This window comes from Amycolatopsis coloradensis, from assembly GCF_037997115.1.
GTDB classification, from domain to species: domain Bacteria; phylum Actinomycetota; class Actinomycetes; order Mycobacteriales; family Pseudonocardiaceae; genus Amycolatopsis; species Amycolatopsis coloradensis_A.
Window position 1 is genome coordinate 7,053,518 of the sequence record NZ_CP150484.1, and the last position, 56,648, is coordinate 7,110,165.

54 protein-coding genes, 1 tRNA gene and 1 riboswitch (2 of these 56 running past the window's edge) are annotated in these 56,648 nt (G+C 68.8%); of the genes, 21 read left to right on the top strand and 34 right to left on the bottom strand.

The genetic code is table 11. The annotated features are described in order from the left end of the window. Both LCL61_RS32750 and LCL61_RS32755 read left to right on the top strand, forming a co-directional pair. Positions 1-836, top strand: the 3' portion of a protein-coding gene (locus LCL61_RS32750; protein ID WP_340683324.1) for a DUF349 domain-containing protein. Its footprint begins 478 nt before the window's first position; 836 of the gene's 1,314 nt are visible here — the last part of the coding sequence; the start codon falls outside the window, past its left edge; the stop codon is at positions 834-836. Between the two features lie 270 nt (positions 837-1,106). Next, complete coding sequence (locus LCL61_RS32755; RefSeq protein WP_340683325.1) at positions 1,107-1,565, top strand: hypothetical protein; 459 nt, start codon at positions 1,107-1,109, stop codon at positions 1,563-1,565. Positions 1,566-1,725: 160 nt separating this feature from the next. Here the strand turns inward: LCL61_RS32755 and LCL61_RS32760 are convergent, their stop codons facing one another. Together LCL61_RS32760 and miaB are read right to left on the bottom strand one after the other, a co-directional pair. After that, positions 1,726-2,187, bottom strand: a complete 462-nt coding sequence (locus tag LCL61_RS32760; RefSeq protein ID WP_340683326.1) for a hypothetical protein — start codon at positions 2,185-2,187, stop codon at positions 1,726-1,728. Beyond that, entirely contained in the window at positions 2,184-3,698 is a 1,515-nt protein-coding gene (gene miaB, locus LCL61_RS32765; protein WP_340688735.1) for a tRNA (N6-isopentenyl adenosine(37)-C2)-methylthiotransferase MiaB, read from the bottom strand. Before miaB ends, LCL61_RS32760 begins: the two co-directional genes overlap by 4 nt. A 16-nt stretch (positions 3,699-3,714) precedes the next feature. Here miaB and LCL61_RS32770 point away from each other — a divergent pair, with 16 nt between their 5' ends. After that, positions 3,715-4,626, top strand: a complete 912-nt coding sequence (locus LCL61_RS32770) for a TAXI family TRAP transporter solute-binding subunit (RefSeq protein ID WP_340683327.1) — start codon at positions 3,715-3,717, stop codon at positions 4,624-4,626. On the opposite strand, the gene LCL61_RS32775 is transcribed toward LCL61_RS32770, so the two are convergent. Together LCL61_RS32775 and LCL61_RS32780 are read right to left on the bottom strand one after the other, a co-directional pair. Continuing rightward, positions 4,616-6,016 carry a HAMP domain-containing sensor histidine kinase gene (locus tag LCL61_RS32775; protein ID WP_340683328.1) on the bottom strand — a complete coding sequence of 467 codons (1,401 nt, stop codon included), beginning with the start codon at positions 6,014-6,016 and terminating at the stop codon, positions 4,616-4,618. The genes LCL61_RS32770 and LCL61_RS32775 overlap by 11 nt on opposite strands. Positions 6,017-6,020: 4 nt before the next feature. Then, on the bottom strand, positions 6,021-6,710 hold the full coding sequence (locus tag LCL61_RS32780; protein ID WP_185927233.1) for a response regulator transcription factor: 690 nt from the start codon (positions 6,708-6,710) through the stop codon (positions 6,021-6,023). 398 nt (positions 6,711-7,108) lie between these two features. On the opposite strand from LCL61_RS32780, the gene LCL61_RS32785 reads away from it, so the two are divergent. The 5 genes from LCL61_RS32785 (at position 7,109) to LCL61_RS32805 (ending at position 10,999) form a co-directional block, all read left to right on the top strand. Next, entirely contained in the window at positions 7,109-7,837 is a 729-nt protein-coding gene (locus LCL61_RS32785; protein ID WP_007029281.1) for an amino acid ABC transporter ATP-binding protein, read from the top strand. 79 nt (positions 7,838-7,916) lie between these two features. Further along, entirely contained in the window at positions 7,917-8,750 is an 834-nt protein-coding gene (locus LCL61_RS32790; RefSeq protein ID WP_340683329.1) for a glutamate ABC transporter substrate-binding protein, read from the top strand. An 84-nt stretch (positions 8,751-8,834) separates the two neighbouring features. Next, positions 8,835-9,530 (top strand): amino acid ABC transporter permease, encoded by a 696-nt coding sequence (locus LCL61_RS32795; RefSeq protein ID WP_340683330.1) that lies wholly within the window; start codon positions 8,835-8,837, stop codon positions 9,528-9,530. Beyond that, positions 9,527-10,432, top strand: a complete 906-nt coding sequence (locus LCL61_RS32800) for an amino acid ABC transporter permease (protein WP_340683331.1) — start codon at positions 9,527-9,529, stop codon at positions 10,430-10,432. The genes LCL61_RS32795 and LCL61_RS32800 overlap by 4 nt, the downstream gene beginning before the upstream one ends. Before the next feature lie 123 nt (positions 10,433-10,555). Beyond that, positions 10,556-10,999 (top strand): class I SAM-dependent methyltransferase, encoded by a 444-nt coding sequence (locus tag LCL61_RS32805; protein WP_340683332.1) that lies wholly within the window; start codon positions 10,556-10,558, stop codon positions 10,997-10,999. A gap of 147 nt (positions 11,000-11,146) precedes the next feature. Here the strand turns inward: LCL61_RS32805 and LCL61_RS32810 are convergent. The 7 genes from LCL61_RS32810 to LCL61_RS32840 form a co-directional block, all read right to left on the bottom strand. Beyond that, a tRNA-Glu gene (locus LCL61_RS32810) sits at positions 11,147-11,218 on the bottom strand. A 322-nt stretch (positions 11,219-11,540) separates the two neighbouring features. Beyond that, positions 11,541-12,557, bottom strand: a complete 1,017-nt coding sequence (locus LCL61_RS32815) for an ABC transporter permease (protein WP_340683333.1) — start codon at positions 12,555-12,557, stop codon at positions 11,541-11,543. Further along, the gene (locus tag LCL61_RS32820) at positions 12,554-14,077 is read right to left on the bottom strand and encodes a sugar ABC transporter ATP-binding protein (RefSeq protein WP_340683334.1); all 1,524 of its coding nucleotides are present in this window, start codon (positions 14,075-14,077) and stop codon (positions 12,554-12,556) included. Before LCL61_RS32820 ends, LCL61_RS32815 begins: the two co-directional genes overlap by 4 nt. Beyond that, a complete protein-coding gene (locus tag LCL61_RS32825) occupies positions 14,074-15,111 on the bottom strand; it encodes a sugar ABC transporter substrate-binding protein (protein ID WP_340683335.1) in 1,038 nt (345 codons plus the stop codon). The genes LCL61_RS32820 and LCL61_RS32825 overlap by 4 nt, the downstream gene beginning before the upstream one ends. Before the next feature lie 26 nt (positions 15,112-15,137). Next, on the bottom strand, positions 15,138-15,896 hold the full coding sequence (locus LCL61_RS32830) for an SDR family oxidoreductase (protein WP_340683336.1): 759 nt from the start codon (positions 15,894-15,896) through the stop codon (positions 15,138-15,140). Continuing rightward, complete coding sequence (locus tag LCL61_RS32835; RefSeq protein WP_340683337.1) at positions 15,893-17,194, bottom strand: enolase C-terminal domain-like protein; 1,302 nt, start codon at positions 17,192-17,194, stop codon at positions 15,893-15,895. The genes LCL61_RS32830 and LCL61_RS32835 overlap by 4 nt, the downstream gene beginning before the upstream one ends. After that, positions 17,194-18,054, bottom strand: a complete 861-nt coding sequence (locus tag LCL61_RS32840) for a fumarylacetoacetate hydrolase family protein (protein WP_340683338.1) — start codon at positions 18,052-18,054, stop codon at positions 17,194-17,196. Before LCL61_RS32840 ends, LCL61_RS32835 begins: the two co-directional genes overlap by 1 nt. Before the next feature lie 231 nt (positions 18,055-18,285). Here LCL61_RS32840 and LCL61_RS32845 point away from each other — a divergent pair, with 231 nt between their 5' ends. Continuing rightward, positions 18,286-19,539, top strand: a complete 1,254-nt coding sequence (locus LCL61_RS32845) for a Bcr/CflA family multidrug efflux MFS transporter (protein WP_340683339.1) — start codon at positions 18,286-18,288, stop codon at positions 19,537-19,539. A 70-nt stretch (positions 19,540-19,609) separates the two neighbouring features. Here LCL61_RS32845 and LCL61_RS32850 read toward each other — a convergent pair whose 3' ends face one another. Continuing rightward, positions 19,610-20,833, bottom strand: a complete 1,224-nt coding sequence (locus LCL61_RS32850) for an NAD(P)/FAD-dependent oxidoreductase (RefSeq protein WP_340683340.1) — start codon at positions 20,831-20,833, stop codon at positions 19,610-19,612. Between the two features lie 219 nt (positions 20,834-21,052). Between LCL61_RS32850 and LCL61_RS32855 the strand changes: the two genes are divergently transcribed. The 3 genes from LCL61_RS32855 to LCL61_RS32865 all read left to right on the top strand — a co-directional run bounded on the left by LCL61_RS32855 (position 21,053) and on the right by LCL61_RS32865 (position 25,216). After that, positions 21,053-21,262 carry a hypothetical protein gene (locus tag LCL61_RS32855; protein ID WP_340683341.1) on the top strand — a complete coding sequence of 70 codons (210 nt, stop codon included), beginning with the start codon at positions 21,053-21,055 and terminating at the stop codon, positions 21,260-21,262. Between the two features lie 58 nt (positions 21,263-21,320). Continuing rightward, complete coding sequence (locus LCL61_RS32860; protein WP_340683342.1) at positions 21,321-23,294, top strand: SDR family oxidoreductase; 1,974 nt, start codon at positions 21,321-21,323, stop codon at positions 23,292-23,294. A gap of 113 nt (positions 23,295-23,407) precedes the next feature. Then, on the top strand, positions 23,408-25,216 hold the full coding sequence (locus LCL61_RS32865) for a hypothetical protein (RefSeq protein ID WP_340683343.1): 1,809 nt from the start codon (positions 23,408-23,410) through the stop codon (positions 25,214-25,216). A 10-nt stretch (positions 25,217-25,226) separates the two neighbouring features. Here the strand turns inward: LCL61_RS32865 and LCL61_RS32870 are convergent, their stop codons facing one another. After that, positions 25,227-26,543 carry a PLP-dependent aminotransferase family protein gene (locus LCL61_RS32870; protein ID WP_340683344.1) on the bottom strand — a complete coding sequence of 439 codons (1,317 nt, stop codon included), beginning with the start codon at positions 26,541-26,543 and terminating at the stop codon, positions 25,227-25,229. Positions 26,544-26,672: 129 nt separating this feature from the next. On the opposite strand from LCL61_RS32870, the gene LCL61_RS32875 reads away from it, so the two are divergent. Together LCL61_RS32875 and LCL61_RS32880 are read left to right on the top strand one after the other, a co-directional pair. Then, positions 26,673-27,500, top strand: coding sequence for an ABC transporter ATP-binding protein (locus LCL61_RS32875; protein WP_340683345.1), 828 nt, complete (start codon positions 26,673-26,675; stop codon positions 27,498-27,500). 32 nt (positions 27,501-27,532) lie between these two features. Next, positions 27,533-28,189 (top strand): O-methyltransferase, encoded by a 657-nt coding sequence (locus tag LCL61_RS32880; protein WP_340683346.1) that lies wholly within the window; start codon positions 27,533-27,535, stop codon positions 28,187-28,189. 223 nt (positions 28,190-28,412) lie between these two features. Here LCL61_RS32880 and LCL61_RS32885 read toward each other — a convergent pair whose 3' ends face one another. After that, entirely contained in the window at positions 28,413-30,353 is a 1,941-nt protein-coding gene (locus LCL61_RS32885) for a transglycosylase domain-containing protein (RefSeq protein ID WP_340683347.1), read from the bottom strand. Between the two features lie 100 nt (positions 30,354-30,453). Between LCL61_RS32885 and LCL61_RS32890 the strand changes: the two genes are divergently transcribed. Together LCL61_RS32890 and LCL61_RS32895 are read left to right on the top strand one after the other, a co-directional pair. Continuing rightward, positions 30,454-30,783 carry a metalloregulator ArsR/SmtB family transcription factor gene (locus LCL61_RS32890; RefSeq protein ID WP_340683348.1) on the top strand — a complete coding sequence of 110 codons (330 nt, stop codon included), beginning with the start codon at positions 30,454-30,456 and terminating at the stop codon, positions 30,781-30,783. A 4-nt stretch (positions 30,784-30,787) separates the two neighbouring features. After that, positions 30,788-32,458, top strand: coding sequence for a SulP family inorganic anion transporter (locus tag LCL61_RS32895; RefSeq protein ID WP_340683349.1), 1,671 nt, complete (start codon positions 30,788-30,790; stop codon positions 32,456-32,458). On the opposite strand, the gene LCL61_RS32900 is transcribed toward LCL61_RS32895, so the two are convergent. The 12 genes from LCL61_RS32900 to LCL61_RS32955 all read right to left on the bottom strand — a co-directional run bounded on the left by LCL61_RS32900 (position 32,432) and on the right by LCL61_RS32955 (position 46,471). Continuing rightward, positions 32,432-33,154 (bottom strand): FadR/GntR family transcriptional regulator, encoded by a 723-nt coding sequence (locus LCL61_RS32900; protein WP_340683350.1) that lies wholly within the window; start codon positions 33,152-33,154, stop codon positions 32,432-32,434. The genes LCL61_RS32895 and LCL61_RS32900 overlap by 27 nt on opposite strands. Positions 33,155-33,199: 45 nt before the next feature. Next, entirely contained in the window at positions 33,200-34,573 is a 1,374-nt protein-coding gene (locus tag LCL61_RS32905; protein WP_340683351.1) for an L-serine ammonia-lyase, read from the bottom strand. 16 nt (positions 34,574-34,589) lie between these two features. Continuing rightward, a complete protein-coding gene (lipA, locus tag LCL61_RS32910) occupies positions 34,590-35,591 on the bottom strand; it encodes a lipoyl synthase (protein WP_340683352.1) in 1,002 nt (333 codons plus the stop codon). Next, positions 35,588-36,856: a serine hydroxymethyltransferase gene (glyA, locus tag LCL61_RS32915; protein ID WP_340683353.1), complete on the bottom strand. Its 1,269-nt coding sequence runs from the start codon at positions 36,854-36,856 to the stop codon at positions 35,588-35,590. The genes lipA and glyA overlap by 4 nt, the downstream gene beginning before the upstream one ends. A 1-nt stretch (position 36,857) precedes the next feature. Then, positions 36,858-37,235, bottom strand: coding sequence for a glycine cleavage system protein GcvH (gene gcvH / locus LCL61_RS32920; protein WP_125673314.1), 378 nt, complete (start codon positions 37,233-37,235; stop codon positions 36,858-36,860). Positions 37,236-37,252: 17 nt separating this feature from the next. Next, positions 37,253-38,344 (bottom strand): glycine cleavage system aminomethyltransferase GcvT, encoded by a 1,092-nt coding sequence (gene gcvT, locus LCL61_RS32925; protein WP_340683354.1) that lies wholly within the window; start codon positions 38,342-38,344, stop codon positions 37,253-37,255. Between the two features lie 8 nt (positions 38,345-38,352). Then, entirely contained in the window at positions 38,353-41,184 is a 2,832-nt protein-coding gene (gcvP, locus tag LCL61_RS32930; protein WP_340683355.1) for an aminomethyl-transferring glycine dehydrogenase, read from the bottom strand. Between the two features lie 142 nt (positions 41,185-41,326). Beyond that, positions 41,327-41,420, bottom strand: a riboswitch (glycine riboswitch). Positions 41,421-41,566: 146 nt separating this feature from the next. Further along, positions 41,567-41,941, bottom strand: a complete 375-nt coding sequence (locus LCL61_RS32935; RefSeq protein WP_340683356.1) for a hypothetical protein — start codon at positions 41,939-41,941, stop codon at positions 41,567-41,569. A gap of 302 nt (positions 41,942-42,243) precedes the next feature. Further along, positions 42,244-43,011 carry a 3-oxoacyl-ACP reductase gene (locus LCL61_RS32940; protein WP_340683357.1) on the bottom strand — a complete coding sequence of 256 codons (768 nt, stop codon included), beginning with the start codon at positions 43,009-43,011 and terminating at the stop codon, positions 42,244-42,246. 43 nt (positions 43,012-43,054) lie between these two features. After that, positions 43,055-44,416 (bottom strand): aldehyde dehydrogenase family protein, encoded by a 1,362-nt coding sequence (locus LCL61_RS32945; protein ID WP_340683358.1) that lies wholly within the window; start codon positions 44,414-44,416, stop codon positions 43,055-43,057. Next, on the bottom strand, positions 44,413-45,126 hold the full coding sequence (locus LCL61_RS32950; protein ID WP_340683359.1) for a gamma-glutamyl-gamma-aminobutyrate hydrolase family protein: 714 nt from the start codon (positions 45,124-45,126) through the stop codon (positions 44,413-44,415). Before LCL61_RS32950 ends, LCL61_RS32945 begins: the two co-directional genes overlap by 4 nt. Next, the gene (locus tag LCL61_RS32955; RefSeq protein ID WP_340683360.1) at positions 45,107-46,471 is read right to left on the bottom strand and encodes a glutamine synthetase family protein; all 1,365 of its coding nucleotides are present in this window, start codon (positions 46,469-46,471) and stop codon (positions 45,107-45,109) included. Before LCL61_RS32955 ends, LCL61_RS32950 begins: the two co-directional genes overlap by 20 nt. Before the next feature lie 228 nt (positions 46,472-46,699). Here LCL61_RS32955 and LCL61_RS32960 point away from each other — a divergent pair, with 228 nt between their 5' ends. After that, positions 46,700-47,224, top strand: a complete 525-nt coding sequence (locus LCL61_RS32960; RefSeq protein WP_034323444.1) for a general stress protein — start codon at positions 46,700-46,702, stop codon at positions 47,222-47,224. A gap of 357 nt (positions 47,225-47,581) precedes the next feature. Here the strand turns inward: LCL61_RS32960 and LCL61_RS32965 are convergent, their stop codons facing one another. Both LCL61_RS32965 and LCL61_RS32970 read right to left on the bottom strand, forming a co-directional pair. Continuing rightward, the gene (locus tag LCL61_RS32965; protein WP_340683361.1) at positions 47,582-48,826 is read right to left on the bottom strand and encodes a DUF1700 domain-containing protein; all 1,245 of its coding nucleotides are present in this window, start codon (positions 48,824-48,826) and stop codon (positions 47,582-47,584) included. Then, entirely contained in the window at positions 48,823-49,146 is a 324-nt protein-coding gene (locus tag LCL61_RS32970) for a PadR family transcriptional regulator (protein ID WP_034323457.1), read from the bottom strand. The genes LCL61_RS32965 and LCL61_RS32970 overlap by 4 nt, the downstream gene beginning before the upstream one ends. 162 nt (positions 49,147-49,308) lie before the next feature. On the opposite strand from LCL61_RS32970, the gene LCL61_RS32975 reads away from it, so the two are divergent. The 4 genes from LCL61_RS32975 to LCL61_RS32990 are packed head-to-tail and all read left to right on the top strand — an operon-like array spanning position 49,309 to position 51,637. Next, positions 49,309-49,686: a GntR family transcriptional regulator gene (locus LCL61_RS32975; RefSeq protein ID WP_340688736.1), complete on the top strand. Its 378-nt coding sequence runs from the start codon at positions 49,309-49,311 to the stop codon at positions 49,684-49,686. Beyond that, a complete protein-coding gene (locus LCL61_RS32980) occupies positions 49,683-50,570 on the top strand; it encodes an ABC transporter ATP-binding protein (RefSeq protein ID WP_340683362.1) in 888 nt (295 codons plus the stop codon). The genes LCL61_RS32975 and LCL61_RS32980 overlap by 4 nt, the downstream gene beginning before the upstream one ends. Beyond that, entirely contained in the window at positions 50,567-51,256 is a 690-nt protein-coding gene (locus LCL61_RS32985) for an ABC transporter permease (protein ID WP_340683363.1), read from the top strand. The genes LCL61_RS32980 and LCL61_RS32985 overlap by 4 nt, the downstream gene beginning before the upstream one ends. 27 nt (positions 51,257-51,283) lie before the next feature. Continuing rightward, positions 51,284-51,637, top strand: a complete 354-nt coding sequence (locus LCL61_RS32990; protein ID WP_340683364.1) for a DoxX family protein — start codon at positions 51,284-51,286, stop codon at positions 51,635-51,637. Between the two features lie 337 nt (positions 51,638-51,974). On the opposite strand, the gene LCL61_RS32995 is transcribed toward LCL61_RS32990, so the two are convergent. From LCL61_RS32995 to rnc, 6 genes are all read right to left on the bottom strand, one after another. After that, entirely contained in the window at positions 51,975-53,159 is a 1,185-nt protein-coding gene (locus LCL61_RS32995) for an MAB_1171c family putative transporter (protein ID WP_340683365.1), read from the bottom strand. Next, complete coding sequence (locus LCL61_RS33000) at positions 53,156-53,719, bottom strand: hypothetical protein (RefSeq protein ID WP_340683366.1); 564 nt, start codon at positions 53,717-53,719, stop codon at positions 53,156-53,158. Before LCL61_RS33000 ends, LCL61_RS32995 begins: the two co-directional genes overlap by 4 nt. Then, positions 53,720-54,160 (bottom strand): helix-turn-helix domain-containing protein, encoded by a 441-nt coding sequence (locus LCL61_RS33005; RefSeq protein ID WP_034323476.1) that lies wholly within the window; start codon positions 54,158-54,160, stop codon positions 53,720-53,722. 67 nt (positions 54,161-54,227) lie between these two features. Further along, on the bottom strand, positions 54,228-55,088 hold the full coding sequence (gene mutM, locus LCL61_RS33010; protein ID WP_340683367.1) for a bifunctional DNA-formamidopyrimidine glycosylase/DNA-(apurinic or apyrimidinic site) lyase: 861 nt from the start codon (positions 55,086-55,088) through the stop codon (positions 54,228-54,230). A 28-nt stretch (positions 55,089-55,116) separates the two neighbouring features. After that, on the bottom strand, positions 55,117-56,397 hold the full coding sequence (locus LCL61_RS33015; protein ID WP_340683368.1) for a polysaccharide lyase 6 family protein: 1,281 nt from the start codon (positions 56,395-56,397) through the stop codon (positions 55,117-55,119). A 210-nt stretch (positions 56,398-56,607) separates the two neighbouring features. Further along, positions 56,608-56,648 carry the 3' end of a ribonuclease III gene (rnc, locus tag LCL61_RS33020; protein ID WP_340683369.1) on the bottom strand. 706 nt of this gene lie beyond the right edge of the window, so only the last 41 of its 747 coding nucleotides appear in the window; its start codon lies beyond the right edge, outside the window; the stop codon is at positions 56,608-56,610.

Here is a 56,648-nt window from a genome sequence, read left to right on the forward strand (position 1 = left end):
CCCTCGCCGACGAGGCCGAGAAGCTCGCCGCCGAGTCGACCCAGTGGAAGGCCGCCGGCGACCGGCTGCGCGCCATCCTGGACGAGTGGAAGACCGTCAAGGGTGTCGACCGCAAGACCGACGACGAGCTGTGGAAGCGGTTCTCCAAGGCCCGTGAGGCGTTCAACCGGCGCCGCGGCTCGCATTTCGCCGAGCTCGACAAGCAGCGCGCGGGCGCCAAGCACCGCAAGGAAGAGCTGATCGCCGAGGCCGAAGCGCTCTCGGAGTCGTCGGACTGGGGCGAGACGGCGGGTCGCTACAAGGACCTGATGACCGAGTGGAAGGCCGCCGGCCGCGCCCCCAAGGACAGCGACGAGGCGCTCTGGCAGCGTTTCCGCGCCGCGCAGGACAAGTTCTTCGCCCGGCGGTCCGCGGTGTTCTCCGAGCGGGACGCCGAGTTCGCGACCAACGCGCAGCAGAAGGAAGAGCTGCTCGTCGAGGCCGAGAAGATCGATCCCGCGGCCAACCTCGACGCGGCGAAGCAGCACATGCGGCGCATCCAGGACCAGTGGGACGAGATCGGCAAGGTCCCGCGCGAACGCATCCGTGAGCTGGACGGGCGCCTCAAGGCCGTGCAGGACGCGATCAAGTCGGCCGAGGACAGCAAGTGGCGCCGGACCGACCCGGAGGCGCAGGCCAGGGCGGCGCAGTTCCGCGAGCGGGTCGAGCAGTTCGAGTCGCAGGCGGCGAAGGCCCGTGCGGCGGGCGACGAGCGGCGCGCGAAGAAGGCGGACGAGCAGGCCGCGCAGTGGCGTGAGTGGCTCGACGCGGCGGAAGCGGCTATCGCGGACCGCTGATTCGGATCCGTCCGTGAAGGCCTCCTTACCTACCCTGAGGGTAGGTAAGGAGGCCTTCACTACGTTCCGGCGCTGCCGCTTCCACACGTCGCGTTGTGCCTGATGGTGCCAGTGGGACTCGAGGTGAGGCTCCGGCACGATGAGGGGACTTCGAGGGACTCTGGGTCCTCAAGGAGTCCTTCACGGCGCTTCACTCCACTGTGGAGGGACAGATCGCTCGTTCGCGCGTATTCGGGCGCTCTCCGCGCCCAACCGTGGTCGACTTCGAGGATGAACCAGACACTGATTCCCCCAGTACGCCGGGCGTTCGCCGCCCTGGCGATCAGTTGTGCTCTGGTGGCCGGGCTCGCCCCGGCCGCGGCGGCGACCGGTTCCCCGGCACCGCTCCCCGCCTCCGCCGAAGCCGGCAAGAAGAAGGTCAAGCTCGACGCCTCGCTCAGCAAGAAGCAGGTCCAGGTCAACGAAAAGGTCACCCTCAAGGGGGCTCTGCAGGTTGAGGGAGGCGCGCGGTCCGACGGCACGGACAATCTCGAAGCGATCATCGTGCAGCAGCTTCAAGGGAGTGTCTGGGTGAACATCGCCGACACGACCTGCCGGCCCAACTCGACGTTCTCCCTGAAGCTGAGTTTCTCCTTCAGCGCGATGGTCACGCTGCGGGCTTACCACCCGGAAACGACGCTCTACGCGAGCGCGTACACGTCCAGCAACCTCACCCTGCGGGTCGGCTAGGCCGTGTCCTGTAAGTCTGTTCGATGGGCTTCGTGATCCAGGTGGTTCCTGGCGGTGCGGACGGTTCGGCCTCGTACCGGGTCGTACTCGGCCGCGTCCGCTCGTGCCGTCAGGGACCACCTGGGCGCGGAGACCGCGAACACGACTTGCAGGACACGGCCTAGCTGCGGGAGAAGGCGGCACGCATCCAGTAGATGGCCAGCGCGACGGTGGCGATCCAGGCGACGATCAGCCCGAAGCCCGGACCGCCACCGGCCGCGCCGGTCGCGTTCGAGGACTGCTGGGACCAGATCGCGAGCATTCCGTCGACGGAGGCGAACCATCCGCCCGCGGCGCAGACCCAGGCCAGCCACCAGCGACGGGTCACCAGCGTGACGGCGGAGACGAACACGCCGACCCCGGTGGAGGTCGCGGCGAACAGCTGCGGGATCCCGCCGCCCTTGCCGAGCAGCACCTCCCAGCCGGCGTGCTCGCCGACCCAGGGCAGCAGCTGCGCGACCAGCAGCACGAACACCAGCACGGCGATGGAGAATCCGCGCCTGCCCAGTTCGATCGTCTTGGCCGCGCGTTCGCCGGCTTCGTCGATCTCGGCGGCGAGTTCGTCGATCTTCGGTTCGGTCACAGTGCACACCCGCTCACCGGTTCCGGCGTGACGGCCGGGGCACCGAAGCCCGGCAGGCCCAGCGTCACGCCGTTGGTCTTCGGCCGCAGCCCTGCCTCGGAGTTGTCGCCCGCCTTCGTGCGGCGGTGCGACAGCAGGTCGCCGTCGGCGACGAGATGGTGCGGAGCGCCGTAGGTCACCACGGTCTCGACGACGTCGCCGGGACGCACCGAGCGGTCCACGAGCGGCCCCGTCGGCGTGAAGTGGACGAGCCTGCCGTCCCGCGCGCGGCCGCTCAGGCGCTGCGTCTCGGTGTCCTTGCGTCCTTCGCCGGAGGCCACCAGCAGCTCGACCCGCCGACCGACGATCTTCTTGTTCTCTTCCCAGGAGATGTCGTTCTGCAGCTTCACGAGCCGTTCGTAGCGCTCCTGCACGACCTCCTTCGGCAGCTGCCCGTCCATCTCGGCGGCGGGCGTGCCCGGCCGGATCGAGTACTGGAAGGTGAACGCGCTGGAGAACCGCGCCTGCGCGACGACGTCGAGCGTCGCCTGGAAGTCTTCTTCGGTCTCACCCGGAAAGCCGACGATGATGTCGGTGGTGATCGCGGCGTCGGGCATCGACTCGCGCACGCGGTCGAGAATCTTCAGGTAGCGCGCCGAACGGTAGGACCGCTTCATCTCGCGCAGCACCCGGTCCGAACCGGACTGCAGCGGCATGTGCAGCTGGTGGCACACATTCGGCGTCTCGGCCATCGCGTCGATGACGTCCTCGGTGAACGCCGCCGGATGCGGCGAGGTGAACCGGACGCGCTCCAGCCCGTCCACGGAGCCGCAGGCGCGCAGCAGCTTCCCGAACGCGAACCGGTCGCCGAATTCGACACCGTAGGAGTTCACGTTCTGGCCGAGCAGGGTCACTTCCAGCACGCCTTCGGCGACGAGCGCCTCGACCTCGGCGAGGATCTCGCCGGGGCGGCGGTCGCGTTCCTTGCCGCGCAGCGCCGGGACGATGCAGAAGGTGCAGGTGTTGTTGCAGCCGACCGAAATCGACACCCAGCCCGCGTACGCCGAATCGCGCTTCGCCGGGAGCGTCGAAGGGAAGGTCTCGAGCGATTCGAGGATCTCGACCTCGGCCTCGGCATTGTGCCGCGCGCGCTCCAGCAGCGTCGGCAGCGAACCGATGTTGTGCGTGCCGAAGACGACGTCGACCCAGGGCGCGCGCTTGACGATCTCGCCGCGGTCCTTCTGGGCGAGGCAGCCGCCGACGGCGATCTGCATGTCCGGCTTCGCCGTCTTCTGCGGCCGCAGATGGCCGAGGGTGCCGTACAGCTTGTTGTCCGCGTTCTCCCGCACCGCGCAGGTGTTGAACACGATCAGGTCGGGTGTGGCCTCGCCGTCACCCGGTACGTAGCCGGCGTCCTCGAGCTGCCCGGCAAGACGTTCGGAGTCATGCACGTTCATCTGGCAGCCGAAGGTGCGGATCTGGTAAGTGCGCGCGCTCATCTCGCCTTCGAGGGTACGCGGGCGGGGTTCCATGGCACGATCGACCCTCATGAGGAGACCAGGGGTGCTCGCGGTGGTGATCGCCGTCGTCTGTGCCCTGGTCGCCGGGTGCGGGCCCGATCTCTCCGGGACGAAGGTGCGGATCGCGGCGGGCCTCGACGGTGGCGTCTACGACAAGCTGGCCGAGGCGCTGGCCGACGCGTGGGCCGCGCAACTGGACACCGAGCGGCCCGTGATCCAGGAGACCCAGGGCTCGCCGGACAACGTCGGACGGGTGCGTGCGGGGAAGGCCGACGTGGCGTTCGTGGCCGCCGACGTGGCCGCCGACAACACCGCCGGTTTGGCCGCGCTGGCCCGCGTGCACGACGACTATCTGCACGTCATCGTGCGCGCCGACTCGCCGATCAAGTCGTTCGCGCAGTTGCGCGGGCACAAGGTCGCGATCGGTTCGCCGGATTCGGGGGTCGAGTTCCTCTCGAAGCAACTGCTGAAGGCGGCGGGGCTGACCGGCGCGATCGACCGGCGCAATCTCGGCCTCCCCGAGGCGCTGCCCGCGCTGGAGAACCGGCAGATCGACGCCGTCATCTGGTCGGGTGGCCTGCCGACGCCGTCGATCACCGAGAAGGTGCACACGGTCGGTCTGCGGCTGCTCGACATCACCGATCTCGCGGACGCCCTGCGGGCCACCAGCCCGGTGTACCGGACGGCGACCATCCCGGTGACGGCCTACAACCTGCCGTCGCCGGTGACCACGCTCGTGCTGCCGAACTTCCTGGTGGTGCCCACGTCGATGCGCGACGACGTCGCCGAGGCGCTCGTGCGCGGGCTGTTCGACGCGCGGGATCAGCTGGTCAAGGCGGCGGGCGCGGCGTTGTCGATCGACGTCCATCCCGCCATCGAGACCTCTCCCCTGCCGCTGCATCCGGGCGCACTGCGCTACTTCAGATCACTCAAGGATTGACGACCGGCAGGGTCACGGTCACCTGAAGGCCGCCGCCTTCGGGTGAGCTGAGCCGCAGCGAGCCATCCGAGCGGGCCAGGATCTCGGTGACGATCGCCAGGCCGAGGCCGGATCCGGGCACGTTCTGATGCGCGGTGCTGCGCCAGAACCGGTCCGCCGCGCGGTCCAGCTCGTCTTCGCGCAGGCCGGGGCCGTGGTCACGGACGGCGATGTCGACCTTCCCGTCCGCGGTGGTGACGTCCACCCGCACCTCGGTCCCCGGCTCGGTGAACTTGAGCGCGTTGTCCAGCAGCGCGTCGAGGACCACTTCGAGGCCGCGTGCCGGGGTGAGCACCCGCAGTCCGCCGCCCAGCCCGGTCGCCGCCAGCGTGATGTCGCGTGCCGCGCCGACCACGGTCCAGTCGGCGACCCGGGCGCCCACCATCTCGTCGAGGCCGACCGGCACCAGTTCGCCGCCCGACGCCTCGGCGCGGGCCAGCGAGAGGAGTTCGTCGAGGATCTGGTTGAGCCGTCGCGCGTCGACGACGGCGGCTTCGAGGTCGGCCGCGGCGAGGTCGTCGTCGACGTGACCGTCGAGGTTGCCGAGCCGGATCTTCAACGCGGTCAACGGGTTCCGCAGCTGGTGGGAGGCATCGGCGACGAACGCGCGCTGCGCCGACAGTGCCTCGTCGACGCTGGCGGCCATCCGGTCGAAGGACCGTTCGAGCTGCCGCAGTTCCGGCGGGCCGCCGGTCTCCCCCACCCGTTTGACCTCGCGGCCGCTGACCACGGAGGCGACCAGTTCGCCGGTGGCGTCGTCGAGCCGCCGGACCGGGCGCAGGATCCAGCGCACCACCGGCACGGCGACCAGGAGTGCGATACCGAACGCCAGCACCGCGCCCGCCGCGATGAGCAGCCACCACCACAGCAGTTCGGTGCGAGCCTTGGCGGTCGAGGACACCGTGATCACCGCGCCCCGCACCTCGCCGTCGATGAGGATCGGCTCGGCCAGCACCAGCGGCTCGGTGTTCCACGGCATCAGCAGCGGTCCGGGCTCCGAACGCCGTCCCGCCAGCGCCTGCTGCAGATGCGAAGCGATGACTGGGTCCTTCAGGTCGATCCCGGCCGTCTCGCCCGGACCCCTGGCGACGGATTCGCCGTCCTGGTCGACGATCGCCACCGGCACCCCATAGACCTCGGTGTAGCGGCGAAGCTCGTCCTCGATCAGGTCCGGCCGGTTCTCCACCAGCGGGCGCTGGGCCAGCGACGCGAACCGGGAGGTGTCGGTCAGGCGGTCGAGGAAGAGGTCGAGCTGCACACTGGCCGCCACGCTGAGCGCTAGCGGGATGCCGAGGCCGAACACGAGCGCCGCGACCAGCGTCAGCACGATCGCCTGGAGGCGGACGCGCACCGGCTCAGCCCTCTTCGGCCGGACCGTAGGCGCCGCCGAGGCGGTACCCGACCCCGCGGACGGTCTCGATCAGCGCGGGCCTGCCCAGTTTGGTCCGCAGGGTGGCGACGTGGACGTCGAGCGACCGGCTCTCCGCGGGGCCGCGGTGACCCCAGACCTCGTTCAGCACGTGATCACGGGCGCAGACCGCGCCGCGGGCGGTGACCACCAGCGCGAGCACCTGGAACTCCTTGCGCGACAACGAAACCGGCTGTCCGTCGACCTGCACCTCATGGCGTCCGATATCGACCGAGACATCACCCGCGCGGATGACGCCCGGCGGTTCGGGCGCGGCAGGCCGTTCCCCGCGGCGACGGCGCACGGCCTCGACACGGGCGACCAGTTCGTCGACGTCGTAGGGCTTGACCAGATAGTCGTCGGCGCCGGATCGAAGCCCCTGGATCCGGTCGTCGACCTCGCCCCGCGCCGAAACGACGATCACCGCGACGTCGCTGACCGCGCGGATCCGGCGGCACAGGACGATCCCGTCGATGTCGGGGAGCCCGAGGTCGAGCAGCACGACGTCGACCTCGTGCACCAGATCGAGCACCCCGGCGCCGGAAGCGAGGCGTTTGATCGTCAGGCCGCGCCGGGTCAGCGCGGGCGTCAAGGCACCCGCGACCCGGTCGTCGTCCTCCACCAGCAGTACCCGCACCCGTGTTTTCCCTTTCACGCCGTCACCGCCACCGCGACGACTTTGAAGAACGACTCTATGGGGTGAGTCACCTCTCGCGCTGCCCGTACCGCTGGGCCGGATGGCCCTGTGAGGGACCCGCTGCACGCGGTAATGGTCACGATGCGTCACAGATCTCGTGTGACCCCGGTTACGAGACACCCCCGCTTTGTCTAGGCTGATCAGCGCCGGACGGAGGTGGACCGGGGCCGTCCGGTGGCTTGAGAACGATACGGACTTGAAACCCTAAGTATTGGTCAAGCCGTCTTTACAAGCGGTCCGACGGGAGTAGGTTTCCGCCATCGCGTGGTGCCTGACCCCGCAGTCCCCTGCAAACGAACGCTCCTGGAGGCCAGATGACCGCGGAGGTGGCGGCGCCGATGATCAAGGCGGCCGCCGTGAACAAGTACTTCGGCGACCTGCACGTGCTCAAGGAGATCAACCTCGAGGTGCCGCGCGGGCAGGTCGTGGTCGTGCTCGGGCCGTCCGGGTCTGGCAAGTCGACACTGTGCCGGGCGATCAACCGGCTGGAACCCATCAACTCCGGCGAGATCGCGGTGGACGGCGTTCCGCTGCCCGCCGAAGGAAAGGCGCTGGCCGCGCTGCGCGCCGACGTCGGCATGGTGTTCCAGTCGTTCAACCTGTTCGCGCACAAGACGATCGTCGAGAACGTCATGCTCGCGCCGATGAAGGTCCGCAAGGTCAACTCGGCCGAGGCCCGCAAGACCGCGATGGACCTGCTCGAACGTGTCGGCATCGCCAACCAGGCCGACAAGTACCCGGCCCAGCTTTCCGGCGGGCAGCAGCAGCGTGTGGCGATCGCCCGCGCGCTGGCCATGCGCCCCAAGGTGATGCTGTTCGACGAGCCGACCTCGGCGCTGGACCCCGAGATGGTCCAGGAGGTCCTCGACGTGATGACCACGCTCGCCAAGGACGGGATGACGATGCTCGTCGTCACCCACGAGATGGGCTTCGCGCGGCGCGCGGCGAACCGGGTGGTGTTCATGTCCGACGGCGAGATCGTCGAGGACTCCACTCCGGACGACTTCTTCACCAAGCCGAAGACGGATCGCGCCAAGGACTTCCTCGGCAAGATCCTGACCCACTGAGGTCTTCCCCGCCGGCCGGTATGGCTGGACAAGATTCGGAAGGAAACTGAGAACAATGCGGTTGAACCGAGTTCTGCGAATGAGCGCGGCCGTCGTGGCGGCCGGTCTCGCCCTCTCCGCCTGTGGCGGCGGCGGGTCGGACGCCGGCAGCGGCTCCAGCGGCGCCAAGAACGTGGTGGCGAAGGCCAAGAACGACAAGAAGCTGACCATCGGCATCAAGTTCGACCAGCCCGGTCTCGGCCAGAAGCAGGCGGACGGCACCTACGCCGGATTCGACGTCGACGTGGCGAAGTACATCGCCAAGGAGCTCGGTGTCGAAGAGTCTGGGATCACCTGGAAGGAAGCGCAGTCCGCGCAGCGTGAGGACCTGATCAAGAAGGGTGAGGTCGACTTCATCGTCGCCACCTACTCGATCACCGACAAGCGCAAGAACGAGGTCTCCTTCGCGGGCCCGTACTTCATCGCCCACCAGGACCTACTGGTCCAGGCCGACAACACCGACATCACCGGCCCGGAGTCGCTGACCGGCAACAAGAAGCTCTGCTCGGTCAAGGGATCGACCCCGGCGCAGAACGTCAAGGAAAAGTACGCCAAGGAAGTTCAGCTCCAGGAAGTCGGCAAGTACACCGACTGCGTCACCTCGCTGCTCAACAAAACCGTCGACGCGATGACCACCGATGACGTGATCCTCGCCGGCTACGCCTCGCAGCAGCCCGGCAAGCTGAAGCTGGTCGGCAAGGGCTTCACCGACGAGAAGTACGGCGTCGGCCTGAAGAAGGACGATGCCGAGAGCATCACCGCGATCAACAACGCGATCAAGAAGATGCAGCAGGACGGCGCTTGGAAGGCCGCTCTGGAGAAGAACGTCGGCCCGTCGGGTTACAAGATCCCGGAGCCTCCGGCCATCTCCTGACCCCCGGCTCGCTGAGCCGCTGAACTGAAGGAATCGAACGGTGCGCCGTGTACCGCGGCGCACCGTTCCCATACCGAGGCTGGGTTGAGCACCTTGTTCGATTTCCTCGACAATCCCAATTACGACTTGCTCGGCGCCTTCTGGATGACGATCAAGCTCACCTTCTTCTCCGCGATCGGTTCCCTGATCTGGGGCACCATCCTGGTGGGGATGCGGGTGAGCCCGGTTCCGATCATGCGGGCGTTCGGCACCGCCTACGTCAACATCTTCCGGAACACCCCGCTGACGGTGATCATCGTCTTCACATCGCTGGGATTGTCCTCCACCCTGGGACTCAACCTGGCCTCGTCGGAGTCGACGACATCGTTGGAGGACAACGCCTTCCGGCTCGCGATCCTCGGCTTCGTCGCCTACACCGCCACATTCGTCTGTGAATCGCTGCGGTCGGGTATCAACACAGTCCCGGTAGGCCAGGCGGAAGCGGCCCGCGCGCTGGGGCTCGGCTTCGTCCAGGTGCTGACCCTAATCGTGCTGCCACAGGCGTTCCGGTCGGTGATCGCGCCGCTGGCGAACGTCATGATCGCGCTGCTGAAGAACACCACGGTCGCGTCGATCATCGGTGTCGCCGAGGCGTCACTGCTGATGTCGGACATGGTCGAGAACGAGTCCGACTCGCTGTTGCTGGTCTTCCTGCTCTTCGCCGCCGGGTTCGTCGTCCTGGTCCTCCCCCTCGGCCTGCTGCTGGGCTGGGTCGCCAAGAAGGTCGAGGTCAAGCGATGAGCGCGCAGACCGTCCTCTATGACATTCCCGGGCCGAAGGCGCGGGCACGGAACTGGCTCTACAGCGTCCTTTTCGTCCTCGTCCTGGCGCTGGTCCTCTACTACATCTACGTCGGCTTTGACGAGAAGAACCAATGGTCGGGGGCGCTGTGGGACCCCTTCCTCAAGGGCTCGACCTGGACCGAATTCATCGTGCCCGGCCTGCTCAACACCCTGAAGGCCGCGGCACTGTCGATCGTGATCGCGTTGCCGATCGGTGCACTGCTGGGCATCGGCCGGCTGTCGGACCACAAGTGGATCCGGGTCCCGGTCGGCGCGGTCGTCGAGTTCTTCCGGGCGATCCCGGTGCTGCTGCTGATGGTCTTCGCCGCGGCGTTCTACGCGTTCTACACCGACATCGACGCGGAGATCCGCCCGCTGTTCGCCGCGGTGACGGGTCTGGTGCTCTACAACGGCTCGGTCATGGCCGAGGTGTTCCGCGCGGGCATCCTCTCCCTGCCCAAGGGGCAAGGTGAGGCCGCGTCCGCGCTGGGCATGCGCAAGACCCAGATCATGATGACCGTCCTGCTGCCGCAGGCGGTCACCCTGATGCTGCCCGCGCTGGTGAGCCAGCTGGTGGTCATCCTCAAGGACACGGCGCTGGCCGGTCAGCTGACCATCGGCTTCAACGAGCTGATCCGCAGTACCGGACCGCTCACCGGTCTCTACGGCAACACGATCCCGACACTGATAGTCGTCGCGATCATCTTCATCGTGCTGAACCTGCTCCTGAGCTGGTTCGCGTCGTGGCTGGAGAACAAGCTGGCGCGGCGGAAGAAGGCGCCCAAGGGCGCCAAGCCGGTGCACTCCGCACCGTCCAGCGTGGTCATGCAGCGCGACGACGCGAGCGGTGGGGCGCTGTAGCTCCGTAGAAGTACATGAAGGCCCCCTTCCTTGCGCCCAGGTACAGGAAGGGGGCCTTCGCGTACTCCGGGATAGGCCTCTTGGTCCTGTCGGGACAGCAGCCGCTCGGCTAGCGTCGGCCGTATGGCGGACCAGGCCGCGACGCTGCTCGAAGCGCTGCCGGACCTGGCGGGCAGGTCGGTCCTGGTCGTCGGGTGCGGCGATGGCCGCTATCCCCGCCTGCTCCGCGGCAAGGGCGCTCGCCGCGTGGTCGGCGTCGACGCGGATAAGGCGCTGATCGCGGCAGCCCAACGCGAAGAGGAACGCGACCCCGTCGGGATCTCGTACGAGGTTCACCAGCTCGCCCGGCTGCCCGTGATGGGTACCTTCGACGTCGTCCTGGCCTTCCTGGACTCCCCTGCCCATCTCGGTCGCGTCGCCGCGAGCCTGGTGACGGGCGGGCTGCTGGTGGTCGTCGCCACGAACGGGCTCAACCTGGAAGAAGGTCTGCGGGACAACGGTTTCCAGGACCTCGTCCTGCGCCGCCACGAGAGCGGCGACGTGCACAGCGCCCGTAAGACGGGCTGAGTCGCGCACCCTGGTGTCGAGCCAGGCTGGCCGGGGCTATGAATCCCGGCCGGTCGCCGGACCGTGCGCGTCTGGCGGTATGGGACACACGGACCCCACACCGCCGCACCGGTACGACGGAACAGGTTTCCCCGCCGTGCCGGGGCGTAGCGCGTGTGGGAGTCGAACCCACGTCACCGGGGTGAAAACCCGGTATCCCTTCCGCTGGACCAACGCGCCTTGGCCTGGAACACAGTCCGGCACGCATGCGCACCGGACTGCTTCGTTCCAGAAATCAGGGTTCACCGAAAGAAAAGCCGCCCGGTTCGGTTTCCCGAAGGGCGGCTCCGCGTATGCGACGTCCGGCTAGGACGGCGGCGTGGAGCCACGTTTCTCTTCCATGCCAAGGAACATGGCGTAACAACGTCGCGTCATGTGTCCTCCTTGGTCGGTGTGCGGTAAGTGTGCGACAGGCGAGTGAGTGGGGGCAACCGATTAAGAGCCGTGAAGGCCTCCTTCCCTACTCTCAAGGTAGGGAAGGAGGCCTTCACGGACTTTCGGACTAGGTCTGGGCCTTCCCACCGGCATAGCGGGAAATGATCAGCGCGACCAGGATGATCACGCCGTAGATCGCCTTCAGCCATTCCGGCGGCACCTGCGCCACCTGCAGCAGGTTGGTGACCGTCTGCAGGAGCAGCACACCGGTGAGCGCCCCGACCAGGGTGCCCTTCCCGCCGTCCAGTGAGACACCGCCGATCACCGCAGCGGCGAACACCTGAAGGATCAATCCGTCGCCCTGATCCGCACCGAGAGCGCCGACGTAGCCGGTGTACGCGAGCCCGCCGAGCGCGGCCAGCACACCGGCCACGACGAAGACACCCCAAGAGATCCGGTCTACACGGATACCGGCGGCCCGAGCGGCTTCCCGGTTGCCGCCGATGGCGTACAGCGACCGTCCGATCCGGTGATACCGCAGCCCCAGCCCGAACACGGTGAACAGCGCCGCGGCCAGCCACACCGACATCGGCAGCCCGATGAACGTCGTCGTGGCCAGCGCGGTGAACACGTCCAGCTGATCGAAGAGCGTCTTTCCCTGCGTGGAACCGATCTGCGTGCCGCGCAGCACCGTCAGCATCGCGAGCGTGACGATGAAGGCGTTCAGCTTCAGTTTGACGATCAGGAAACCGTTCACGAAGCCGACCGCGGCACCGGCCACCAGCACGGCGAGGATGCCCGCGAAACCAGGGATCTCGGTGCCGAAACCCGAAGAAGCCACCGGGATGACCAGCATCGCGCCCAAGGCGGGCGCCATCCCCATGGTGGATTCCAGCGACAGGTCGAACTTCCCGGTCAGCAGCACGAGCGATTCGCCCAGCACCACCATCGACAGCGCGGCCGAGGCGGACAGGATCCCGACGATGCTGCCGAAGGTCAGGAACGTGTCACTGATCAGTCCTCCGATGACCAGCACCACGATGAGCGCGGGTACCAGGGCGAGTTCGCGCAGCCAGCGGAACTTCCGGCGCTTCGGCGGGGCCGCGAACGACGAGGTCTTCGGGTCGGTCATCAGTTCGGTCATCCGCGCTCGACTCCTTCGATGTCGGCCACCAGGTCGCCGTCGGACCAGCCCGCCCGGTGTTCGGCGACCACGGCGCCGGCGCGCAGCACCAGCACCCGGTCGCTCAGACGAAGATCGTCCAGCTCGTCGCTGACGATCAGCACCGCCTTGCCCTCCGCGCGCACCCGGTCGACGACCGCGAGCAGCGCTTCCTTCGATTTCACGTCCACGCCCGCGGTCGGGTTGATGAGCACCACCAGGCGCGGATCCCCGGCCAGCGCGCGGGCCAGGACGACTTTCTGCTGATTGCCACCGGAAAGGTCTGACACCGGCTGGTCCGCGTCGGCCGCGACGATGTCGTAGTCCTTCAACGCCTGGGCGGCACGGCCGTATCGCGCGCCCGGTGACGCCAGGCCACCCTTCCCCATACGGTCCAAAATGGACAGTGTGGCGTTGTTCGCGATGGAATGCTCCAGCACCAGCCCCTCGTGGTGCCGGTCCCTCGGCACACAGCCGATCCCGGCGCGGATCGCGGCCGGGATGTCGCCCGGTTTCAGCGGCTTCCCGTCCACCTCGATCATGCCGTCGGACGGCGAACGCAGGCCGTACACGGTTTCGGCGACCTGGTGCTTGCCGCTGGCGTTGCTGCCCGCGAGCCCGATCACCTCGCCGCGATGGATCCGGAAGGTCACGTCGGAGAACCCGTCACCGGAAAGCCCGTCGACGGTCAGCACCTCGTCGGCGTCCTGAGCCAGCGCCTCGCGGGTGGAGGCGTCGCGCACGGAAAGCCCGCCCTGCTCACCGGTCATCGCGTCGATCAGCTCGGCACGCCCGACCTCGGAGACCGGCGCGGTCAGGATGTGCTTGGCGTCGCGCAGCACGGTGACCGCCTGACAGACTTCGTAGATCTCGTGGAGGTGATGCGAGATGAACAGGAACGTCACCCCGTTGTCCTGCATCTGGCGCATCCGCGCGAAGAGCCGTTCGATCGCCTGGCTGTCCAGCTGAGCCGTCGGTTCGTCGAGAACGATGAACCGGGCACCGTAGGAGAGCGCCCTGGCGATCTCGACGAACTGCCGGTCCTCCACCGAAAGCTCGCCCGCCGGGGTGTCGACGTCGACCCGCACGTCCCAGGACTCGAGCAGTTCCCGTGCCTGACGGCGCAACCGCTGCCAGCCGATCGCGAACCCCTTGCCCGACTGGCGATTGAGGAACAGGTTCTCCGCGACGGTCAGCTGCGGGACGACCATCGCGTGCTGGTAGACGCAGGCGACCGCGCGTTTCCAGTCGTCCTGCCTGGACAAGGGCGGCGCGGGGACGCCGCCGAACTCGACGTGCCCGGTATCCGTTTTGGACAGTCCGGTGAGGATGGAGACGAGTGTCGATTTCCCGGCACCGTTGCGGCCGACGAGCGCGTGCGACTCGCCGGGGTGCACGGTGAGGCTGACGTCGGACAGCGCCACGGTCGGGCCGTAGCGTTTGCCGACGCCCTGTGCGCTGACCACCGGCACGGCGGCGGATCCGGCGGGCAGCGCGCTCACAGGTTGTTCCCCCAGAGGGACTTGTCGTCCACGTTGTCCTTGGTGACGACGGGCGCGGGGAGCTGGTCTTCCAGGATGCCGGGCCGGACCTCGACGACGGTGCTGCCGTGATCGGTCGGCCCCGCCTTGAAGGTCTCCCCCGCCATGGCCTTCTTGATCCAGTACATGCCGTACTTGGCGTAGTCGTCGGCCGGCTGCGAGACGGTCGCGTCGAGTTCGCCCGCGCGGATCGCGGCGAGCTCCTGCGGGATGCCGTCGTTGCTGACCAGCACGACATGCTTCGGGTCGCCGACCGGGAAGTAGAGGTTCTTGCGCTTGAGCGCCTGCTGCGTCGGCGCCAGGTACACGCCGCCCGCCTGCATGTACACGGCCTTGATGTCCGGGTTCGCGGTCAGCAGACTGTCCAAACCGGACGAAGCCTTGTCCGCCTTCCATTCGGCGGCGACCTCCAGCACCTGGACGTCCGGGTACTTCGTCTTCATGCACTGCCGGAACGCCTCGGAGCGGTCACGGCCGTTGACCGAGGCCAGATCACCCATGACCTGCACGACCTTGCCCGACGTCACCTTCGCGCCGATCGCCTCGCAGGCCTTGGTGCCGTACGCCTTGTTGTCCGCGCGCACCACCATGGCGACCTTGCCGCTCTCCGGCGCGACGTCGACGGCGACCACCGGGACACCCTTGTTCTCCGCCGCCTTGAGGCCCGCCACGACGGCGGCGGAGTCCAGCGGCGTCACGACCAGGCCCTTGACGCCCTGGTTGAGCAAGGTGTTGATGTCGGTGATCTGCTTCGCCGAGTCGCTGTCCGCGTTGACCGTCGGCAGCGCCTCGACACCCTGTTCCTTCGCCTTCAGCGGTACGTAGTTGTTGTAGGCCTGCCAGAACGGCGAGGTCAGCAACGGGATCGTCGCACCGACCTTGCCGCCCCCGCCCGCACCCGGCTGGGTGGCGTTGTCCTTCGTGGACCCACAGGCCGACAGGGCCAGCCCGAGCGCGGTGGCCGCGGCGGCCACCTTGATCACCCTCGTACGCACCGCATCCTCCTTGACGACAGCGAAAACTACTGCTGGACCGGGCCGCGCGGACGCAACCCGTACATACCTCCGTCGACAGCGAGCGCCGTGCCGGTGGTCGAAGCCGACAGCGGGCTGGCCAGGTACACGACCGCGTTCGCGACCTCGTCCGCGGTGACCAGCCTGCCCATCGGCTGACGGGCGGCCAGCGCGGCGCGTTCGGTCTCCGGATCGCCCGCGGCGTCGAGCAGCCTGCCGACCCACGGGGTGTCCGCGGTGCCGGGGCAGACGCAGTTGACCCGGATCCGGTCGGCGAGGTGGTCGGTCGCCATCGCCAGGGTCAGCGAGAGCACCGCGCCCTTGCTGGCCGAGTACAGCGCACGGTTGGGCAGGCCCGCCCACGCGGCGATCGAACAGGTGTTGACGATCGCGGCCGAGGGCGAGTTCTTGAGGTGCGGCAACGCCGCCCGCGCCAGCCGCACCATGCCGACGACGTTGATGTCGAGCACGCGGTGCCATTCGTCGTCGCTGTTGGCGGTGACGTCACCCTGAGCGCCGATCCCCGCGTTGTTGACCAGGACGTCGAGCCTGCCGAACCGGTCGGCGACCGCGTCGATCGCCGACCGGACCTCTCCGTCGGAACCGACGTCACAGCGGAATCCGGTGAGATCTTCGGGAAGGTCACCGGGATTCAGGTCGAGGACCGCGACCTTCGCCCCGCGTGAGGCGAGCAGGTCCGCGGTGGCCCTGCCGATTCCCGACGCGCCTCCGGTGACCGCCGCGACGAGGCCTTCGAACTCACTCACTTGCTTGTCTCCGTCCATTCCGGACCGTCGGGGAAGGTGAACCGGCGCAGCGTCGCGTCGTGCATCCGCGCCGAGAAGCCCGGCGCGGACGGGGCGACGTAGCGGCCGTCGACGACGGCGGCCGGATCGGTGAAGTGCTCGTGGAGGTGGTCGACCCACTCGATGGACCGGTCGGCGTCGGAACCGGACACCGCCACGAAGTCGAACATCGACAGGTGCCGGACGAGTTCGCACAGCCCGACACCGCCGGCGTGCGGGCACACCGGGATCCCGAACTTGGCCGCCAGCAACAGGATCGCCAGGTTCTCGTTGAACCCCCCGACCCTGGCGGCGTCCAGCTGCAGCACCGAGATCGCGCCCGCCTGGAGCAACTGCTTGAACACCACGCGGTTCTGGACGTGCTCGCCGGTGGCCACCCGGATCGGGGCGAGCGCCTTGGCGATCGCGGCGTGCCCGAGCACGTCGTCCGGCGAGGTGGGTTCCTCGATCCAGTACGGGTCGTACGGCGCCAGCGCGGTCATCCAGGTGATCGCGGTCGAGACGTCCCAGCGCTGGTTCGCGTCGACGGCGACCCGGATGTCCGGGCCGACGGTCTCGCGGGCGAGTTTCATCCGGCGGACGTCGTCCTCCAGATTCCCGCCGACCTTCAGCTTGATCATCTCGAAGCCGTCCGCCACCGCCTGCTCGGCGAGCCGGACCAGTTTCGCGTCCGAATAGCCGAGCCAGCCGGGAGAAGTGCTGTACGCGCGGTACCCGTCACGCTCGATCCGGGCGATCCGCTCGGCGCGGCCCGGCTCGGCGGCGCGGAGGATGTCGAGCGCCTCCTGCTCGGTCAGCGCGTCGGTCAGGTAGCGGAAGTCGACGAGGGAGACCAGGTCCTCGGGCGACATTTCGGCGGCGAATCGCCAGACCGGGAGCCCGGCGACGCGCGCCGCGAGATCCCAGGCGGCGTTGACCACCGCGCCGATCGCCATATGCGCGACACCCTTTTCCGGGCCGAGCCACCGCAGTTGCGAATCGCCGACCAGGGTCCTCGACAGGGCGCCGAGCGCGGCGGCGTCGGTCGGCACGTCCATGCCGACGACGTGCGGTTCCAGCGCGCGGATCGCCGCGGCCTGGACGTCGTTGCCGCGGCCGATGGTGAAAGCGAGTCCGTACCCGTCCGGACCGCCGTCGGTGTGCAGCACGACGTACGCGGCCGAGTAGTCCGGGTCCGGGTTCATGGCGTCCGAACCGTCGAGCTCCCGCGAGGTGGGGAACCGGACGTCGAGCACCTCCATGCCCACGATCTTCGCCATCACGCCTGCCTGACGTTCTGGCGCTGGCGGCCGAGGCCGTCGATCTCGAGCTCGATGACGTCCCCTTCGCGCAGGTACGGCTTGGGATCCGGCTGGCCGAGGGCGACGCCCTGCGGAGTGCCGGTGTTGATGAGGTCGCCGGGCCGCAGCACCATGAACCGGCTCAGGTAGTGCACGATCTCGGCGACCGAAAAGATCATGTCCTTGGTCGAGGAGTCCTGCTTCTTCTCGCCGTTGACCCACAACCGCAGGCCGAGGGCTTGCGGGTCGGGCACCTCGTCGGCGGTGACCAGCCACGGGCCGAGCGGGTTGAAGTTCTCGCACGACTTGCCCTTGTCCCAGGTGCCGCCGCGTTCGAGCTGGAACTCGCGTTCGGACACGTCGTTCGAGACGGTGTAACCGGCGACGTACTCGAGCGCCTCTTCGGCGCTTTCGATGTAGCGCGCGGTCTTGCCGATGACGACGCCGAGCTCGACCTCCCAGTCGGTCTTGGTCGAGCCGCGCGGCACGAGCACGTCGTCCTCCGGCCCGACCACGACGTCGGAGGCCTTCATGAACACGACGGGCTCGGTCGGGACGGCGGCGCCGGACTCCTCGGCGTGCTGCCGGTAGTTGAGGCCGATGCAGACGACCTTGCCCGGCCGCGCGATCGGCGCGCCCACCCTGGCCCGCGTGGCTTCGGGGCCGGCTTCGGGAAGCTCACCGGCGGCCAGCGCGGCGGCGACCCTGGCCACGCCGTCGCTCGCGAAGAAGCCGCCATCGATGTCGGTGGTCAGCCCCGAGAGGTCGCGCAGCGTGCCGTCCCCGGCACGTACGAACGGACGCTCACTTCCCGGCTCCCCGAGTCGCAACAGCTGCACGGATTTTTCCCTTCAAGCCGAACCGCCAGCAATCAACGGCTCCCACAGCAACGAACAGACATCCGATGTATACCCGACGAGCTTCGCCAAGATCTAGGGTCCGTCCGGATTTGGATCGAAAATTGATCGGATCAGTCTTGTGAAGCCTGGGTGGCGAGACTCACATCGGGAATAGTTACCTACTCTAAGCAAGTTGTTCCTCGCGGAACCATGACTGGGGAAGGAACGAGCATGACCATCGCGCCCGAGCGAGTGGAAGAACCCGTCGCGTGGCCCCGCACGAGCGGACGCGCCCGATTCGTCCTGATCCTCGGCGGCCTGTCCGCCTTCGGGCCCCTGTCCATCGACATGTACCTGCCCGCGCTGCCGCAGATGGCGGGCGAACTGCGCGCGGCGGACGCGACCGTCCAGCTCACACTGAGCGCGTTCATCATCGGGCTCGCCATCGGCCAGCTGATCCTCGGACCGCTGTCCGACGCGATCGGCCGCCGCAAACCGCTCGTGGCGGGCCTCGCGCTCTACATGGTCGGCTCGATCCTGTGCGCCGTCGCCCCGACCGCCGAACTGCTCATCGCCGCACGAGGCGTCCAGGCCTTCGGCGCCGCGGCGGGCATCGTGATCGCCAGGGCGACCGTGCGGGACCTCTACTCCGGCACCGCGATGACGAAGTTCTTCTCGCTGCTCATGCTGGTCAACGGGCTCGCCCCGATCCTGGCGCCGATCATCGGCGGCCAGATCCTGAACTGGACATCGTGGCGCGGCGTGTTCGTCTGCCTGACCGTGTTCGGCGCGATCCTGCTCGCCGTCGTCTTCTTCCTGCTGCCGGAACCGCTGCCCGAGGAACGCCGCACGCCCGCGCGGTTCGGCTCGGTGCTGCGGAAGTACGCGAGCCTGCTCCGCGACCGCGGCTTCCTCGGCTACGCGCTGGCCTCCGGGCTGATGTTCGGGAGCCTGTTCGCCTACATCTCCGGCTCGTCCTTCGCTCTGCAAGGCGTCTACGGGCTCAGCCCACAGGCGTACAGCCTGGTGTTCGGGCTCAACGGCATCGGCATCGTGGCCGTCGGCCAGCTGAACGGGCGTATCGTCGGCCGCTTCCCGGAACGGACCCTGCTGACCGTCGGTCTCGTCATCGCGGCGGTCGCCGGCTTCGGCGTCCTGGCCGCGGCGGTGCTGGACCTCGGCCTGGCCGGGTTGCTGATCCCGCTGTTCATCCTGGTGTCGAGCATCGGCATGGTGGCGCCGAACGCGAGCTCCCTGGCGCTCGCCGAACAGGCGCGGTCCGCCGGTTCGGCATCGGCACTGCTCGGCGTGCTGCAGTTCGTCGTCGGCGGGCTGGCGACGCCGCTGGTCGGGCTGGGCGGCGCGAGCACCGCGGTCCCGATGGGGATCGTGATGTCGGCCTTCGGCGTGCTGGCCCTGCTGGCCTTCGGGACCATGACGCGGCCTTCGCGTTCTTCGCGGGCCTTGGTCACCCAGGAGGCTTAAGCCCCAGCAGAGCGCAATGAAGGGGCCTTTCATAGCAAATTTGCCATGAAAGGCCCCTTCATCGCACGGGTCACCCCAGCGTCGAAAGATCAGCGGTCCTCAACTGCTCCGCGGTCACCGCCGCGCGCCCCTCGACCAAGGCCTTCAACGCGTCCCCGTCGTCCCACTGGTTGACGTTCATCGCGGCGGTCACCTGACCGTCCCGCAGCCAGAACGCCGTGAAGTCCCGCGCCGCGAGATCACCCCGCACCACGAGCTCATCCCGTCCGGGATCGGCGAGACCCCGGTATTCACAGCCAAGGTCGTACTGGTCCGAGAAGAAATAGGGGCTCCGCAGATACGGCTCGTTCTCCCCCAGCAGGTTCCCGGCGACGTGCTCGCCCTGCCACTTCGCGTTCGACCAGTGCTCGACACGGACACGTTTTCCGTAGCGGGGATGGAAATGCGCGGCGATGTCGCCGATGGCGTAGACGTCGGGCGCCGCCGTCCGCAGGCCGGCGTCGGCGCAGACGCCTCCGTCGTCGGACAGTTCCAGCCCGGCGGCGTGCGCGAGGCCGGCCCGCGGCGCGGCGCCGACGGCCACCAGGACGACGTCCGCGGGAAGCTCGTCACCACTCTTCAGGCGAACACCCGTCACCCCGTCCGAGCCGCCCGTGAAGCCGGCGACGCCTTCACCCAAACGCCAGTTCACGCCGTGCTCGGTGTGCAGGCCTTTGAACACCCCGGACACCTGCTCGCCCAGCACCGCGAGCAAGGGTGAGCCGACCTGGTCGACCACGGTCACCTCGGCACCGTGTTCCCTGGCGGCCGCCGCGGCCTCGGTCCCGATCCAGCCCGCGCCGACGATCACCACCCGTCCGGCGTCCTTGAACGCCGAGCGCAACGCCAGCGCGTCGTCGAGGGTGCGCAGGGTCCGCAGTCCCGGCAGGTCCCCGCCGGGCACCGGCAGCGAGCGCGGCCCCGAGCCGGTCGCGAGCACGAGCCGGTCGAAACGGTGTTCACCGCCCGCGTCGTCGTGCACGAGCCGCGCGCCGAGTTCGACCTTGGTCGCGGTCACGCCGCTCTTGAACGCGATGTCCTTCTCTCCGTAGAAACCCTCGTCGTGCACCCAGTCGGGTTCATCGGCCTTGCCCATCAGGAGCCCTTTGGACAAGGGCGGTAATTCGTACGGGCGATGCGTGTCGGTGCCGAGCAGCAGGACTTCTCCCGCGTAACCGCGTTCCCGCAGCGTCCCGGCCGCCGTCGCTCCGGCGAGACCGGCTCCGACGATGACGATCTTCCTGGGTTCGGACATCGATGACCTCCCAAGCAGTCCTCCCCCGGACGCTACTCCCGTTCGCCCTCGTCCGGCTCAGTGAAGGCGGAAGTCGATCACACTGTGTCCGATCACAGAATGAGGGATCGGTTAACCCATCAGTAGGAATGTCGGGTAATCGGCGTCACGCCCCCGAAAGCGCCTCGTCCCAGCCTCGGACGAGAAAGGGAGATCATGGGATACGGGAGGATGAGGACGTTGGCACCCCGGGACGAATGGTCGGTCGGCTGCCGGGATCTCGCGGGCAGGCGCAGGGACGTGACGGTGTTCGTGAGCAGCGACAAGATCGTGCTCGTGGCACCGCCCGGAGAGGCCGCCGTACTGGGGCCGCTGGACGTGGGACGCCTGCGCGCCGCGCTCCGCGACGCCGTGGTCGCGGTGGCCGAACATCCGGACCGCAATGAATGACAACTACCGTTCCTACTTCTGAGTAGGTAGAGTCGGCCCCGTTCGGAAGGAGCCGGCCATGACCACCTACTTCGTGACGGGCGCGACGGGTTTTCTGGGAAAACGCCTGGTCGCGCGCCTACTACGGCGACCTGAGACCGTAGCCGTCCATGTTCTCGTGAGGGAGACCTCACGCGGGAAGCTCCCGAGCCACGAGAAGCTCGTTCCCGTCACCGGCGACCTGACCGAAACCCTGCTGGGCATCGATCCCGCCCACCTGGCGCCCCTTGACCACGTCGTGCATCTCGGCGCGATCTACGACCTCACCGCGGACGAAGCGGCGAACCGCGCGGCCAACGTCGACGGCACCCGCAACGTCCTGGAGTTCGCCGCCGCCGCGAAGGCCGGGCTGTTCCACCACGTCTCGTCGATCGCGGTCGCCGGGCAGTACGCCGGGCGGTTCACCGAGGCCGATTTCGACCTCGGCCAGAGCTTCGCGTCGCCGTACCACGCGACGAAGTTCGAGGCGGAGAAACTCGTGCGGCGGCACGGGAAAACGCCGTTCCGCGTGTACCGGCCGTCCGCCGTGGCCGGCGATTCGCGGACCGGCGAGATGGACAAGATCGACGGCCCGTACTACTTCCTCCCGGCCATTTCGCGGCTCGCCGCGTTGCCCCGGCGTCTCCCTCTCGCCGCCCCGGATCTCGGCGCCACGAACATCGTTCCGGTCGACTACGTCGTCGAAGCGATGGAACACCTCATGCACGTCGACGCGCCCAGCGGCAGCACGTACCACCTCGCGTCGCCCCGGCCACAGCCGCTTCACGAGGTCTACAACGCCTTCGCGCGGGCCGCGGGCGGGCCGAAGATCTCCGCGGTCCTTCCTCCCCGGCCGTCCGGAGCGCTGAAGCGGGCCGGAACCAGGCTGGCGAAATCCGCGGCCACCGGATTCGACCGCGTCCCCGGCGGGCGTTCGGCCCGCGCGGCCGTGCTGGCGGAACTCGGCATCCCGCTGGAAATCCTGCCGCATCTGAGCATGGAGGTCGACTTCGACACGAGCGCGACCACGGCCGCGCTCGAAGGCAGCGGGATCACCTTGCCGCCGTTGAAGGAGTACGCCGGTCCGCTCTACCGGTACTGGCTGGAACACCTCGATCCCGACCGCGGCCGCCGCCGTCCGGGGCCGGAACCCCTCGACGGCCGCAAGGTGCTGATCACCGGCGCGTCGTCGGGCATCGGTCGCGCGTCCGCGCTGGCCGTCGCCGCGAAGGGCGGCGAAGTGATCCTCGTGGCCAGGCGCGCCGACGAACTCGAACAAGTCCGCGAGCAGATCGTCGCGGCGGGCGGGAAGGCGTCGGCGTATCCGTGCGACCTCACCGACGGCGGTGCCGTCGACGCTCTGGTCAAGGACGTGCTCGCCGCACACGGCGCCGTCGACATGCTGGTCAACAACGCGGGCCGGTCGATCCGGCGGTCGCTTTCGCTGTCCACCGAACGGTTCCACGACTTCGAGCGGACGATGGCGATCAACTACTTCGGCCCCGTGCGGCTGACGCTGGGCCTGCTGCCGTCGATGACCGCGCGCGGATTCGGGCACGTCGTCAACGTGACGACCCAAGGACTGCAAACGGACACGCCGAGGTTTTCCGCTTACCTGGCCTCGAAGGCGGCATTGGAGGAGTTCGGGCTGACCGCCGGCCGGGAAACGCTTTCCGACGGCGTCACCTTCACCTCGGTCCGGATGCCGCTGGTGCGCACCGACATGATCACGCCGACCGGGTCCTATCGCGGTATGCCGTCGAGTTCTCCCGAACGCGCCGCCGCGCTGGTGGTGAAGGCATTGGAGAAACGGCCGGAGATCCTGAACCTGCCGGAGGGCACGGCCGCCGAACTGGTGACGCTCGTCGCACCTCGGACGGCACGGTTCTTCGCCCATCTCGTCTACCGCGCCATGCCCGAGTCAGCGCCGGAATCCCGTGGCCTGCCCAGGAAGGCTCCGCTCGCGTCGGTGGCGGGAGCCGTCACCCGGCTGATCTGGCGCCGCCGTCCCTGACGTCCCGCCGCCGGGGCTCGATCGGGGGACGCCCCCGGCCGCTACCATCGGTTTCCGGAACGCCGGGGGGTCGGCGGGCACGGGCCGAGGCAGGACGACCGGGAAGGGGCAGTGTGGACGTCGCCAGTCCCCCGCTGTCGACCGGACCGGACGCGGCGGTGGTACGTCCGTCCAGGACAGTGCTGCGGCTTTCCCTGCACGTGGCCTGGGTGCTCGCGCTCGCCGTCGCCACCGAACTCCGGGTGGGGCGCTTCGGTTTCCACCCGTCGGACCAGGGTTTCATCCTCGCCCAGGCGTGGCGGGTACTGCACGGCGAAGTCCCGCATTCCGACATCATCTCCGCGCGGCCGCTGGGTTCGGCGTACCTGCACATCGTCGACTTCGTGCTGCCGGGGCCGCTCTTCTTCGTCTCAAGCGTGCTCAGCATGCTGGAGATCATCCTGGCGACCATCGCCTTCGCCGTACTGGTCACCCGGCGCCGCGTCCGTGACTGGGGTCCTGGACTCACCGGGCTGACGGCGGCCGCGTCGCTGCTGAACCTCAACGCCTTCCCGCTGATGGCCTGGCACACGATCGACGGGATCTTCCTGACCGCCTGCGGTGCCTGGGCACTGGATTCGGGGCTGCGCAACGGCAAGGCGTGGCCGCGGCGGCTCGGCCTGGTACTGCTGGGCACCGCGGTGTTCGTCAAGCAGAGTTTCGCGCCCGTGCCGCTGATCGCGCTGTGCTGGCTGGTGCTGCACCCGTCGCTGCGGGAAGGCGCGTTCCGCACCGGCCGCTGGTGGGCGCGGCTCGCCTGGGATCTGCTGGCGCTGGGCGCTTTTCTGGTGTTCTACTTCGGAATCGTCACACTCGACGGCGGGCTCGGCGCGATGGCCGAGCAGCTCACCGGCGGCCTGCCCGCGTACGGCGAGCGGCTTCTCGGGCTGTGGCTGGAAAATCCCGCGTCCCTGCTGCGGCCGCCGGTGCGGGGCTTGACCTTCTTCGTGATCGCCGGGGTGTTCCTCGCCCTGCTCGGGATCTTCCGCGACCGCGCGGGTTTCGCCGGGGCGGTCCTCGCGCGGCTGCTGCTCCTGGCCGGCGTGGCGGTGGTGGTCGGCACCGTCGTCGACGGGCACTTCACCGGCGCGTCGCGCTGGGCGGACGTCCTCTGGTGGATCCTCGGTGTCGCACTGCTGGTGCACTGGGCGGCGACGCGGCGATTCCCGCGGATGGGCGCGCTGGTCTTCGCGACCGGCTTCATGACCAGCCTGTCCTGGGGGAACGACACGCCGACGCTGTTCACCGGAACACTGGCGCTGACGGCGATCCTGCTGCTGTCGGACGCGCTGCCGCCGCTGCCCGAGCCGTCTCGCCGGTTGAGGCTGATGGGCGCCACCGCGATGGGCCTGGTCGCGGTGCTGGCGTCGGGCTGGGCCGTGGTCGCGCACCACGACGAGGCCGCGTATCTCGACATGGCGCACGAGAAGCTGACCGGTGACCTCGGCAAGGTGACGCCGTCGATGCGCGGGATCCGGACGAATCCGGGCACCTTCACCTACATCTCCCAGATCCAGGACTGTGTCACGCGATTCCCCGCGGGACGCACGGCCGTCCTGCCGGACAACCCGTTCGCCTATCCCGCCTTCGGCCTGCGCAACCCGTTCCCGCTGGAATGGCCGCTGCCGCTGGAGATCGTCGCCGACGCTCCGGAACGCATGCTCGCGACGGCCGACGTCCTCAACCGCGAAGGCGACTACCTGGTGCTGTTCCAGACCGTGAGCATGCCCGCCCTCGCCAAGGGCGGGCCGGTGCCCGCCGAGGTCGCCGCGGACGCGCCGATCTTCGACTACCTCGGGCTGGAGAACGCGCTGCGGTCGCGGCTCACCGGGCAGACCGTCACCTGCGGCAGCTTCATCGGCAAGTGGGCGCCGCGCCCCTGACGCGTGGGGGTCAGTCGACGCCGGCGTCCTCGGGGCGGCCGGAAGCTAGTCCGGCGAGAACGTCCAAAGCGGCCCCGAGCGTCTCGAGCGGCGGCGACGAGACGGCGAGGCGGACCGCGTTCGGCGCGTGGCCGGGGACGACGGCGAACGCGGCCGCCGGGGTGACCGCGATCCCGCGTCGCGCGGCCGCGGCGACGAAGGTTTCGGCGCGCCAATGTTCGGGGAGTTCCCACCAGCAGTGGTACGCCCGCGGATCGGCGCGCAGGGTGAACCCGGCCAGCCGCGCCGCCGTCACCCGCTGGCGTTCCGCGGCGTCGAGCCGTTTCGCCCGCTCGACGGTTTCCAGTGTCCCGCCGGTGATCCACCGGGTGGCGGCTTCGACGGCGAACCGGGGCGCGACCCAGCCACCCGAGCGCACGGACGCGGCCAGCCGTTCCTTCCATTCCGCCGGGACGGCGAGGAATCCGGTGGTCAGCCCCGGGGCGAGCCGTTTGGACATGCTGTCGGTGAACACCGTGCGTTCCGGCGCGTACGCCGCGAACGGGCGGACCTCGGGCCGGAGGAAGGTGTAGATGCCGTCCTCGATCACCGGAAGGTCCATCCGGCGCACCGTTTCCGCCAGCTCGACGCGCCGCGCTTCGTCCATTGTGGACCCGAGCGGGTTGTGCAGCGTCGGCTGGACGTACAGCGCGCGGACGGACGCGGCTTCGAGCGCCTCGGGAATGAGCCCCATGTCGTCGGTCTCGATGGGCACCAACTGGACGCCGAGCCGTCCGGCGAGCGCCTTGACCACGGGATAGGTGATGGCTTCGACGGCGAGGCGTTCCCCCATCGGCACGAAGGCGGCGATGGCGGCCGCGATGGCCTGGCGCCCGCTCCCGGCGAAGAGGATTTCCGGCGTCCAGCCGTCCTTCGCGAGCAAACCGGCGACGGCGTCACGCGCCTGCTTCGGGGCGGAGACGCTTCCCGGCCGCAGCGCCGCTGTCAGGACGTCTTCGCGCAGCAACGGCTCCAGCGCCTTCCCGACCAGCGCCGACTGTTCCGGGAGGACGGCGAAGTTGAGCTCGAGGTCGACCGTCGCGCCACCGGGTTCGGCGAGGGCGGTCTCCAGCGGCGGCCTTCCGGCGCGGACGAACGTGCCCCGGCCGACCTCGCCGACCACGACGCCTCTCCGGACGAGTTCGCCGTAGACCCTCGCGGCGGTCGAGTTCGCGATCCCGCGTTCGCGGGCGAACCGCCGCTGCGGGGGCAGCCGGTCGCCAGGGCGGAGCCTTCCCGCCTCGACGTCGGCGGAGATCTCGTCCGCGACTATCCGGTAGTCCTCCATGCCGTTCCTTCGATCGCTCCGAGACCGCTCGCGGGATTGCACTGGGGATGATGCCATCGACGAGCGTCGTGAGCCGACTGCGACCTACGGAACACCACAACGGCGGACTCCTAGGTTAGCCTAACCTGCGTGGAGACCGTGGAAACCCTCACCGCGCAGAGCACGACGTCCCGCTTGCACGCGGACGCGCTGACGCTCGCCTACGACGGCCGGACCGTGGCCGAAGACCTCGGGGTGGTCATCCCCGACCGGTCGTTCACCGTCATCGTCGGCCCGAACGCCTGCGGCAAGACGACCTTGCTGCGCGCGCTCGCGCGGATGCTCAAACCCCGCCAGGGTTCGGTGTTCCTCGACGGACAGGTGATCAGCTCCTTCCCCGCCAAGGAAGTCGCCCGGCGGCTCGGCCTGCTTCCGCAGAGCTCGATCGCGCCCGACGGCATCACCGTCGCGGACCTCGTCGCGCGGGGCCGGTACCCGCACCAGCGCCTGCTGCGCCAATGGTCCCGTGAGGACGCCACCGTGGTCGCGGAGTCCATGCGCGCCACCGGGGTCGACGACCTCGCCGAGCGGCTGGTCGACGAACTGTCGGGCGGCCAGCGGCAGCGCGTGTGGATGGCGATGGCGCTCGCGCAGGAGACCGATCTCCTGCTGCTCGACGAGCCGACGACCTATCTGGACATCGCACACCAGATGGACATCCTCGACCTGTGCGCGCAGCTGCACCAGGAACAGGGCCGGACACTGGTCGCGGTGCTGCACGACCTCAACCACGCCGCCCGCTACGCGACGCACATGATCGCGATGCGCGGCGGAGAGGTCTTGGCGACCGGCTCGCCCGAAGAGGTCGTGACCGCCGCCAACGTCGAGAAGATCTTCGAGCTTCCGTGCCGGGTCATGCCGTGCCCGGAAACCGGTACCCCGCTGGTGATCCCGAAAGCCGGACGCCGCGCCGCCTGATGGTCCCGGAGTAGGTTGGCCGCGGAGGTGCCATGTCACAGCAACTGTGGTCCGAAGTGGACGACTATCTGTCCGGGGTGCTCGTCCCGTCCGATCCCGCCCTCGAAGGCGCGCGGCAGGCGTCGGACGAGGCCGGGCTGCCGTCGATCGCCGTCGCGCCGAATCAGGGCAAACTGCTCAACCTGATGGCGAGGATGATCGGCGCCCGGTCCATCCTGGAGATCGGCACGCTTGGCGGGTACAGCACGATCTGGCTCGCCCGCGCCCTGCCACCGCAGGGCAGGCTCGTCACCCTCGAATCCGACCCGAAACACGCCGAGGTCGCGCGCGGAAACATCGCAGCGGCCGGGCTCGGCGGGCTGGTCGACGTCCGTGTCGGCAAGGCGCTGGACCTGCTGCCGTCGGTCGAGGGCCCGATCGACCTGGCGTTCATCGACGCCGACAAAGCCAACAACCCGGCCTACTTCGCGGCGTCGCTGAAGCTCGTCCGGCCCGGCGGCGTGATCGTGGTCGACAACGTCGTCCGCGGTGGCGCGGTGACCGACGCCGCCAGCGAAGACCCGAACATCCAAGGGATCAGGCGGCTGCACGAGATGATCGCAGCCGAACCTCGCGTCGACGCGACGGCGATCCAGACGGTCGGCAGCAAGGGCTACGACGGGCTCACCGTCGTGCTCGTGAAGCCCTGACGGAACCGCTCGGCCGGCGATTCGTGTTCTCTTCGGGTCTGCTGGTCTCGGGTGCGGCGGGCGGTCCGCTCGTGGCCCGGTCGGCGATCGTGTCGCGAAAGTGGCTTTCGCGGCACACGCCCAGCCCATGGGCTCGCCCAGGCTGCGTCGGAGGGGGGTGAAGGCCCCCTTCCCTACCTTCAGGGTAGGCAAGGAGGCCTTCACCACCACCTGGGCCGACGCCTCACCGCGGCGCCGTCGTGGCGGGCCGCGGGCCGGAGCCGTCCGGCCACCGCACCGGCAGTCCCTGATGGAAGCCGGTCATGAAGCGCTGCCACATGTCGGCCGGGATCGTCCGCCCCGTCAGTTTCTCCCCGGCGGCGTCCCGCATCCGGCGCGGCTCGTCGGAGCCGACCCAGACCGCGGTCGCGAGTTGGGGCGTGTACCCGACCGCCCAGCCGCCGGCGTTGTCGTCCGTCTCGTTGTACTGGAAATCGCCGGTCTTCAGCGCGGCCGAGCGGTCTTTCAGTCCGGTGGCCAGCACCTGGCTCATCGTGCCCGCGATCCGGCGGCTCAGCGCCTCGTCGTCCTTGAACGCGGGTGCCCTGTCCGACGGCCGTTCCCACACGATTTCGCCGTTCTCGTCCCGGATCTTCGACACCAGATGCGGGGTGGCGCGCAGGCCGTCGGCGGCGAAGGTCGCGTAGGCGCCGGCCATGTCGGTGGGGCGCAAGGGATACCGGCCGACCGCGATCCCGGGACCGATCAGGAACCCGTCCTTCTCCCGCAACGTCACCGCGCCGTCGACGGCCTCGGGGATCCCGGCCGCGCGGGCGCCTTCGCGGACCGTTTCCGCGCCGAGTTTCTTCGCCAGGTCGACGAACGGGCCTCGTGCGCCCCGCGCCATCGCCTCGCGCAGCGTGCACTTCCCGGCTTCGCCGCATTGGTCCTGGAACTCGAAGGTCTCGCCGAGGAAGTCGACCGCCGCGGGCGCCTTGAGGGGTTCGTCCACGCCGACGCCCCGTTCGAGGCCGGCGGCGAGGATGAACGGCTGGAAGGCGGAGCCGGTGCCGTACGGGGTGCCGGCGTAGTCGTGCACGCTCCAGCCACCGCCGTTGTAGGCGCGGATGGCGCCGGTCCCGGGTTCGACGGCGACCAGCGACGCCCGGAAGTGCTCGGGCTGTCCCCGCAACCGCTCCTTGACCGTCTTCTCGGCTTCGGCCTGCGCCCGCGGATCAATGGTCGTCTCGACCTTCATCGCGCCGCCGCGGAGCCGGTCGAGCGGGTAGCCGACCTGTTCCAGTTCCGCGAGAACCTGCTGCTTGATGTGGTATTGCTCGTAGGTCACGCGCCCGGCCCTGGTCTCCGACGGCGTCTGGATCGCGTCCTCCGGATAGGTCATGGCGACCGCTTCGGCCTGACTGACGTAGCCGCGCGAGACCAGCTTGTTCACCACGTAGGACCAGCGTTTCCTCGCGTGCTCGTGGCTGGAGGCGTACGGGTCGTGCACCGAGGGCGACTGGATCATGCCCGCGAGGAACGCCGCCTCGCTCCAGGTCATCGAGTCGTCGAGCTTGCGGCCGAAGTAGGCGTTCATCGCCGACGCCGGGCCGTAGGTGCCGCGGCCGAAGGAGATGATGTTGACGTAGCTCTCGAAGATCTCCTTCTTGGTCTGCTGCTGGGTGATCTTCGTGGCGAGCACCAGCTCGGAGAACTTGCGGGCGAGGGTGGCGTCCTCGTTGCCGGTGGATTTCTTGATGTACTGCTGGGTGATCCCCGAACCGCCGCCGACGCCGGTCACCAGCGCGCGGCCGAGTCCGGTGAGGTCGAAGCCCTCGTTGTCCCAGAAGGTCGGGTCCTCGGTCGCGACGATCGCGTCGCGCAGTTTCGCGGGGACGGCGTCGTACGGCACGAACAGCCGGTCGCCGCCGGGCGGGACCACCTTGAGCAGTTCGGAACCGTCGGCGTTCTGCAGGACGACGGTCTTGTCGAGGTCGGCGAGGACCTCTTGCGGGCTGCGGACGTCGAGCAGGACGTACGCGAGCCCGAACGCGACGACGGGGATGCCGACGAGCAGGCCGAGCGTCCAGGCGGCGATCCGTCGCCACCTGCGCTTCTTCCCCTTCGGCTCGGGAGTGGCCGTGGTCTCCGACTCGGGTGCGTCTGCCTCATCCGGGTTCTCCACGCCGGGTTAGACGCCCGAACGAGTGAAAAGGTTGTGGGAAAGTCACCGAATGGCATCCGGTTCACGACTTGAAGAATTCTTCATTTGATAATGTGGTCAGATGCCCGTCCCCCTGTACCAGGCCAAGGCGGAGTTCTTCCGCATGCTGGGCCACCCGGTCCGGATCCGTGTGCTGGAGCTGCTCGCCGAAGGCCCGAAGGCCGTCCGCGAACTGCTCACCGAGATCGAGGTCGAGGCCTCTAACCTGTCGCAGCAGCTGGCCGTCCTGCGCCGGTCGGGGATCGTCACCTCGACCCGCGAGGGCTCGACGGTCGTGTACGCGCTCGCCGGCGGCGACGTCGTCGAGCTCCTGCGCGCGGCCCGGCGCATCCTCACCGAGCTGCTGGCCGACCAGAACGCCTTGCTCGCCCAGCTGCGCGACGCGGAGTGACGCCGTGGCGCGTCTGAGGCTTTCGGAACTGCACTCGCTCCTGCCCGGACGTGAAGACCTGCGGACGCTCAAACGCGCTCCCCGGCGCGACCTCACGGCGGGCCTGACCGTCGCGATCGTCGCCCTGCCGCTGGCGCTGGGCTTCGGCATCTCATCCGGCCTCGGGGCCGAAGCCGGACTGGTCACCGCGATCGTCGCCGGCGCGCTGGCCGCGGTCTTCGGCGGTTCCAACCTCCAGGTGTCCGGGCCGACCGGCGCGATGACCGTGGTGCTGGTGCCGATCATGGCCACGCACGGAGCGGGTGGCGTACTGACGGTGGGCCTGCTCGCCGGGGTCTTGCTGCTCCTGCTCGCGGTCGCCCGCGCCGGCCGGTACATGCGCTACGTGCCGACGCCGGTGGTCGAAGGCTTCACGCTGGGCATCGCCGGGGTGATCGCGTTGCAGCAGGTCCCCGCCGCGCTCGGCGTCGCCACCCCGGAGGGGGAAAAGGTGTCCGTCGTCGCGGCGAAGGCGGTGGCCGATTTCGCCGGGCATCCGGCCTGGCAGTCGATCGCGATCGCGGCCGGGGTCGCCGCTCTGATGCTGCTCGGCGCCCGATGGCGCCCATCGATCCCGTTCTCACTGGTCGCGGTCGCGCTCGCGACCCTCGTGAGCCATTTCGCGCAGCTGCCGGTCGCCCGCATCGGCGCCCTGCCCAACGGCCTTCCCGCGCCCTCGCTGGACTTCCTGGACCTGTCCGCGTTGGGCGCGCTGGCGCCCTCCGCGGTCGCGGTCGCGGCGCTGGCCGCGCTCGAAAGCCTGCTGTCGGCCACGGTCGCGGACGCTATGAGCGTCAACGAACGCCACGACCCGGACCGGGAACTCTTCGGGCAAGGCCTCGCGAACCTCGTCACGCCGCTGTTCGGCGGCGTGCCCGCCACCGCGGCGATCGCGCGTACCGCGGTCAACGTCCGCGCCGGGGCGAAGTCCCGGCTGGCCTCGTTCACCCACGCGATGGCGCTGGCGGTGATCGTCTTCGCGGCGGCGCCGCTGGTCGCCACCATCCCGATCGCGGCGCTCGCCGGGGTGCTGCTGGCCACCGCCGTCCGCATGGTCGAGGCGGGCTCGGTCCGCGCGCTCCTGCGTTCCACCCGGCGTGACGCGCTGGTCCTCGTGCTCACCGCGGCCGCGACCCTGATCCTGGACCTGGTCACCGCGGTCATCCTCGGCCTCGTCGTGGCGGGCGCGCTGGCACTGCGGGCGATCGCGAAGGCGGCCAAGGTCGAGGAGGTCCCGCTCGACCACGCCGACCACGCGGCCGAGGAACGGGCGCTGCTGGACGAGCACATCGTCGCGTTCCGGCTCGACGGCCCGCTGGTCTTCGCCGCAGCCCACCAGTTCCTGCTGGAGTTGTCCGAGGTGGCCGAGGTGCGGGTGGTCATCCTCCGGCTGTCCCGGGTGTCGGCCATCGACGCCACCGGCGCCCTCGTCCTGAGGGACGCCATCGAACGTCTCGAACATCGCGGGATCACGGTCCTGGTGTCGGGGATCAAACCCGGGCACGAGAAGGTGTTCGACGAGCTTGGCGTCGCGGACCGGCTCCGCGCGGAGGGCCGGGTCTTCCCGGATACGCCCCACGCCATCGATTTCGCCCACGCACTGCTGACCTCAGGCGAGGAAAGCGCGAAGCAGTGAAGCGGTCCCTTCGACGTGTTCCGTCATCGCCCGGCGGGCCGCCTCGGCGTCCCCGGCGAGGATCGCGTCGACGATGGCCTCGTGCTGGGCGTTGGAGTGCTCCAGATTCGGTTCGAGCAGCGGGATCATGTCGAGCAGCTGGTTGACCCGCATCCGCGCGTCGGCCATCGCCGTGGTCAGCGAGCCGGACGCGGTGACCTCGGCGATCGCCAGGTGCAGCCGCGAATCCTTGCGCCGGTAGTCGCCGACGTCGGCCGCGGCGGCCTCGGCGAGCGTGCTGGTCAGGTGCTGCCGGTCGGCCGGGCTGAGCGAACGCGACGCCGCCATCTCGGCGGCGCCGGTCTCCAGGACGTGCCGCAGGCCGAGCGCGTCCTCCAGCGTGGCGTTGTCGACCTTCCGCCCGTCGGCGGCGGGCGGGTCGGGCAGGACGTCGTTGACGAACGTGCCGCCGTACCGCCCGCGCCGTGACTCGACGTAACCCGCGTCGGACAGCGCGCGGATGGCCTCGCGCAACGTCACCCGGCTGACCCCGAGCCGCTCGGCGAGCTCGCGTTCCGAAGGCAGCCGCTCCCCCGCGCCCACCACGCCCAGGCGGATCGCCTGGAGCAGCCTTTCGACGGTCTCCTCGAAGGCGTTGCCCGCGCGCACCGGGCGGAACAGCGCGTCACCCGCGTTCGCGACCGTGCTCGACTCCACCCTTCGAGTTTAGGCGGCCCGCAATTCGTCCTCCGGACGCGGGAGTCAGCACTCGATGACGTTCACGGCGAGGCCGCCGCGCGCGGTCTCCTTGTACTTCACGCTCATGTCGGCACCGGTCTCGCGCATGGTCTTGATCGCCTTGTCCAGCGTCACGACGTGCGAACCGTCGCCGCGCATCGCCATCCGCGCCGCGTGGATCGCCTTGGACGCGCCGACGGCGTTGCGTTCGATGCACGGGATCTGCACCAGGCCGCCGACCGGGTCGCAGGTCAGCCCCAGGTGGTGCTCGACGCCGATTTCGGCGGCGTTCTCCACCTGTGCGGGCGAGCCACCGAGCACCTCGGTGAGCCCGGCGGCGGCCATGGCGCTGGCCGAACCGACCTCACCCTGACAGCCGACCTCGGCGCCCGAGATCGACCCCGTCTGCTTCAGGATCGAGCCGATCGCGCCCGCGGTGAGCATGAACGTCACGATGCCGTCGTCCGACGCGCCCCGGATGAACCGCTGGTAGTAGTGCAGGACCGCCGGGATGATCCCCGCCGCGCCGTTGGTCGGCGCGGTGACGACGCGGCCACCCGCGGCGTTCTCCTCGTTGACCGCCAGCGCGTACAGGCTCACCCAGTCCATCGCGTACAGCGGGTCGCCGACGCCGTCCTCGGCGAGCAGCTTCTCGTGCAACGCCTTCGCGCGGCGCGGCACCTTCAGCCCGCCCGGCAGGACACCTTCGTGCTCGCAGCCATTGCGCACGCACTCCACCATGACCTGCCAGATCTCCAGCAGGCCCTCGCGGACCTCCTCACGCGTGCGCCACGAAAGCTCGTTGCGCAGCATGATCTCGCTGATCGGCAGCCCGGTGTCCTCGCAGTGCTTCAGCAGATCCGCGCCGGTGCGGAACGGGAACTCCAGTTTCGTCGAGTCCTCGACGACGACAGTGTCGGTCTCGTAGGACTCATCGCGCACGAACCCGCCGCCGACGGAGTAGTAGGTGCGCTCGCGCAGCACCTTCCCGTCGGCGCCGAACGCGCGGAAGATCATCCCGTTCGGATGCGCGGGCAGCGACTTCCGCCGGTGCATGGTCAGGTCGGTGTCCTCGGTGAACACGATCTCGTGCTCGCCGCGCAGCTTCAGCAGGCAGGATTCGCGGATCTCCGCGATCTTGCCGGGCACCGTGCCGGTGTCGATCTCCTCCGGACGCTCCCCCGACAGCCCGAGCAGCACGGCCTTGTCGCTGCCGTGCCCGAACCCGGTCGCGCCGAGCGAGCCGAAAAGCTCGCTCTGGACGCGGGCCGTGGCGGCGAGGTCACCGTCGGCCGCCAGACCGTCCACAAAGGTCAGTGCGGCGCGCATCGGGCCCACCGTGTGGGAGCTGGAGGGGCCGATGCCGATCGAAAACAGGTCGAAGACGCTGATCGCCATTGATCTGCCCTCCTTCCTATCTGGCCAGCAAGGAGCTGGCTTCTTGGGCCGCGGGCCCTTCGGCGGCGAGATGGGCCAAGTTCTCCGACAGCTCTTCGCCGCGGTGGGCCTTCGTCTGGGCGAACAGCCGCCCGGCCCGATACGACGAGCGTACGAGCGGCCCGGCCATCACACCAGCGAAACCCATCGCTTCGGCGGCGTTCGAATGCTCGACGAACTCCTCCGGCTTGACCCACCGGTCCACCGGGTGGTGCCGGGGCGAGGGACGCAGGTACTGGGTGATCGTCAGGATCTCGCAGCCCGCGTCGACCAGGTCCTTCATCGCCGGAGCCACCTCCTCCGGCGTCTCCCCCATACCCAGGATCAGGTTCGACTTCGTCACCAGACCCGCCTCACGGGCCTTCGTGATGACCTCCAGCGACCGCGCGTAGCGGAAACCCGGCCGGATCCGCTTGAAGATCCGCGGCACCGTCTCCACGTTGTGCGCCAGCACCTCAGGCCGCGATCCGAACACTTCGGCCAGCTGGTCCGGGTCGGCGTTGAAATCCGGGATCAGCAGCTCGACACCAGTACCCGGATTCAGCGCGTGGATCTGGCGCACGGTTTCGGCATACAGCCACGCGCCGCCGTCTTCCAGGTCGTCACGCGCGACACCGGTCACCGTCGAGTAGCGCAAACCCATGGCTTGCACCGACTCCGCCACCTTGCGCGGCTCGGTGCGATCCAGCGCCGCCGGCTTGCCCGTGTCGATCTGGCAGAAGTCACAGCGCCGCGTGCACTGGTCCCCGCCGATCAGGAACGTGGCCTCACGGTCTTCCCAGCATTCGTAGATGTTGGGGCACCCGGCCTCCTCACACACGGTGTGGAGGCCTTCACGCTTGACCAGCCCCTTGAGCTCCGTGAACTCCGGGCCCATGCGGGCCCGGGTCTTGATCCACGGCGGCTTCTTCTCGATCGGGGTCTGCGCGTTGCGGACTTCGAGCCGGAGAAGTTTGCGCCCCTCGGGGAGCGCGCTCATCGGTTGAGGTCCGCGTACAGCGGGTGCTTCTTCGCCAGCAGCTCGACACGGGCGGACAGCGACTGGCGCAGGGCCTCGTCGAAGTCCGGGCGCAGCGCCTCGGCGATGATGTCGGCCACCTCGGCGAAGTCCTCGGCCCCGAAGCCGCGGGTCGCGAGCGCCGGGGTGCCGATCCGCAGGCCGGAGGTGACCATCGGCGGACGCGGGTCGAACGGGACGGCGTTGCGGTTGACCGTGATGCCGACCGAGTGCAGCCGGTCCTCGGCCTGCTGACCATCCAAAGTGGAGTTGACCAGATCGACGAGCACCAGGTGCACGTCGGTGCCACCGGTCAGCACGCGGACTCCGGCCTCGGTGCAGTCCGTGCGCGAAAGGCGGTCGGCCAGGATCTTCGCGCCTTCGAGCACGCGCTGCTGGCGCTCGCGGAACTCCTCGCTCGCGGCGATCTTCAGCGCGACGGCCTTGGCCGCGATGACGTGCTCCAGCGGACCGCCCTGCTGGCCGGGGAACACCGCCGAGTTGATCTTCTTGGCGAGTTCCTGGCGGGACAGGATGATGCCGCCGCGCGGGCCGCCGAGGGTCTTGTGCGTGGTCGTGGTGACGATGTCCGCGTACGGCACCGGGCTCGGGTGCAGGCCCGCGGCGACGAGACCGGCGAAGTGCGCCATGTCGACCATGACCTTCGCGCCGACCTCGTCGGCGATGCGGCGGAACTCGGCGAAGTCGAGCTGGCGCGGGTACGCCGACCAGCCGGCGATGATCAGCTTCGGCTTGTGCTCCTTGGCGAGGCGCTCGATCTCCTCGACGTCGACGATCCCGGTCTCCTTGTCGACGTGGTAGGCGACGACGTTGTAGAGCTTGCCGGAGAAGTTGATCTTCATCCCGTGGGTCAGGTGCCCGCCGTGCGCGAGGTCGAGACCGAGGATGGTGTCGCCGGGGTTGAGCACCGCGACCATGGCGGCGGCGTTGGCCTGCGCGCCCGAATGCGGCTGGACGTTGGCGTGCTCGGCGCCGAACAGGGCCTTCGCGCGGTCGATCGCCAGCTGCTCGATGACGTCGACGTGCTCACAACCGCCGTAGTAGCGGCGGCCGGGGTAACCCTCGGCGTACTTGTTGGTCAGCACCGAACCCTGTGCCTCGAGCACGCCCACCGGGGCGAAGTTCTCCGAGGCGATCATCTCCAGGGTCGACTGCTGCCGGTCGAGTTCGGCCGCGACGGCGGTGGCGACCTCGGGGTCCACTTCGGACAGGGCAGCGTTGAACATGTCAGTTCTCCTGGGTCAGGACGGCGTACGCCTGGGCGTCGAGCAGGGCGGGCACGTCGCCGGACAGACGCACCTTCAGGAGCCATCCTTCGGCGTACGGGTCCGAGTTGATGAGCTCGGGGGTGTCCGTTGTGGCCTCGTTCACCTCGACGACCTCACCGTCCACGGGTGCGTACAGCTCGCTGACCGATTTGGTCGACTCGACCTCGCCGAACACCTCGCCCGCGGTGACGGTGTCGCCGACCGAGGGAAGCTGGACGAACACGATGTCACCGAGCGACTCGGCGGCGAAGGCGGTGATGCCCACGGTGGCGACGCCGTCGGCGACGCTCAGCCACTCGTGTTCCTTCGTGTACTTCAGGTCCTGGGGGATGCTCATGGTGATTCGGGGGCCTTTCAGGCGCGGGAGTAGAAGGGCAGGGCGACGACCTCGACGGGCTCGATACGGCCCCGGATGTCGACGGAAAGCTCGGTGCCGGGCTCGGAGTGCTCCCGGTCCACATAGGCCATGGCGATCGGGTAACCCAGCGTCGGGGAGAGGGCGCCGCTGGTGACCTCGCCGATCTCGGTGTCGCCCGCCAGGACGGTGTAGCCGTGGCGCGGGGCGCGGCGGCCGGAGCCCTTGAGCCCGACGCGGACCCTGGGAACGTCCTTCTTGGACAGTTCTTCGAGGGCGGCCTTGCCCACGAAGTCGCCCGGCTTCTCGAACTTGACCACGCGCCCGAGGCCGGCTTCGAATGGGCTCAGCTGGAGGCTGAGTTCGTTGCCGTACAACGGCATACCCGCTTCCAGGCGCAGGGTGTCGCGGCAGGCGAGACCGGCCGGGAGCAGGCCGTGCGGCTCGCCCGCGTCGGTCAGGATGCGCCAGACGACGGGAGCCTCACCGGCCGGGACGTACAGCTCGAAGCCGTCCTCACCGGTGTACCCGGTGCGGGCGAGCAGGACGTCGTGACCCTTCACGACGGCCGGGACGCTCGCGTAGTACTTGAGCGCGCCCAGGTCGGCGTCGGTGACGGCGCCGAGGATCTCGACGGCCTTCGGGCCCTGGACGGCGATCAGCGCGACGTCCTCGGACTTGTTCTCGACGACCGCGTCGAAACCCGAGACCCGCTCGGCCAGCGCCTCCGCGACCACGCCGGCGTTGCCCGCGTTGGCCACGACCAGGAACTTCTCGTCGGCGAGCCGGTAGACGACCAGGTCGTCCAGCACGCCGCCGTTCTCGTCGCAGATCATCGTGTAGCGCGCCCGGCCCGGCTTGACCCCGGACAGGTTGCCGACCAGCGCGTAGTCGAGCGTCTCGGCCGCCTGCGGACCGGTCACCTCGATCTCGGCCATGTGGGAGAGGTCGAACAGGCCCGCGGCCTCGCGGACCGCCTTGTGCTCCGCCAGTTCGCTGGAATAGCGGATCGGCATCGACCAGCCCGCGAAATCGGTGAACAGCGCACCCAGTCCTTTGTGGACTCCGTGCAGGGACGTCTCTTTCGACATCAAGTGCCTCAGTTCTCGTAGGCGTTGAGCGGCGGGCAGGAGCAGACGAGGTTACGGTCCCCGCGCGCACCGTCGATGCGGCGCACCGGGGGCCAGTACTTGGACTTGCGGTTCACCCCGGCGGGGTACACCGCCAGTTCGCGGTCGTACGGCAGGTCCCAGTCGCCGACGAGGGTCTCCGCCGTGTGCGGGGCGTTGCGCAGCGGGCTGTTGTCCGCGGCCCACTTGCCCTGCGCGACGGCGTCGATCTCCGCGCGGATGGCGATCATCGCCGCGATGAAGCGGTCGATCTCGCCGAGGTCCTCGGATTCGGTCGGCTCGACCATCAGCGTGCCCGCGACCGGGAACGACATGGTCGGGGCGTGGAAACCGTAGTCGATCAGGCGCTTCGCGACGTCGTCGACGGTGACGCCGGTCTCCTTGGTGAGCCCGCGCAGGTCGAGGATGCACTCGTGCGCGACCAGGCCGTCCTGGCCGGTGTAGAGCACCGGGTAGTGCTGGTTGAGGCGCTTGGCCACGTAGTTCGCCGCGAGGACCGCGACCTGCGTCGCGGCGGTGAGCCCGCCCGCGCCCATCATGCGGACGTACGCCCACGAGATCGGCAGGATCGACGCCGAGCCGTACGGTGCGGCGCTGATCGGGCCGACACCGGTTTCCGGACCGGCCTTCTCCAGCATCGGGTGGTTGGGCAGGTACGGCGCGAGGTGCGCGCGGACCGCGACCGGGCCGACGCCGGGGCCGCCGCCTCCGTGCGGGATGCAGAAGGTCTTGTGCAGGTTCAGGTGCGAGACGTCGCCGCCGAACTCTCCCGGCTTGGCCAGCCCGAGCAGCGCGTTGAGGTTCGCGCCGTCGACGTAGACCTGGCCGCCCGCGTCGTGGACGATCTTGGCCAGCTCGTCGATGCCGTTCTCGTACACGCCGTGCGTGGACGGGTACGTGACCATGATCGCGGACAGGGTGTCGCGGTTGGCCTCGACCTTGGCCCGCAGGTCTTCGAGGTCGACGTTGCCCTCGTCGGTGCACTTGACCACGACGACGCGCATCCCGGCCATCACCGCGGAGGCGGCGTTCGTGCCGTGCGCGGACGACGGGATCAGGCAGACCTCGCGCTCGGTCTGACCGTTGGCGTGGTGGTACGCGCGGATCGCGAGCAGACCGGCGAGCTCGCCCTGGCTGCCCGCGTTCGGCTGCAGGGACACCTTGTCGTAGCCGGTGACCTCGGCCAGCCAGCCGGACAGCTGCTCGACCAGCACGTGGTAGCCCTCGGCCTGGTCCGCGGGGGCGAAGGGGTGGATCCCCGCGAACTCGCGCCAGCTGATCGGCTCCATCTCGGTGGTGGCGTTGAGCTTCATCGTGCAGGAGCCGAGCGGGATCATGCCGCGGTCGAGCGCGTAGTCGAGGTCGGACAGGCTGCGCAGGTACCGCAGCATCGCGGTCTCGGAGCGGTGGGAGTGGAAGACCTCGTGGGTGAGGTACTCGCTCTCGCGGCCGAGGCCGGCGGGCAGCGCGCTGGCGTCGGCGGCGGGGGTGTCGACACCGAAGGCGTTGAGCACCTTGGCGATGATCGCGGGCGTGGTGACCTCGTCGGCCGCGACGCGGACGTGGTCGGCGTCGACCGGGCCGAGGTTGATCCCGTTCTCGCGCGCGACCGCGACGACCGCTTCGGCCTGTCCGGGCATGCGGGCGAGGACGGTGTCGAAGAAGCCCTCGTGGACGACCTCGACGCCTGCCGCGCGGAGGGCGTCCGCCAGGCCCGCGGCGAGGCCGTGGACGCGGGTCGCGATGCGCTTGAGGCCGTCGGGACCGTGGTAGACCGCGTACATCGCGGCGAGCACGGCGGGCAGCACCTGCGCGGTGCAGATGTTGGAGGTCGCCTTCTCGCGGCGGATGTGCTGCTCACGGGTCTGCAGGGCGAGGCGGTACGCGGGGTTGCCGTCGGCGTCGACCGAGACCCCGACCAGGCGGCCCGGCAGCGAACGCTCGAGCCCGGCGCGGACCGCCATGTATCCGGCGTGCGGACCGCCGTACCCGAGCGGGACGCCGAAGCGCTGAGTCGAACCGGCGGCGATGTCGGCGCCGAACTCACCCGGCGCGGTGATCAGCGTGAGGGCGAGCAGGTCGGCGGCGACGGTGTACAGCGCGCCGGCGGCCTTCGCGGTCTCGGAGATGGCGGAGTAGAAGCCCGCGCCGCGCAGCACGCCGGAAGCGCCCGGGTACTGGACGACGACGCCGAAGAACTCCTCCGGCAGGCCGGTGAGCAGGTCACGGACCTCGACCTCGACGCCCATGGCCTCGGCGCGGGTGCGGACGACCGCGATGGTCTGCGGCAGGCACTCGGCGTCGAGGACGACCTTGTTCGACTTCGCCTTCGACGCGCGGCGCATCAGCATGACGGCCTCGGCGACGGCGGTGGACTCGTCGAGCAGGGAGGCGTTCGCGGTGGCGAGACCGGCCAGCTCCGAGACCATGGTCTGGAAATTGAGGAGGGCTTCGAGACGGCCCTGCGAGATCTCCGGCTGATACGGCGTGTACGCCGTGTACCAGGCCGGGTTCTCCAGCACGTTGCGGCGGATGACCGCAGGGGTGACCGTGTCGTGGAAGCCGAGACCGATCATCTGCGTCATCGGCTTGTTGAGCGCGGCGAGCGCGCGAAGCTCGGCGATGGCGTCCTCTTCGGACGCGGCGGGGGGAAGTTCGAGGTCGCGGGTGACCCGGATCGCGGACGGCACGGCGGCCTGCACCAGGGCATCGAGACTGCCGTAGCCGACCTCGGCGAGCATCTTGGCCTGCTCGGACTCCGAGGGGCCGATGTGCCGGTCGTCGAAGGACGTACTGGTCAAGGGAGCTCCTTGGGTCAGGCGCCGGATAGACCGGTGCGCTGGGAACTCCCCCTCTGTCATGGCACCTGAGAGTTTCACCACCGTTGACGGTGGCTTTCACCTTGGGTGAGACGCACTTGCGCGCCTGCTTTCCAGAGTGGCCTCGCGTGAAGCGGTAGTGAGTACCTGAGAGATTCCGGGGAGTTTGCTCCTTCGGTGCCCCACCACGTTCGTGGGGGCTCTCCCGCTCCAGCTCGACGGCCCTGTCTGAAGTTGTGCGCACACCGTACCTGGCGTGTTCAGCGCGCGTCTACTTCCAGCCGAGCACGTCACTTGCGTGCTTGGAGACGGAACTCGTGAGTTACGCCTCCAAGCACGCGAGTGACGGCTCCAAGCACGGGAGTTACGCGTTCTCCATCATCATTTCGGCGGTGATCGTGCCGCAGAGCTCGGCGCACCGCGTCATCATGTCGGCCGCGTCGGCGAGCTCGGCGTCACCGGTCTTGGCGCACTCCTGGGCGCACATGCGCATCATCTGGGAGGCGAGGCCGCACATCTTCGCGCACATGCGCATCATCTCGAGGTCGGCGACCATGGCGGAGCAGCGCATCATCATGTCGGCGCACATGCGGGACATGTCCGCGCAGGTCACCATCATCATGCCGAGCTTCGCGCCGCCCATCTCCATGCAGCGCGTCATCATCTCCTCGCACCTGACGTGACACTCGTTGCACAGGTCGATGCAGTCACGCATGGCGGTGCTCATCTGCCGGGTCATACTCGGGGCCTCCTGGGTGGTCCTGGATGCTGACTCGCGCTCTCAGGACTACAGCGCAGGTCAGCGACCCGCCATCCCAGCCACCGGGACGAGTGACGGGGGTGCGGGGCGAAAGGGCCCTTCACCGCGTGGCACGTGAGGAAAGGGCCCTTCACCGCACGAGACGCAGGGAAAGCGTCCTTCAGCTCCCGGACAGAGCGCGACGGCCGACCCGAGTACCTGAAGACCCCCTTCCTGTACCCAGGCGCAAGGAAGGAAGCCATCATGTATTTCACCGCATTCAGAGGACTAAATGCAGGGCGTCAGAGCGGGGTGACGTAGGCGCCCGAGATGCCGCCGTCCACCAGGAACTGCGAAGCCGTGATGAACGAGGCGTCGTCGCTCGCCAGGAACGCGACCGCGGCCGCGATCTCCTCCGGCTCGGCGAACCGCCCGACCGGCACGTGCACCAGCCGCCGCGCGGCCCGCTCGGGGTCCTTCGCGAACAGTTCCTTCAGCAGCGGCGTGTTCACCGGACCCGGGCACAGCGCGTTGACCCGGATGTTCTCCCGGGCGAACTGCACGCCCAGCTCCCGGCTCATCGCCAGTACCCCGCCCTTGGACGCGGTGTAGGAGATCTGCGACGTCGCCGCGCCCATCACCGCGACGAACGACGCCGTGTTGACGATCGAGCCCTTGCCCTGCCGCCGCATATGCGGCAGCACGGCTTTGCAGCACAGGTAGACCGAGGTCAGGTTGACCTTCTGCACCTTCTCCCACGCGTCGATGCCCGTGGTGAGGATCGAGTCGTCCTCGGGCGGGGAGATGCCCGCGTTGTTGAACGCGACGTCGACCGAGCCGAAAGTGTCCACAGTGGTCTGGAACAGGGCCTCGACCTGCTCGGCGTCGGTGACGTCGGCCTGCACGAACAGACCGCCGACCTCGTCGGCCGCGGCTTTGCCCGCCTCGGCGGAGATGTCGCCGATGACGACCTTCGCGCCCTCGCTCGCCAACCGCCGCGCGGTGGCGAGACCGATGCCGCTGCTGCCGCCGGTGATGACCGCGACACGGCCCTCGAAACGCTGAACCATTTATTCCTCCGTGCTGATGGTCTTGATACGAAAAGGGACCGGCTCACTCTGTGTTGATGAAAAGGTTCTTGGTCTCGGTGAAGGCGTCGACGGCGTCGGGGCCCAGTTCGCGGCCCAGCCCGGACTGCTTGAACCCGCCGAACGGCGTCCAGTACCGGACGGACGAATGCGAGTTGACCGACAGGTTCCCGGCCTCGACGCCGCGCGCGACGCGGAAGGCCCGGCCGACGTCGCGGGTCCAGATCGAGCCGGACAGCCCGTATTCGGTGTGGTTGGCCATGGTCACCGCGTCCGTCTCGTCGGCGAACGGGACCACGGCGACGACCGGGCCGAAGATCTCGTCCGACGCCAGCGGATGCCGCAGGTCCGGCGGGGTGACGACGGTCGGCGCGAACCAGTATCCGGGTCCGACGGGCGCGTTGCCCCGGAAGGCGACCGGCGCCGCGTCGTCCACATAGGACGACACCTTCGCGTGGTGCCCCGCCGAGATCAGCGGGCCCATCTCGGTCACTTCCAGCCGCGGATCCCCCACGACGACGCCGTTCACCGCGGGTTCCAGCAGCTCCATGAACTTCTCGTACACGCTCGACTGCACCAGGATCAGCGACCGCGCGCAGCAGTCCTGCCCGGCGTTGTCGAAGACGCCGTACGGCGCGGTGGCCGCGGCCTTCTCCAGGTCGGCGTCGGCGAAGACGATGTTCGCGTTCTTGCCGCCCAGTTCCAGCGTCACCCGCTTCACCCGCGCGGCACAGCCCGCCATGATCTGCTTGCCGACCTCGGTCGAGCCGGTGAACACCACCTTCCGCACCGCCGGGTGGTCCACGAACCGCTGCCCCACCACCGATCCCTTGCCGGGAAGCACCTGGAAGACGTCTTCGGGGATCCCCGACTCACGGGCGAGTTCGCCGAGGCGGATCGCGGTCAGCGGGGTGAGCTCGGCGGGCTTCAGCACGACGGTGTTCCCGGCGGCGAGCGCGGGTGCGAACCCCCAGCCCGCGATGGGCATCGGGAAGTTCCACGGCACGATGACCCCGACGACGCCGAGCGGCTCGTGGAACGTCATGTTCACCCCGCCGGGTACCGGGATCTGCTTGCCGCTCAACCGTTCGGGCGAAGCCGAGTAGTACGTCAGCACATCGCGGACGTTGCCCGCTTCCCAGCGCGCGTTGCCGATCGTGTGGCCCGCGTTGGCGACCTCCAGCGCGGCGAGGTTCTCGATGTCGGCGTCGACGGCGTCGGCGAACCGGCGCAGCAGCCGCGCCCGGTCGCCGGGGTCCACGGCGCGCCAGGCGGGGAACGCCGCGTGCGCGCGGGCGATCGCCGCGTCGGTCTCCTCCGCCGAGGTCGGCTCGACCGAGCTCACCACCTCTTCGGTGGCTGGGTTGATCACCTCGAACGTGGTCATGCGTGCTCCTTCGCAGCTTTCACCAGCGCCTCGAAAAGCCTGATGTCGTCGGGGTTCTGTTCGGGATGCCATTGGACGCCGAGGACGAACTCGCCGCCGGGCAGCTCGGCCGCCTCGATGGTCCCGTCGGCGGCCCAGCCGACCGGGACCAGCCCGTCGCCGAGCTTGTCGATCGCCTGATGGTGGTAACACGGCACCTTGGTCTCGGCGCCGAGGATCGAGGCGACGCGGCTGCCCTCGGCGAGGCTCACCGTAGTGGTGCCGAAGGTCCCCGGCGCGGGCTGGTGATCCGCACTGTCCAAAGTGTCCGGTAGATGCTGCGCGAGCGTGCCGCCCAGCGCGACGCTGAGCACCTGCAGCCCGCGGCACACACCCAGCACCGGTTTTCCCGCGTCCAAAGCGGACCGCAGCAGGCCGAACTCGAAGGTGTCCCGGTTCGGCCTCGTGTACGTCGTCGCGTGCTGCTCCTGGCCGTAGCGCGCCGGGTCGACGTCGGCGCCGCCGGCCAGCACGAGTCCGTCCACGGCGGAGATCAGCCGATCGTGTGCCCCGCTCACCGGCGGCAGCAGGACCGGGACGCCGCCCGCCGCGGCGATCCCGTCGATGTAGACCCGGTGCAGCAGGGCGGCTTCGGTCTCCCAGACGAGGAACTTCGCGGGCTCCAGATAGGAAGTGAGCCCGATCAGGGGCTCAGAGGCGTTCGAAGCCACGGATCCTCTCCCAGTCGGTGACGGCGGCGTCATACGCGGTCAGTTCGACCTTCGCCGCGTTCAGGTAGTGGTCGACGACCTCGTCCCCGAACGCGGTCCTGGCAAGCTCGCTCTTGTCCAGCAGCGCCGCGGATTCCCGCAGGGTCGTCGGCACGGTCGGCTTGCCGGAACCGTAGGCGTTGCCGTGAAACTCCGGCTCCAGCTCCAGTCCGTTCTCGATGCCGTGCAAACCTGCCGCGATCAGCGCGGCCACCGCGAGGTACGGGTTCACGTCGCCGCCGGGGACCCGGTTCTCGGTGCGCAGCGAGTCGCCGTGCCCGACGACGCGGAGCGCGCACGTGCGGTTGTCGGTGCCCCACGCGACGGCCGTCGGCGCGAAACTGCCGGGGACGAACCGCTTGTAGGAGTTGATGTTCGGGGCGAAGAAGCAGGTCAGCTCACGCAGCCCGGCGAGCTGGCCGGCGAGGAAGTGCTCCATCAGCGGCGAGAACCCGCCGGGACCGTCACCCGCCAGGACGGGCTCGCCCTCGGCGGAGCGCAGGCTGATGTGGATGTGGCACGAGTTGCCCTCGCGTTCGTTGTACTTCGCCATGAACGTGAGACTCTTCCCCTCCTGCGCGGCGATCTCCTTGGCGCCGGTCTTGTAGACGCTGTGGTTGTCGCAGGTGGTCAGCGCGTCGGCGTAACGGAACGCGATCTCGTGCTGGCCGGGGTTGCACTCGCCCTTGGCGGACTCGACGTACAGGCCCGCTCCGCCCATGTCGTTGCGGATACGACGCAGCAGCGGCTCGATCCGCGCGGTGCCGAGCATCGAATAGTCGACGTTGTACTGATTGGCCGGCCGCAGGTCCTGGTACCGCTTGTCCCAGGCCGATTCGTAGGTGTCGTCGAAGACGATGAACTCCAGTTCGGTCCCGGCGTACGCGGCGAGACCTCGTGCGGCGAGCCGGTCGAGCTGACCGCGCAGGATCTGGCGCGGCGAAGGGGCCACGGCGCCCCCTTCCACGCGTTCGAGGTCGGCGATGACGAGCGCGGTGCCCTCCTGCCACGGAAGCAGGCGCAGCGTGCCGAAGTCCGGGCGCATGACGAAGTCGCCGTAGCCGGTCTCCCAGGACGACATCGCGTAGCCGTCGACGGTGTTCATGTCCACGTCGACCGCGAGCAGGTAGTTGCACGCTTCGGTGGCGTGCTCGACGACCTCGTTGAGGAAGTACTCGGCGGCGCAGCGTTTGCCCTGCAGCCTGCCCTGCATGTCGGTGATCGCCACCAGCACCGTGTCGACGGTGCCGTCCTCGACCAGTTCCCGGAGCCGATCCAGCGTGAGCATGCCGCGCCTGTTCGCCATCAGCCTCACCTAAAGGTTCGAAGCGGTACCTTTGCGGCTTCTTCCTACCGGGTCGGCCCGACACGGTCAACTAGATCAATGGTCTAACTCGTTACCCATTGCTCACCGTAGTTGATCCCTGGGCGGATTGTCTGCGATGCCCGGCTGAGAAGATGCTGTGAATCCCGCCGCACCGGGAGGAGATCCGCGCATCCGGGACGTTGTACGGATCAAGAGAGGTGAGAAGGAATGACACAGGCATTCACGCAGCAGACCACGTTCACCGAGCCCCAGGGGCGGGCTCAGCTCCCGACGATGCCCAGTGGGTGGCCGATCGGCTCGTACGAGTCGTACTCCGAAGCGCAGCGTGCCGTCGACCACCTCGCGGGAACGGACTTCCCGATCACGGACGTCACGATCGTCGGTGTCGAGCCGGTCCTGGTCGAGCGGATCGCCGGACGGATGGGCTGGAGCAAGGTGCTGACCAGCTCGGCGCTGTCGGGCGCGATGTTCGGTATGTTCCTCGGCCTCGTGCTGAGCCTGCTGAACCCGGGCGCCGGGCTGGTGCCGATCCTCGTCGGCCTCGTCGGCGGTATCGGATTCAACCTGCTGTTCGGCGCGCTGGGGTACGCGGCTTCGAAGAACAAGCGCGGGTTCATCTCGCAGAGCCAGCTGGTCGCCCGGCGTTACGACGTCCTGGCCCAGCCGCGCAACGCCGAGAAGGGCCGCGCCCTGCTGGCCGACCTGGCCGCCAGGAGCGCGTTCAACCACTGAACCCCTCCGCCTGACGTGTCATGAAAGGGTCGTTCAGGACGTTTTTCGTCCTGAACGACCCTTTCCTGTCATCCGCTACGNAAAGGGTCGTTCAGGACGTTTTTCGTCCTGAACGACCCTTTCCTGTCATCCGCTACGGGGTCAGGCGATGCGGGTCCCGCGGGAAGAGCGTCGCCTGGCGGACGTTGGGCAACCCGAGCGACCGGGCCGTCCAGCGTTCGAGACCCAGCGCGTCTCGCATCCGCGTTTCGTCCTCTGAATGCGGTGGCTGGCAACGCGAACTACCGCATTCAGAGGACGAAACGCGGGAGAAATCGGGTGGAGGCGGCCCCCGGCGTCCGCCTCCACCCGGACCACCTAGCGCGTCGGCTGGGTGGAGCTCGACGGCGGCGTCGCGGAAGAAGGCGGCGCCTGAGCGGTCGTGGAAGGCGGCACCGGAGCGCCCCTCGGGATCGCCGCGCTGAAGGGCACGTCCGTCCTTTCCAGACAGTAACCGTGCGAACCGTTGTAGCCGTCGAGGTTTCCTTCGTTGTCCCGGACTCCTCGCTCGACCCGCGGACGCGGGTAGCGGTTGTCGTCGCCGGCCTTCCGCTTCTCGCCCGTGCTGCGCTCACAGGCGTACCTGGTCGTGCTGAGCGGACGACCGTCCTCGTCGTAGAGGTAGATCTCGGTCAGCGGTTTGCCCTCGGCGTCGAACGCGTAGATGTTCTCCACGTCCTGGCTGCCGTACATCAACTGCGGATTGCCGTAGTTGTCGTTGTAGTTCGGCGTGTAACCGCTGTTGTAGGAGCCGCCGCTGTAGGACCGCTTCGCGATCAGGTCGACCACCGCGCCCGCACCGCCGAGCATGCTGCCGACGACGAACGCCGAAATCGGCACGGCCAGCCACAGCAGCCGCCGGTCGGTCTTCAGCTTCGAGCCTGCCCAGACCACCGCCACGGCCGCCAACAGCATCAGCGGCATGAGCAGCACGGCTTCGGTGTCGCGGAGCACGAGCAACAAGCCGAAGATGACCAGTACCGCCGCGCACAGCACCCACCACGCCGGCTTGAGCGTGCGGAAGTAGGTGAGCCCCTTGCTGTTCCGGTCGTTCTGGAACGAGTTCGCGATCTCGCGGAGCTTGGCCACTTCAGGCAGTTCCGCGATGGGGGCGACGCCGTTGCGGACCACGTAGGCGACGCTGATCGCGAGCACGGGCGCGACGAAAAGCAGGCCCAGCAACGGATCCACCCGGACCCACACCGCGGCCGCGAAGCCGAACAACGCGAAGCCGCAGACCGAGAACAGCAGGCCCCAGAACGCGAACCGCGCTCCGCCGATCCCGGTCTTCGCCTTCAGCACGGTGGTTTTGTCGCCCGCGTCGGGCGGACGCGGCGGGTAGCCACCGGACGCCCGCAGCTCGGCGGCGTAGCTCTCCGGGCTGCCAAGACGCTCGATCAAGGCTTCGACCTTGGGATTGTCCCCCAGTTCCGCCTCCATCTCGGCGAGATGCGGCCGGACGTCTTCGAGGATTTCCTCGACTTCGCTCTCGGGCAGGTCGGCGAGCGCGCTCCTGACCCTCGCCAGATACACCCGCACGGCGGTCGGATTCTGCGTGCTCATGCTGCCTCTCCCAACAGGCTGTTCATCGTCGTGGCGAAAGTCCGCCAGGTCTGCCCCGACTCTTCGAGCCGCTGGCGACCCGGCTCGTTGAGGCTGTAGTACTTGCGGTGCGGGCCTTCCTCGCTCGGCACCACATAGGACGTCAGCAGGCCTGCCTTGTACAGGCGCCGAAGCGTCCCGTACACCGAAGCGTCGCCCACTTCCTGCAACCCCGCGATGCGAAGTCTTCGGAGCACGTCGTAGCCGTAGCCGTCCTCTCCGCGAAGTACCGCGAGAACGGCGAGGTCCAGCACGCCTTTAAGTAGCTGACTGATCTCCACAGTCGCGTCCCTCCCAGTCTTACGCAACAGAAGGTACCACGCATTGCACAGTAGTGCGCACGGCGGAGGCGACTTGCGTCGATCGGGTGGTTCATGGGTTACTTAGTCCAGTAATGAACCACCGCACCCGTGAGGGTGCTCGAAGACTGGGACGGAGGTGTCGTGCTCGACGAAGGAACACCCCTGTTCGTGCAGATCGCCGAACAGATCGCCGACGACATCGCCGAGGGAAGCCTGGCCGAGGGGGAACGCGTGCCGTCAACCAACGAACTCGCCGCCTTCTACCGGATCAATCCGGCGACGGCGGCCAAGGGGATCAACGTGCTCGCCGATGAAGGCCTGCTCGAGAAGCGGCGCGGTATCGGCATGTTCGTCGCCGGCGGCGCGCGGCAGAAGCTGCTCACCGACCGGCGGCAACGGTTCGCCGAGCAGTACCTCGACCCGATGCTCATCGAAGCGCGACGCCTCGGCATCGACGACGAAACCCTGATCTCGCTCATCCGCGGGAACGGACACCGGAACGGAGGACCCGCCGCATGACGCCGACCATTTCGACCACCGGCCTGACCCGGCGCTACGGCGACCATCTCGCGCTCGGCGATGTCTCGGTCGACATCGAAGAAGGCAAGATCACCGGCCTGCTGGGCCGCAACGGCGCGGGCAAGAGCACCTTTCTGCGCATCGTCACCGCGCAGGAGTTCGCCAGCGCGGGCTCGGTCCGCGTGTTCGGCGAGAGCCCGGTGGAAAACGAGCGGGTGCTGAAGCGCCTGGTACTCGTCCGCGAAGACCAGCAGTTCCCGGATTTCAAGGTGCGGCACGCGCTTTCGACCGCGTCGTGGTTCTATCCGAACTGGGACGCGGAACTCGCCGACACGCTGCTCCGCGATTTCGACCTGCCGACGAAGCGCCCGATCAAGAAGCTCTCGCGAGGGATGCGCTCGGCGCTGTCCATCACGATCGGACTCGCGGCGCGTGCGGAACTCACGTTGCTCGACGAGCCGTACGCGGGCCTCGACGCCGTCGCGCGCCAACTGTTCTACGACCGGTTGCTCGACGACTACTCGACCCACCCGCGCACGATCCTGCTCTCCACGCACCTGATCGACGAAGTGGCCGATCTGCTGGAGCACGTGGTGATGATCGACAAGGGCCGCGTCGTCCTCGACGCGGCGGCCGACGAACTGCGCGGCTCGGCCGTCACGGTCTCGGGTCCCGCCCTCGCGGTGGACGACTTCGTCACCGGGCGCCGGGTGTTGCACCGCCGCAAGATCGGTTCGCGGGCTTCGGTCACCGTCGCCGACGCGCTCGACGCCGCTTCGAAGGCGAAGGCGACGGCCCTGCACCTGAAACTCGAGCCGCTTTCCTTGCAGCAACTGATGGTGCACACCTCCAACGGACAGACCGCAGAGGAGGCGTCCGCATGAACACCCTGGTCAACGTCGCGCGCTACCACCTGGTGGACCGGCTCCAGTTCCTGGTCCTCCCGGTCGGCGTCACGTTCTTCGCGTTCCTGGTGAATCTCACCATCTTCGCGGTGATCCCCGAGACACCCGAGGAGAACTACTCCGGCGGCCTGTTCACGCTGTACGTGTTCATGTTCGTCTGCGGTGCCTTGAGCATGACGAAGTCGCTGCCGTTCGGGCTCGCGCTGGGCGTGTCGAGGCGGTCGTACTATCTGGGCACGATCCTCCTGGTCGCCGGGTTGTCCGCGCTGTACGCGGTGGGGATCGTCGTGTTCCAGGCGATCGAGAACGCGACCGGCGGCTGGGGACTCGGCCTCAACTACTTCCGGGTGCCCTGGCTGCTCGACGGTTCCTGGTACCTGACCCTGCTCACGTCGTTCGTGCTGCTGACGCTGATGTTCGTCTACGGCATGTGGTACGGCCTGATCTATCGGCGCGCCGCGGTCCTGGGCGTGACCCTGTTCACCGCCGCGCAGGTCCTGATACTGGTGGGCGGGGTGCTGCTGCTCAGCTGGACCGATTCCTGGCCGAAACTCGGCACGTTCTTCAGCACGCTGACCGTCGGCGGCGTGACCGGGGTGATCGCGCTGCTGGTCTGCCTCGCCGGGGCGGGCGGGTTCGCGACGATGCGCCGCGTCACCGTCTGAAGTCCTTCAACACCGAGGAGTTCCGTAATGGCCGTGACTCATGTGGTGCTGTCGGTGCTGCTGGCCGCGATCTTCGCCGTACTGGGGGTGGCGAAGGTCCTGCGTCAGCCGGCGTTGGTCTCCCGGACCGAGAGGCTCGGCTTCTCGGTCCGGGCGATCCAGGGGATCGGCGCGCTCGAACTCGCGGCGGCGGCGGGTCTGGTGGCCGGGTTCTTCTGGCGGCCGCTCGGGGTCGCGGCGGCGATCGGCCTGGTGGCGTTGCTGATCGGGGCGGCGGTCTCCCACGTGCGGGCGGGCGACGGGATCAAGGACGTCGCCCCGCCGGTCTGGCTCGCGCTGGTCTCGGCGGCGGCCGCCGTCACCGCGATCATTGCCGCTTAGCGCGCGTTTCCTGAGCCGAGTTCGCGGTCGTCGCGCCCAGGAGTGGTTCTGGACTGCCGACAGGAGTCAGCTCGCGCTCTGAGTGTCCACAAGGAACGCTTTCCGGCAACGAAAGTCGGCTTCAAGGCAGGTGCCCGTTTGGCAAAGGGGGTCGTGAGTGGCAAGTAGCGTTCTAACCCTCTTTGCCACTCACGGCCCCTTCGGCAAACCGCGCGAAATCGCTCAACTCGGACACTGACACCTGGGAAAATGTCCCTTATGGACAGTCAGGAAGGCTTCTCTTCGGCCAGTCCCGGCCCGGTCGCCAACTCCAGCACGCCGCGTTGGGAAACACGTCCTAGGCCGCGAGCGTTTCCCGCGCCTGCTCGCGGATGCGTCCGACCACAATGGACCGCCGCCAGGCTCGCGTGACCTCCACCAGCCACGCCGCTTCGGTGGCGATGTCCGGCTCGTCGAGGTAGGTCGCCGGAACGTCGTCGGGGGCGTACCGGCGGCCCGCCTCGGCGGCGACGAGCGCGGCGGCCAAGGCCGCGGCCTCGATCGTCGCGGCGATCCGGGCTTCGGGGATCTTCGCCTCGCGTGCTTCGGCTTCCGCGACCGGCGGGACGTCCGGATCGAAGTAGGGCCGCAGCGCGAGATGGCCGTCCCGGATCTCGATGACCCTGCGGTACAAGGCGAATTCGACGCCACCCGGCATACCGGGGCCCGGATCCAGCGCGATTCCCGGGACGGCTTCGCGCAGCGCGGCCCACAGCGGTTCGATCCGGCGATACGTCCGGTACGCGCCGATCAGCCGGAACGGCGTGGCCAGCGCGGGGCCCCACACGCTGAGCGTCGCGCCCGCCCCGGCGAGCCCGACGCTCAGCGCCGCCAGGATCGCCGAGAACGTGTCCTCACCGGCGTCGACCGCACCGGTGGTGGCGAGGATGTAGATGTCGTCGACGTCCCAGAATGTCCAGCCCAGCGCGGAAACCCCGCCACCGACGAGCAGCCACAGCCCGATGCGAAGCGGACCGGGATCGGCATGACGCGCGAAACGGGCGAAGACGATGGAGAAGGTCAGCAGGCTGATCAGGCCGTAGACGAGGAAAAGGGCGTTGTACGCGACGAACCAGCCGAGCCTGCCCGGACCGGCTGCGGTGTGGTCGCCTACCCGGTAGCTGTCGGACAGGAAGAAGAGCGCGGTTTCGGCGACCACCACGGCCCAGGAAAGCACCGCGTGCCACCCGATCCGCTTGCCCTCCCCCAGTTTCAGCGAGCGCGCGAACGCGACCGCGAAGGCCATCGCGCCGATCTTGAGCAGGTCCGCCCCGAGGTTCAGGAGGCTGCCCATGGGTTCTTCCACGCCGACGGCGTTCTCCATGGCCGGGGTGAGCAGCATGATGCCGCCCGCGATGCACATCCCGAAGGCGGAGAGGAACCACATCCGCCGCGCCGGCTGGGTGTGGCGGGCCTGGATCAGCTTGTAGCCGAAGCCCGCGAAAGCCACTACGCAGCAGAAGTACGCGATGGTTTCGGTCACGGCAGGCGCCGTTTCCGGCTGCCGAAGAGGTCGTCGACCCTCGCCATCCCGCCGGCGAGATCGCTCCCGCTCTCGTCGGGACGCGCGGCGCCGCGCATCACGGTCCGCGCGACACGGTGCGCGAGGAGGCTGGCGAGCAGTTCGGCCTCCTGCTCCTCGACGGCGCTGTAGCTCGTGCGGCCGAGGACACGGCGGACGAGTTCGGGTGACAGGTTCGGCATGAGGGTCTTTCCCGCGGCGGCGTCGAGCACGATCCCGTCGGCCCCGGCGTCCGAGCCGACGTGGCCGCACAAGAGGTGGCCGACCTCGTGCAGCAGGATGTGCCGCCGGTGCAGCGCGGTGGTGTTGGTCGGATACAGGATGTAGTCCGCGCGTTCCGTGCTCATCAGCAGCCCGCACGGGCCGCTGGAAGGAACGCTGACCTGCATCAATTCGATGGGGCGGCCGCGTTCGGCCGCCAGGTCCGCGACGAAGGACTCGGCGTCGAAGGGTTCGGGAAGGGTGACGCCGTCGGCGAGACTCCGGCAGCGGCGCCACAACTCCTTACGACGGCGGTCCACTCACGACTCCTTCTTCGGGCCGCCCCGTCCGGATTCCCTGCGGGCGATCGCGTCGATCATGTCGCTGATGGTGTCGAGTCCGTCGGGGGAAAGCGTTACGGCCCGCAGCGCGACGTCGCGCACACCGGCGTCGCGAAGGGCGCCGAGGAGCGCGAGTTCCTCGGCGATCTTGGCGCTCTGCTCGTCGTCGAAGAAGTACGCCGGCGAGACGCCGAAGAACTGCGCGAGCGCCTCGAGATGGCGTTTCGTCGGATTGTCGCGACGCCCCGTGCGCAACTGCCACAGGTACGTCGTCGAGAAGCTCTCGCCGGTCGCCTCGCGGCAGGCCTTGGCGACCTCCTCGTGGCTGTACGGCTCGCGATCGGGTCTCAGCACGATCTGGAACAGCTTGTCGATCTTCTCGGCGAGCGTCGTCTTACCGGGCTCGGTCGCGGCCACCATCCCACTCCCTACATGTCGTGCCCGTTCATGCTAGTTGACGCGACGCCCACGGCGTACACGACAGTTTTCACCTCGCGCGCGGCTTCGGCTGGCACCGCGGGCAGGAGAACGACGAACGGTTCATGAAGGGGTCGCGCCGGATGGCCGTCCCGCATCGGCCACAGGGCAGTCCTTCCTGGCCGTAGGCGTCGAGCGACCGGTCGAAGTAGCCGGATTCGCCGTTGATGTTGACGTAAAGCGCGTCGAACGACGTCCCGCCGGCGACCAGCGCCTGGGCCATCACGTCACTGGCGGCGGTGAGCACGGCGCGGCCGTGGGCGGTGGTGAGCCTGTCGGTCGGGCGGGCCCAGTGGAGCTTGGACCGCCAGAGCGCTTCGTCGGCGTAGATGTTGCCGATCCCGGAGACGAGTGTCTGGTCGAGCAGGGCGCGTTTGAGCTCGGTCCGCCTCGACCGCAGCGCGCGGACGGCCTGATCGAGATCGAACCGCGGATCCATCGGATCGCGGGCGATATGCGCGATCGTGCCCGGCAAGGCCGTCCCGTCGACCTCGGTGAGTTCCGCGAGCGCGAGCCCTCCGAAGGTCCGCTGGTCGACGAAGCGCAACTCCGGGCCGTTGTCGGCGAAGCGGAACCGCACGCGAAGGTGCTTCTCGTCGGGTGCGTCATCGGACTGGACGAGCATCTGGCCGCTCATGCCGAGATGCGCGAGCATGGCCTGGCCGTCGGAGAGCTCCAGCCACAGATACTTGCCGCGGCGGCGGGCGGCGGTGATCTTCACACCGGAAAGCCGTCCGCTGAAGTCCTCGGCGCCGAGTTCGTGGCGGCGGATCGCGCGGGCGTGGAGAACTTCGACCTCGGAGATCGTCCGGCCGGAGACATGCGCCTCGAGCCCGGCACGGACCACCTCGACCTCGGGGAGTTCGGGCATGTCCTCGATTCTCCCACCGGCCCTCGTGTCACCTCACCGTGGTCGTGAGTGGCCCGACATCCGCCTTCGTCAGCGCATTCCGCGCCCCGCCCGGCAGCAGCTCGTCGGCTCCGACGTCGTACTTTCCGGATCGCTTCTGCAGATCGAAATCCGTGCCCGCGTGCGGGTAGGAACCGACACCGGCGTCGACCGCGGGGCTCCCGGACGACAGGCGGTACAACCCGTCCCGCACCAGCTTCGGGTCGACCGACCGGTACCCGGACGGCATTCCCGCCGGGCCGCCCCAGGCGATGTTCCCCTCGTACTTCACGACCGAACCGCCCGGCATGCTCACGAGCTTTCCCGTCCCCTGCAGGACGTTGTTCGCGAGCACGCAGTCCTTGGGTTTGAAGTCACCGCCGTCGCCGTGGACGACGTCCGTGGTCCCGACGACGGTGTTGTACGCGACCACGACCCGGTCGGGCCGGTCGTGGAGTTTGCTGTCCGGTCCGCTGTCCGCCTCGTTGCCCGAGCCGAAGACGATCCCGCGGTTCGCCGTGGTGTGCACGTAGTTGTTGACGATCTTGTGGTCGTTGCCGTGGAAGCGGATCCCGGACCGGCCCAGCAGGATGTTCCCCTCCACCACGCTGCGATCGCCGTGGCGCAGCACGAGGAAACCGCGGCTGTCGCGGATCGTGTTGTACCGGATGACGTTGTCCGACGACTTCACGGAGATCGCCTCGGAATCCCCGTCGGCCTTCTCGAACAGGTTGTACTCGACGATCCCGCCCGCCTTGTACTTCTGGTGGTGGCTCAGCCCGAACCGGATCGACTCGCCACCGTTCGCACCGGTGAACCCGTGGTTGGAGAAGTGGTTGTGGTGCACATGCACCCGCTTCGCCATGTCCTTCGCCGGACCGAGCACCTGGAGGAAGACACCTTGGGTGGTGCGGTTCTGCAGCACGTTGCGGTCGAACTCGGTGTCGTCGCCGTTGAGGGTGACCCAGTTGCCGCCGCCGGTGAGCTGGACGTCGAGCCTGGTCAGCCGGTTGTGCGTGCTGCCCACCGGCACGCTCAGCGATCCACCGTGCCGGAGCTTGAACCCGCGCAGCACGACATGCGAGGCCCCGGAGGAGAACGAGAACCCCGTCGATCCGTTGATCTCGGCCTTGCCGACGTGTTCCGCGGTGATCGTGATCGGCGCGTTCGCCGTCCCCGACCGTTTGATCGCGATGGCCGAACCCGCCGAATAGCTGCCGTCGGCCAGCCGGATCTCGTCGCCGGGAGCGGCCTTGTCGATCGCGGACTGCAACGCGCTCAGCGACGTCACCCGGACGACCTGAGCACCCGAAGCAGTGGCAGGACCTGTCACCAGCGCCAAAGCCGTCGCTGTGACAAGGCAGGCTGTGACAAGGCAGAGAACACGCATCCGCCGACCTCTCGACAGGCGACCTGAACGATCGCGTCAGTGGCGGCGGACTGCTATGACGTTACTGATTCACCGGCTCGTGCGTCAACGAACCGTCCCGCTGAGGAGGACTCAGGTCGTCTTCGGCGGCTGGTCGACGTCGAGCTCGGCCG

Coding starts and splice junctions, on each gene's coding strand:
- LCL61_RS32785 (WP_007029281.1), top strand. CDS start 7,109: ATGATCAAGGCGGCCGCCGTGAACAAGTACTTCGGCGACCTGCACGTG.
- mutM (WP_340683367.1), bottom strand. CDS start 55,088: ATGCCCGAACTCCCCGAGGTCGAGGTGGTCCGTGCCGGGCTCGAGGCG.
- LCL61_RS32905 (WP_340683351.1), bottom strand. CDS start 34,573: ATGGCGATCAGCGTCTTCGACCTGTTTTCGATCGGCATCGGCCCCTCC.
- LCL61_RS32815 (WP_340683333.1), bottom strand. CDS start 12,557: ATGACCGAACTGATGACCGACCCGAAGACCTCGTCGTTCGCGGCCCCG.
- LCL61_RS32790 (WP_340683329.1), top strand. CDS start 7,917: ATGAGCGCGGCCGTCGTGGCGGCCGGTCTCGCCCTCTCCGCCTGTGGC.
- LCL61_RS32850 (WP_340683340.1), bottom strand. CDS start 20,833: ATGTCCGAACCCAGGAAGATCGTCATCGTCGGAGCCGGTCTCGCCGGA.
- LCL61_RS33005 (WP_034323476.1), bottom strand. CDS start 54,160: ATGGTGGCCGCGACCGAGCCCGGTAAGACGACGCTCGCCGAGAAGATC.
- glyA (WP_340683353.1), bottom strand. CDS start 36,856: ATGTTCAACGCTGCCCTGTCCGAAGTGGACCCCGAGGTCGCCACCGCC.
- LCL61_RS32985 (WP_340683363.1), top strand. CDS start 50,567: ATGAACACCCTGGTCAACGTCGCGCGCTACCACCTGGTGGACCGGCTC.
- LCL61_RS32980 (WP_340683362.1), top strand. CDS start 49,683: ATGACGCCGACCATTTCGACCACCGGCCTGACCCGGCGCTACGGCGAC.
- LCL61_RS32955 (WP_340683360.1), bottom strand. CDS start 46,471: ATGGCGAACAGGCGCGGCATGCTCACGCTGGATCGGCTCCGGGAACTG.
- lipA (WP_340683352.1), bottom strand. CDS start 35,591: ATGAGCGCGCTCCCCGAGGGGCGCAAACTTCTCCGGCTCGAAGTCCGC.
- LCL61_RS32990 (WP_340683364.1), top strand. CDS start 51,284: ATGGCCGTGACTCATGTGGTGCTGTCGGTGCTGCTGGCCGCGATCTTC.
- miaB (WP_340688735.1), bottom strand. CDS start 3,698: ATGGAACCCCGCCCGCGTACCCTCGAAGGCGAGATGAGCGCGCGCACT.
- LCL61_RS32870 (WP_340683344.1), bottom strand. CDS start 26,543: ATGGAGGACTACCGGATAGTCGCGGACGAGATCTCCGCCGACGTCGAG.
- LCL61_RS32800 (WP_340683331.1), top strand. CDS start 9,527: ATGAGCGCGCAGACCGTCCTCTATGACATTCCCGGGCCGAAGGCGCGG.
- LCL61_RS32845 (WP_340683339.1), top strand. CDS start 18,286: ATGACCATCGCGCCCGAGCGAGTGGAAGAACCCGTCGCGTGGCCCCGC.
- LCL61_RS32770 (WP_340683327.1), top strand. CDS start 3,715: ATGAGGAGACCAGGGGTGCTCGCGGTGGTGATCGCCGTCGTCTGTGCC.
- LCL61_RS32935 (WP_340683356.1), bottom strand. CDS start 41,941: ATGACCCGGCAGATGAGCACCGCCATGCGTGACTGCATCGACCTGTGC.
- gcvT (WP_340683354.1), bottom strand. CDS start 38,344: ATGTCGAAAGAGACGTCCCTGCACGGAGTCCACAAAGGACTGGGTGCG.
- LCL61_RS32835 (WP_340683337.1), bottom strand. CDS start 17,194: ATGGCGAAGATCGTGGGCATGGAGGTGCTCGACGTCCGGTTCCCCACC.
- LCL61_RS32805 (WP_340683332.1), top strand. CDS start 10,556: ATGGCGGACCAGGCCGCGACGCTGCTCGAAGCGCTGCCGGACCTGGCG.
- LCL61_RS32960 (WP_034323444.1), top strand. CDS start 46,700: ATGACACAGGCATTCACGCAGCAGACCACGTTCACCGAGCCCCAGGGG.
- LCL61_RS32945 (WP_340683358.1), bottom strand. CDS start 44,416: ATGACCACGTTCGAGGTGATCAACCCAGCCACCGAAGAGGTGGTGAGC.
- LCL61_RS32860 (WP_340683342.1), top strand. CDS start 21,321: ATGACCACCTACTTCGTGACGGGCGCGACGGGTTTTCTGGGAAAACGC.
- gcvH (WP_125673314.1), bottom strand. CDS start 37,235: ATGAGCATCCCCCAGGACCTGAAGTACACGAAGGAACACGAGTGGCTG.
- LCL61_RS32940 (WP_340683357.1), bottom strand. CDS start 43,011: ATGGTTCAGCGTTTCGAGGGCCGTGTCGCGGTCATCACCGGCGGCAGC.
- LCL61_RS32880 (WP_340683346.1), top strand. CDS start 27,533: ATGTCACAGCAACTGTGGTCCGAAGTGGACGACTATCTGTCCGGGGTG.
- LCL61_RS32965 (WP_340683361.1), bottom strand. CDS start 48,826: ATGAGCACGCAGAATCCGACCGCCGTGCGGGTGTATCTGGCGAGGGTC.
- LCL61_RS32755 (WP_340683325.1), top strand. CDS start 1,107: ATGAACCAGACACTGATTCCCCCAGTACGCCGGGCGTTCGCCGCCCTG.
- LCL61_RS32890 (WP_340683348.1), top strand. CDS start 30,454: ATGCCCGTCCCCCTGTACCAGGCCAAGGCGGAGTTCTTCCGCATGCTG.